The organism is Streptantibioticus ferralitis, from assembly GCF_029223525.1.
Taxonomy (GTDB): Bacteria; Actinomycetota; Actinomycetes; order Streptomycetales; family Streptomycetaceae; genus Streptantibioticus_A; species Streptantibioticus_A ferralitis.
Window position 1 is genome coordinate 514,498 of record NZ_JARHTQ010000001.1, and the last position, 57,671, is coordinate 572,168.

Here is a 57,671-nt window from a genome sequence, read left to right on the forward strand (position 1 = left end):
CCGGAGACGTCATCGCCGTCGAGGCCGATGCCACCTCCCTGACCGACATCGACCAGGCCGTGGACCAGGCGCGCGAGCACCTGGGCTCCCTCGATCTGCTCTACCTCAACGCGGGCATCTCTCGTCCCGGCCCGATCGAGTCCACCGACGAGGCCGCCTTCGACGCTCTGTTCAACATCAACGTCAAGGGCAACTTCTTCACACTTCAAAAGGCGCTCCCCCTGCTGAACGAAGGCGCGTCCGTGGTGTTCACCGTCGGCGCCGGCGAGGGACTCGGCGCTGCCATGACCGCTTCCAAGGGAGCTCTGCTGCCTCTCGTGCGTTCCCTGGCCCTCGAACTCGCCCCGCGCCGCATCCGGGTGAACGCGGTAAGCCCCGGCCTGGTCAACACCCCCGCGTACAGCAAGATGGGGATCTCTCCGGACACGATCGCCTCCTGGGGTGAAGGCGTTCCGCTCGGCCGCGTCGGGGCCCCTGCCGACATTGCCGAAGCTGTCGCCTTCCTCGCATCCGACGGTGCCAGCTACATAACGGGCGACAACCTGATCGTCTCCGGCGGCATCGGCGTCCATACCCGCCCCGTGTAGGTGATCGCGGCGGGCGCAAGCCGATCAGCGCCCTCGGTGACCCGGGAGGACACGGGCAACCCCGACCCGAATCCGGCGACGATCAGCCAGAAACCGCAGGCCGGCGAGCAGTAACCCGTTCCTTCTATGGCGGTTCTCGGATCCGGCGATGGCCGAAACGGAATCGCGCGCTGTGCACGCATGTCGCCTCACGCATGGGCTGACGGGGCGGCGAACGCGGCACCCCCTGGTTCATTCCCCCTGGTTCATTCGATGAAGAGGAAGACCTCATGGATTCTGTTGATCTGACCGGACGCGTGGCCCTGGTCACCGGTGCGACCAGCGGTATCGGCGCCGCCACCGCCGCGCTGCTCGCCGAGCGGGGCGCTCATGTGCTGGTCGCCGGGCGTGACGCGGCCCGAGGCCGGGCGGTGGTCACCGCCATCCGGGAGCGCGGCGGCAAGGCGGACTTCGTCGCCGCCGACCTGCGCGCCTCGGATGCGGTGCGGCGGCTGGCCCGGGAGGCGTCCGAACTGGGCGGCGGCCGGGTGGACATCCTCGTCAACAACGCGGGCGTCTACCCCGCCGGTCCGACCGAGGAGGCGACACCGATCGAGGTGGACGCCGTCTACGACCTGAACGTGAAGGCCCCCTTCTACCTGGTCGGGGCGCTGGCGCCAGCCATGGCCGAGCGCGGCGGCGGGGCGATCGTCAACGTCAGCACCATGGCGGCCGACTACGGCATCTCGGGATTGGCCCTGTACGGATCGAGCAAGGCGGCGCTGAACCAGCTCACCCGGGCGTGGGCCGCCGAGTACGGCCCGCGCGGGGTCCGCGTCAACACCGTCGCGCCGGGCCCGACCCGTACCGAGGGGATGGAGGGCATGAACGAGGCGATGGACGCCGCGGCCGCACAGGCCCCCGCGGGCCGCGCGGCCGAACCGGAGGAGATCGCCGAGGCCATCGCCTACCTGGCCGGCGACGCCGCCGGCTTCGTCCAGGGCGCGCACCTGGCCGTGGACGGCGGCCGCACGGCGGTATGACCCCAGGGCTCGCGTTTCCCGGTCACCGAGCTCAACCGTGCCGCTGGAGCAGCTGAGGTAGCGCACCACCGAGGAAGCGCCCGGTCATGCTGCATCGTGCTGTGGGTCGAGCTTGCTGAAGTCGACGTCCAGGTGCGGCTCGTACGCCTCCGGGGCCAGGTCCAGTTCGAGGGTGGAGTACTCGCCGAACCGCATGATCTTCTTGGTCAGGTAGGGCGAGACCTCCGCCAGGTCCTCCGGGTCGATCTTCCAGCTACGGCGCGGCAGCAGCACCAGCAGCAGCAGCGCGAGCTGGTGCCCGTCGGAATCCGTCCGGGCCACAGGCCAGTCCACCTCCTCCCGGCTCGGCGAGAAGAACAGGTGCAGCTCACGCGCGGTGATCAGCCGCTTGAACCGCGGATACGCGGTCCGCTCGATCGACGTCGTCCCGAAGCCGTACAACCCGAAGTCGACGCGGGCGACACCCGCCCGCCCGGGCATGGTCACACCCCGGACTCCGGGCGAAGATCGAAAGACCCATACGCGGGACAGACACCGCAGGACAGTGGTAGACGCTGGCCAGGACGGCTGCGGGGCCCGATCAGAAATCCAAGATCACGTCATGGCCCCTTTTACACACACCTTGGCTGGACCCCCCTACCGACCTGAGGGGCCGTCAGATATCGGTGCGCGGCGATTCGTTGCGCCCGTTTCTTGATTGTTATAAGGCCGTTCTCAGATTCTGCCCTTATCCTTGCTCCAGTCGTCTTCATCAGGGGTAAGTCGAGAGCCGACGGGAGGTTGTGGGTGCGCCGACGCAGTCGAACGAGGATCGCCGCGCTGGCAGCCGTCGGCGCCCTCGCCGCCGTCGGTCTCATCCAGTACGCGCCGGACGTGGTGGCGCTGGCCCAGGCCAAGCACCACACCGGGCCAAGGCCACCGGACGACTGGTCCAAGAAGGGCGGCTTCCTCAGTGCCGACCGGGCCAACCCGTCCGTGGTCGAGGTGCTGGGCAGCGACGGCTCCCCCTACTGCAGCGGCGCCGTGGTGCACAGCCCCGGCGCGGACATCGTGATCACCGCGGCCCACTGTGTGTACGGCGACAACTCCTACGCCTCCTCGCTCAGCGTCGCCCCCGGCAGGACCGGCGGCAAGAGCCCGCACGGCACCTGGCAGGTCGACAAGATCTGGGTCGACCCGCACTACACCAAGGACAACGACGAGCAGTACGACTACGCCTTCCTGCGGGTCTCCCGGTCCGGCGGCCCGGAGATCGAGGACGCGGCCGGCGGCAACACCCTCCAGGTCAACCAGCCGTACCATCTGCGCGGCATCACCGCCATCGGCTACCCGGACACCAACAACCCGGGGGACGCCCAGCTCAGCTGCAACCTGGAGACGTTCCAGTCCGGCGCCCACGACCAGTACCGGGAAATGCGCTGCGGCGGCTACTCGGCCGGGGTCTCCGGCGGCCCCTGGCTGGAACTGGCGCCCGGCGCCAAGACCGGCGCCCTGATCGGCGTCATCGGCGGCTGGAACGGCGGCGGCCCGGCGGACGACGATCCGCATGTGGACGACATCTCGTACAGCCCGTACTTCACCGATGCGACGAAAGCGCTGCTCACCCAGGCGATCAACGACGACGGCGGCCAGACCGAGAACTGAGCGGCCTCAGGGGCCGACGGGATCAGGAAAACCGAGAGGGCCCGGAACCTGACGGTTCCGGGCCCTGCTCTTCAGTAGCGGGGACAGGATTTGAACCTGCGACCTCTGGGTTATGAGCCCAGCGAGCTACCGAGCTGCTCCACCCCGCGTCGTTGTGACACCACTGTAAACGACGCGCGACGTGTGGAGCAAATCGATGATCACGGGGCCTTAAGCGCAGGCCTCAGGCAGTCAGCTCCTGCCGCAGCACATCCGACAGCCGGGCCGCGCGCTCCGCGACCTCTGCCGGGCCGCACTCGACCGCCTGATCGCACCACTTCCTCGCCTCGTTCAGCTCGCCCCGGCGGGCCGCCAGCAGCGCCAGCCGCAGCGCGGCGCGCCCATGGCCGCCCTGGGCCGCTATCGTCCACCACAGCGCGGCCTCCGCCTCGCTGCCCTGGCGGGCCAGCAGCAGTCCGAGGTTGAAGGCCCCGTTCCGGCTGCCCGCCTCGGCGGCCAGCCGGTACCAGCGCGCGGCGTCGACCGAGTCTCCGCGCCGGGCCGCGCACATGCCGAGCCGCACCTGCGCCCGGCGGTGACCCAGCCGGGCGGCCCGCTCGTACCATTCCTCGGCCTCCGCGGAGCCCTCCGCCGTCTCCTGGTCCAGCACGGCACCGAGCCGGAAGGCGGCCTCCGCGCTGCCGCCGCCCGCCGCGCACCGCAGGTGCTTCTCGGCGGCGCGCAGGTCGCCCTCGCGCTGCAGCGCCATGGCGACCTGGAGCGCCGCCTCGGTGTGCCCGGCCGCGGCGGCCCGCTCGTACCAGCGGCGCGCGGCCGCGTGGTCCTCGCGCCCGGCGCAGATGATGCCCAGGTTGAACGCGGCGTCCACACTGCCCGCCTCGGCGGCCTTGGAGAACCACGGCTCGGCGCCGGCCGCGTCGCCACTCTGCAGCAGCAGCACGGCGAGCGCGTTGGCGGCCTCGCGGTGGCCCGCGTAGGCCGCCCGGCGGTACCACTGCTCGGCCTGCGGGACACGGCCGCGAGCGGCACACAACAGGCCGAGGTTGTACGCCCCGTTGTCGTCGCCCGCCTCCAGCGCGGCCCGGTACCAGCGCTCGGCGGTCTGGGTCTCGCCCTCCTGCGCGTGCAGCGCGCCCAGCGCGTTGGCGGCCTGGCCGTCGCCCTCCTGGGCGGCACGCCGCCACCACTCGGCGGCGCCGTCGACATCGCCCGCGTCGCGCAGCAGGAAGCCCAGCGCGCACGCGGCCCGCGGATCTCCGTCCTTGGCCGCGGTCAGGTACCAGCGGCGCGCTTGCTCGGTCTCGCCGCGCTCCTCCAGCAGCGTGCCGAGGCGCAGCGAGGCCCGCGTGTGGCCGCGGGCGGCCGCCTGCCGGTACCACTGCTCGGCCTCGGCCTCCTCGCCGCGCTCGGCGCAGATCCTGGCCAGCCGGTATGTCGCCTCACGGTGCCCGTGCTCGGCGGCGGCCCGGTACCAGCGCTCGGCGCCGACATCGCTGCGGTGCTCCAGCAGATCGGCCAGCGCGTACGCACCGAGCACGTGCCCGGTCTCCGCGGCCTGCCGCAGCCAGTACTCGGCGGCCGGCTCGTCGCCGCGCTCGCGGTAGTGGCGGCCCAGCGCGTGCGCCGCGGCGGCACTGCCCGCGACGGCGGCGATCCGCCACCAACCGGCCGCCTCGTCCGGGTACCCGCGCTGGTGCAGCAGTACCCCGAGGTTGTTGGCGGCGGCCCGGTCGCCGGCCGAGGTGGCCGCGCGCAGATACGGCTCGGCGCCGTCCAGATCACCCCTGCGCAGCAGCAGGGTGCCGATCTTTCCCTGTGCGGCGGTGTCGCCGAGGTCGGCGGCGCGGCGGTAGCGCGCCTGCAGTTCGGCTTCCTCACGGGCGGTCAGTACGTCGTCGTCGAGCACTGTCGCAGCCTCAACCGGCTGCTCGGACACGGAAGTTACGTCCGCCTCCTGCGGAAGCAGACGCGCCTCAAGCACGCTTACACCATCCCCCATGGGATCCATCGTCGCACCACCCGAAACCGGCGTACACCTGGTATACCGCATCCCCGAGGTCACTTCAGCGTTTTGTCGACTTCACGACATCCCGACTTCCCGAAGCGCAATCAAACCAAACCACCGGCTCTGTGAACCCCTCAGACAAGCGAGAAGGCCCGGAGTCGTTGACTCCGGGCCTTCTCTCCCGCGGCCTTGGCCGCTGATGAACTATCCAGTAGCGGGGACAGGATTTGAACCTGCGACCTCTGGGTTATGAGCCCAGCGAGCTACCGAGCTGCTCCACCCCGCGTCGTTGTGTAACAACCGTACCATGACGCGCGGAGATCACCCGATCAGGGCTTCTTGGGCGGTGTGCTCTCAGCCTCCTGGGCTCGCTTCAGGGCGTTCTGCAGGTCCTGCTGCGCCTTTCCGTAGGCCGTCCAGTCGTTGTTCTTCAGCGCCTGCTGACCCTGGTCGTAGGCGTTCTGCGCGTCCTGCAGCGCCTGCTTCACCGTTTGGTTGACGGGCTGCCCGGGATTGCTGCTGGTCGGTGGCGGCGGCTGGGCGGGGCCGGACGAGGTGTTGAAGACCTCGTCGAGGGCTTCACCGAGGGTGTCCCTGAACGCGATCTTGTCGCCGCCCCAGTTGACCAACACCTTCTTCAGCAGCGGGTAGTTGGTACCGGCGCCGCGCACATAGACCGGCTCGACGTACAGCAGGCTGCCGTCGAGCGGCACCGTCAACAGGTTCCCGTACTCGACCTCGGAGTCACCCCTTTGCCAGATGTTGACCTGATTTGCCACTCTGGGATCGGAGTTGAACTTGCTCTGTACCTGCTTCGGCCCCGACACATTGCTGCTGGACGGCAGTTGCAGCAGCCTGATGGTTCCGTAGTCGGGACTGTTGGCGTCCGCGTCAACCGCCATGAAGGCGCCGAGGTTGTCGCGCCGGTTGGGGGTGAGGGTCGTGGTCAACGAGAACGCCTGGGAACTCTGCCCCGGCATCTTCACACTCAAGTAGTACGGCGGAACCGCCCCACTGTCCCGCTTCGCCGGGTCGTTGGGCACCTGCCAGACCTCACTGCCGCTGTAGAACGTCCCCGCGTCGGTGACGTGGTAGCGGGTCAGCAGTTCGCGCTGCACCTTGAACAGGTCCTGCGGGTACCGCAGATGGGACATCAGCTGCGGGGAGATGGCGCTGCGCGGCTCGACCGTGCCGGGGTACGCCTTCATCCAGGTCTTCAGCACCGGGTCCTGGGTGTCCCACTGGTACAGCTTCACCGTCCCGTCGAAGGCGTCCACCGTCGCCTTCACCGAGTTGCGGATGTAGTTGACCTGGTTCTGCTGGGCGAGCACCGAGCGGTTGCCACCGGTCAGCGAGTCGGAGGTGGTGTCACCGAGGGTGGTACGGGAGGCGTACGGGTAGCCGTTGGTCGTGGTGTACGCGTCCACGATCCACTGGACGTGGCCGTTCACCACCGCCGGATACGGGTCACCGTCGATCGTCAGCCACGGCGCGACGGCCTCGACGCGCTCCTTGGGCGTGCGGTTGTACAGGATCTTCGAGCCCTTGCCGATCGCGCCCGAATACAGTATTTGCGGCTGGCCGAGCTGCACCGCATAGGCGGCCCTGGTGATCGGGTTCTGCAGGCTGACACCACTGTGACCGGTGTACGAGTAGCTCTTCTCGCCGTTGACGTCGGAGTAGTCGATCTCCTTGGCCGGGCCGCCGACGATCGAGTACTGCTTGGTCTGCTCGCCGTAGTAGATCCGCGGCTCGTAGGGGCCCAACTGTCCCTGCGGCGGCAGATCGTGCTCGGTGAAGTCCGGGGCACCGGTGTCCGTTACGGAGCTGCCCTTGGCCGCGACCATCCCGTACCCGTGGGTGTACTTGAAGTGGTCGTTGATCCAGTTGCTCTCCGGGATGCCCTTGGTGTTGAGCTCGCGCAGTCCGACGACGCTGTCCTGCTCCTTGCCGTCGATCTGGTAGCGGTCCACGGCCAGCGGTGCGGCCAGCGAGTAGAAACCACGCATCCCCTGGAGCTGCTGGAACGACGGCGACACCACGTTCGGGTCCAGCAGCCGTAGGCTCGCGGCGGTGTCGGCATCCGTCCGCAACGTGCTGCTCTGGGTTGAACTGGCCCCGGGGTAGTCGGTGACCTTGCTGCTGTCGATGCCGTACGCGGCGCGGGTCGCGTTGATGTTCTTCTGGATGTACGGGGCTTCCTTGGCGGCCTCGTTCGGCTGCACCTGGAACTTCTGCACGATCGCCGGGTACAGCCCGCCGATCAGGATCGCGGAGAGCACCATCAGCCCGAAGCCGAGCATCGGCAGGCTCCACGTGCGCCGCCACAGCGTCGCGAAGAACAGCACGGCACAGATGATCGCGATGCAGAACAGGATGGTCTTGGCGGGCAGATAGGCGTTCGCGTCCACGTACCGCAGTCCGGTCCAGCCGCTCGTGGGGCGGAAGCCGCTGGACTTCACCGCGAGCCCGTACCGGTCCAGCCAGTACGCGACCGCCTTGAGCGAGACGAACAGGCCCAACAGCACGGACAGATGACCGGTCGCCGCCGCCGTAGCGCGCGCCCCCGGGCTGCTCAGCCGCAGCCCTCCGTACAGGTAGTGCACCAGGGCCGACGCCACCAGGCACAGCACGACCGCGGCGAAACCGAAGCTCAGCAGGAAGCGGTACCAGGGCAGGTCGAAGGCGTAGAACGAGACGTCCAGCTTGAACTGCGGGTCCCTGGTGCCGAACGGGACGGCGTTGACGTACTGCAGCCAGGTGCGCCACTGGCCGGAGGCGGACGCCCCGCCGATCAGCCCGACCAGCAGGCAGACCGCGAGCAGCAGCCACTTGCGGAACGGGGCGATGCCCAGCCGGTAGCGGTCCAGGCTCTGCTGCTCCAACGACATCGCGCCCAACTGCGGCCGCAGCCGGTGCGCGAGGTAGACGTTGGCCCCCACCGCCAGGGCCATCAGCAGGCCGAAGACGGCGAAGAGCGCTATCCGGGTCCACAACGTGGTGGTGAAGACCGACGAGTAGTGAACCGACCGGTACCACAGCCAGTCCGTCCAGAAGCCGGAGAACATGACGAAGGCCATGGCCAGCACGGCCAGCGCGGCGAGCGTCATCAACAGCGTCCGGGTACGCCGGGACGGCCGGCCTACGGTGATCCGCGGCCCCGTGGGACCTCCGCCTCGGTCCGGCATCTGGAAAGCCAAGGTGCGCACCTCGAAATACGTCGTTACGTCGCGTCCGTACGGCGTCCGGAGGCGGACACCCATCCATGCAACTTACTCACGCTTTACGTGGTTCCCGTTCCGGGGCCCGGAACGGGCAGGATGTTGAACATGTCCAACACTCCCACCGGCGGCGCACCCCTCGCCGCGACCCCGCTGACCCGTGCCGTACTCGAAATCGACGAGTACGCGTCCGGCCTCGGCTGGAACCAGCCCGCCCGTCTCTTCGCCCTCGTCGACACCGAACGCCTCCGCACCGAGGAACCGATGCTGTTCGCACAGCTCGGTCTCGAAGGGGACGGCGGCGAGTCCGCCGGGGCGCTGACCCCCGTGGAACAGGACGAGGTTCCCACCGACACCCCGCTGGACGAGTTCCTGGCCACCATCGCGTGGCCCGACGCGGTCGCCGGATGCGCGCTGACCGTGGAGCGGCTGATGCTCCCGCCGACCGCCGAGGCATCGATTCCCGAGGGCCTGGACGAGGCCGGGCTCACGGCGTGGGTGGCCAGGCACCCGGAGCGCCAGGAGGTCCGGATGACGGTCGGGGTACTGCGTGACGGCAGCCGCGAGTCGGCGATCCGGCTGCGCGAGAAGGACTCGCCGACCGAGGTGCTGACCGGCAAGGACCTGGTCCCTGGGCTGGCCGAGGCGCTCACCGCGACCTTCGCCGAGTAGCCACGGCACCATCGAGGCGGCGCCGTCGGCCGGACCGACGGCGCCCCGGATGGTCAGCCTGCCGAGCAGCTGGGCAGGTCCGCCGTCTTCCCCGTCCGTATGTCGGTGAGGGCGTTCAGCGCGTCGTCCAGCGAGTTGACCTTCACCAGCCGCAGCCCCTTCGGGGTGTCCTTGGCCGCGGCCGCGCAGTTGTCCTTGGGGGTCAGGAAGTACTGCGCGCCCGCGTCCCTCGCCCCGATGATCTTCATCGAGATACCACCGATGGGGCCCACCGTGCCGCTGTCGTCGATGGTGCCGGTACCGGCGACGAACTTCCCGCCGGTCAGATCGTTCGGTGTGAGCTTGTCGATGATGCCCAGGGAGAACATCAGGCCCGCGCTCGGACCGCCGACGTCGGCCAGCTTGATGTCGATCGGGAACGGGAACGTGTGGCCGAGGACGGCCTGGATACCCACGATCGCCCGGCCGCCGTCCGCCTTCGCGGTCTTGATGGTGACCGACTGCGTCGCCGCGCCCGTCTTGCCGGCGTCGCCCGCCGCGACCACGGTGAACGCCACGTCCTGACCGGGCCTGTGCTTGGTGACCAGCTTGGCGACATCGCCGGGCTGGGTGACCCCCGTACCGTCCACGGCCTTGATCACGTCGCCCGCGTGCAGCTTGCCCTCGGCCGGGCTGCCCTTGACCACGGACCCCACGATCACCTGCGAGCCGACCGGGATGTGCAGCTTGTTGAGGGCCGCCACCTTGGCGCTGTCCTGGGACTGGCTGAACTCCTCGGCGTTCTGCTGGTCCGCCTGCTGCGCGGTCTGGCCCTTGGGGTACAGCGTGTCGTGCGGGACGACGATGTGGTCGTTGGAGAGCCAGTCCGAGATCGCCTCGACCAGGTTCATCGTGTAGTCCGCACCGGTCACCCGGACCGTCGTCATGTTGAGGTGGCCGCTCACCGGATAGGTCCGGTGGTCCGAGATCTGCAGCACCGGCGCGCCCTCGTTCTCACTGAGGGTGTTCACGGTGGGCCCCGGCCACATCGCGGAGTACGGCACGGGGATCAGCACCCCGACGCAGAGCAGCGCTATCAGCAGCAACGTCGAAGTGAGCAGGGTCGCGGTGCGGCGTGGCATGCCATGACAGTACGGGACAGGTATGACAAGCGGCTTGCGGGGCCGGTCCGTCCGGGTATCCGGCCTGCTTGATCCGGCTTGGTCCGCGTCAGGCGTCCGAGCCGGAGTGCGTCTTCGTCATGGCCTCGCGGAACCTTTCGTACCCCGCGAGTGAGTGCACGTCACCGGCTGTGCGGCGGGTACGCCCCGCCCAGCCCGCCCACACGGTGGCGGCAACCGCGCCGATGACCGGAATCAGCAACCAAGCCAGTGCCGCCATACCGGCCTCCCGACCACGCACATACCAACGCAGGACCTATGAGCAGATTAATCGCTCACTGATTCAACGCTCAGCCTGGGTACCTGGTTACGCAAGTTGACGCGCCCGGTGATGGAGCGGAATGCGCACAAAGTGCGGTCGTTTGAGGATGCTGCGCATCCTCAAAGAGCACCCCCCAATAAGGGCGCTACGCACCCACCCGCCCACCCGTCACCCGACCACCGCCCCTCAAACGAGGGCGCTACGCGCCCACCCATTCTTCGGTGCCGTTGGCGAAGGTCTGGTGCTTCCAGATCGGGACCTCGCGCTTGAGGTCGTCGATCAGGCGGCGGCACGCCGTGAAGGCCTCACCGCGGTGCGGGCAGGAGACGGCCACGACTACCGCCAGATCGCCCACCCGCAGGTCGCCGACGCGGTGCACGGCGGCCATCGCGCGCACCGGGAAGTCGGCGGCGACCTTCTCCGCGACACGGCGCAGCTCGGCTTCGGCGCTGGGGTGCGCGGAGTACGACAAACGGGTGACGTCCGCCGTGCCGCCGTCATGGTCACGGACGGTGCCGACGAACAGCGCGGTACCACCGGCGGCGTCATCACCGACGGCGCGGAAGACCTCGTCCACGGACAGCGGGGTGTCACGGACGGCCAGGAGCCGGATGGGGTCCCGCGGTTCCTGGGCCTTGTCGTACGTGCGTGCCATGTGGGCCATGGTGCCGCACGGGTGGCGCATACGGAAAGCCAGTCCCTGTATGAATATCCAAGGGCAGGACAGTCGGATCCGACGAAGATATCCGGCCGCCGAGCGAGCCGGTGCCCCGTCCGCCGCTCAGATCCCGCGCCGCTTGCGCGCCCGCCGCACCAGTGCCGCGGTGCCCACCAGGGCGACGGTGGCCCCGGCGGCGCCGAGCGAGGCGGCGGCGTCCTTGCGGCCCAGGCGACGGCCCGCGACCGTGTGGCGGCCCGCGACCTCCGCCAGCAGTTCGGCGAGCACCTCCTCGTTGGTCCACTTCGGCCGCCAGCCCGCCTCGTGCAACCGGCTGCCGCTGACCACCCACGGGTGCATGGTGTACTCCAGGTCACCCGCCGGGGACGGGGTGAGCCCCAGCCGGTGCAACCGGGCGGCCGCGCCCAGCGCCACCGCTTGCGGCAGCTCCATCCGCCGGATTCCGGAGAGCTCCTCGATCTCCTCCTGCTCCAGCCAGCCGTCGCAGCCGACCGCCATCTCGCCCTCGGCCTTCTCCAGCGCCGCGTACTCCAGCGCGGACACCAGGTCCTCGACATGGCAGAACTGCCAGCGGGGGCGGCTCCCGGCGACCACCAGCAGCCGCGGTGACTCGAAGTAGCGGGTGAGCGCGGTGTCCGTACCGCCGACCAGCACGGCGGGCCGCAGGACGGTGACGTTCAGGCCCGGATGGGCGCGCGGTGCCCGGCGGCCGAGCCGCTCGATCTCCAGCAGGTCCCCGACGCAGGTGGCCTCGGCGGTGGCCCGCAGCGGCGTGTCCTCGGCAAGCGGAACATCGTTGTCGGGCAGTGCCCCGTAGACCATCGCGGAGGTGACCAGGACCACCCTGCGCACCCCGGCGGCGGCCGCTGCGGTCAGCACGGTCTGGGTACCGCGCACGTTGAACGCGGTACGCGCCTTGGGGTCGGACTCCAGGTTGAGGTCCAGCGCGAGGTGGACCAGGACGTCCACCGGGTGCCCGTCGACCCGCAGCCGGTCGGCGATGGCCGGGTCCCGTACGTCCATCACCCGCCACTGCGCGCCGGGCACCTCACCGCGCCGCTCGTCGATCGCCACGACCTTTCTGACCTCGTCCGACGCGGCCAACCGCAGGGCCAGCAGATGTCCGACACCGGACGCCGCGCCGGTGATCGCCACGACCGGTCCCGAGGCGTGGATCCGCCCTGAGCGAACGTTTGGTGCCGGGGAACTCACCGGGTGTCTCCCACTGTTGTCTTGGTACGAGGTACGCAGGTCCCATCCTGCCTGAGAGGTGTCTAGGCTGGTGGTACAGCCCTGACAAAGCCCACAAGGCGAACGTTCCGATCACACAGAGCCGAGGAAGCCCGTGAGTGACACCCCATTTGGATTCGGCGTCCCTCCTGAGGAGCCCGAGGACGGGGACGAGGGCAAGAAGAAGGGTCGCCCGGGCGGCGACCCCTTCGGCGGCAGCCCGTTCGGCTTCGGCGGCGATGCGGCAGGCGGTGGCGACAACCCGCTGGCCGCGATGTTCGGCTCGCTGAACCCCAACGACCTGGGCGCGGCCTTCCAGCAGCTCGGCCAGATGCTCTCCTACGAGGGCGGGCCGGTGAACTGGGACATGGCCAAGGACATCGCCCGCCAGACCGTCGCGCAGGGCGCGCAGGACGGCTCGAAGGACGCCAGCGTCAGTGCGAGCGAGCGCGCCGCCGTCGAGGAGGCACTGCGTCTGGCCGACCTGTGGCTCGACGGTGCGACGTCGCTGCCGTCCGGTTCCGGCTCGTCCGTGGCGTGGAGCCGCGCCGAGTGGGTCGAGGCGACGCTGCCCGCGTGGAAGGAACTGGTCGACCCGGTGGCGGAGCGGGTCGGCGCGGCCATGGGCGGCGTACTGCCCGAGGAGATGCAGGCCATGGCGGGCCCGCTGCTCGGCATGATGCGCTCCATGGGCGGTGCCATGTTCGGTACCCAGATCGGGCAGGCGCTCGGTGTGCTGGCGGGCGAGGTCGTCGGCTCCACCGACGTGGGACTGCCGCTGGGCCCGGCGGGCAAGGCGGCGCTGCTTCCGGTGAACATCGCGGCGTTCGGCTCGGGTCTCGGTGTGCCGGAGGAGGAGGTGCGGCTCTACCTCGCCCTGCGCGAGGCGGCCCACCAGCGGCTCTTCGCTCATGTCCCGTGGCTGCGGGCGCACTTGTTCGGTGCCGTCGAGGGGTACGCGCGCGGAATCAAGGTCGACACCACCCGTCTTGAGGACGCGGTCGGCCAGCTTGACCCAGCGAACCCGGAGGCGCTGCAGGAGGCGCTGCAGCAGGGCATGTTCCAGCCCGAGGACACCCCGGAGCAGAAGGCCGCGCTGGCCCGGCTGGAGACCGCGCTGGCGCTGGTGGAGGGCTGGGTGGACGCGGTGGTGCACGCCGCGGCCGCACCGCATCTGCCGTCGGCGGGCGCGCTGCGTGAGACGTTGCGGCGACGCCGGGCGACCGGTGGCCCCGCCGAGCAGACCTTCGCCACGCTGATCGGGCTCGAACTGCGGCCGCGGCGGCTGCGGGACGCCTCCCGACTGTGGGCCTCGCTGGCGGACGCGCGCGGTACGGACGGGCGCGACTCCCTGTGGGCGCACCCGGACATGCTGCCGACCGCCGAGGACCTCGACGACCCGGACGGGTTCGTGCACCGTGAGGAGGGCATCGACTTCGACGCGCTCGACAAGATGCTCGGCGAGGCCGCCAAGGGCCGAGAGCACGGGGAGGCCGGGCCGAAGGACAACGGCGCGGAAGACGGCAAGCACGACGGGGACAAGTGAGCCTGCACGCGGACACGGCGCGCGTCCTCAAGGAGTGGGCGCCACCGGTCGCCTCGCCTGACCAGGAGCAGCTGCGCCTGGCCTACCTGGAACACCTCGCCCGCCACCCTGACGGGATGTGGAAGTCCTGCGGCGAGGGGCACATCACGGCGAGTGCCCTGGTGGTGGATCCATCGCGGGGGACTGTGCTGCTCACCCTGCACAGGAAGCTGCACATGTGGCTGCAGATGGGCGGCCACTGCGAACCGGCTGATCCGGCGCTGGCGGACGCGGCGTTGCGTGAGGCGACCGAGGAGTCCGGGGTCACCGGCCTCACGCTGCTCCCCGGCGGCCCCGCGCGGCTGGACCGCCATCTGACGCCCTGCGCCTGGCACTTGGACGTGCAGTACGCGGCGGTCGCACCGCCTGGCGCCGTCGAGGCGATCAGCGACGAGTCGCTGGACCTGCGCTGGTACCGGTTCGACGAGGTCCCGTCGGTGGCCGACGAGTCGGTCGCACGGCTGGTGGACCGGGTACGGCAGCTGCTCTAGCGGCAACTGCCGTACCGCTCGGTCGCCCGAGCTCAGTCCTCGGGTTCCTCCCTGCCGGTTGGCAGGTGAGGCAGCCGACCGGCCGCCACCACGCCCTCCAGATAGCCGCGCGCCCGCTCGGTGCGCGGGTACGCGTCGAGGAGCTTCCAGAAACGCGGGCCATGACCCGGCACGAGCAGATGCGCGAGCTCATGCAGGAGTACGTAGTCGATGACGTACTCGGGCATGCCCTGGAGCCGGTGCGACAACCGGATGCTGCCCTCGGACGGGGTGCACGAGCCCCATCTGGTGTTCTGGTTGGTCACCCAGCGCACGGTGTCGGGCGCGGCGCAACCGTCGAGGTACTGGTCGGAGAGCCGCTGTGCGCGCTCGGCGAGTTCGTCGTCGCCCAGCATGCGCTTGCTCTCCTGGGCGGCGAGCTTGTCCAGCATCACCGTGACCCAGCGCTGCTCCTCGGCAGCGGACATCCGAGCGGGGATGAGAACGATGGTGCGGCTTCCCTCGCGGTATGCCGAGACCGTTCTGCGGCGGCGCGCGCTACGGCGCACCTCTACTGCGCTCGCCCGGATGCCGAGGGGCTGACTGTCGAGGGGTTGGCTACGGGAGACGTGATGGGAGGGGTCCGCGGGCACGTTTCGACGGTACCGGCTCGGGCGCGGTGAAGTCCCGTCTCCTGGACAGGTGGCCACCGTAGGCGTATCAAACGACTATTCCCCACAGCCTGTGGATAACTTTCGGCGGGAGTTCGCGCCCGCGGGCAAGCTGGGGTCCTGATCGGGTCCGCGCCGGACCCGACGCAGATCCCAATCCGCAGCCGCACATGGGCAGTTGACCATCACGGGGGTAGCCATGCGCACCGTTCAAGCCGGACATCCCATGCTCAAGCCCGCCCTGCGCCGCAGCTGGCGCGGGCCCGAGACCCTGCAGTTCGGTGTCGACCCGGCACACGCGGTGGTACTCGGACCGCTGGACGATCCGTCCGCCCGCTTCCTCGGCCTGCTGGACGGCACGCGCGGCCCCGCACTGCTGCGCGAGGAGGCGGCGGCGCTCGGGCTGGCCCCGGACCGCGCGGATCGGCTGCTCGGCGTCCTCGCGGACGGCGGGGTGCTGGACGATGCCGACAGCGCGGGTCCGCTCGACGCGGTGATACGGCACCAGGGCGGCGCGCTGGAGCGGCTGCGGCCGGACCTGGCGTCCTTGTCGGTGGTCCACCCCGAGCCGGGCGCGGCCGCCGCCCGGTTGGCGGCGCGCAGGGCCGCACGGGTGAAGGTGTGCGGCGCAGGACGGATCGGCGCTTCGGTGGCCGCCGTACTGTCCGCCGCCGGGGTGGGCCGGGTTGCTGTGGCCGACGGCGGCCAGGTCGAGCCGTGGGACGCGGCGCCGTGCGGGATCCCCGCGGCGGCCGTCGGCGAACGGCGGGAGGCGGCGGCGCGTGGCGCGGTACGGCGGGCCGCGCCCGATCCGCGCCCCGCGGTCCGACCTGCTCGTCCCGAGGCGGCTTTGGGCCTGGCGGTCATCGCCCCGCGGGACGGCCTCTCGGCCTACGCACCGGATCCGCGGCCCGCCGAGCCGTTGATGGCGGCGCGGATCCCGCACCTGTACGCCGGAGTGGTCGAGGGCCTTGGGGTGGTGGGGCCGCTGGTGCTGCCGGGGCGGTCGGCGTGCGCCGAGTGCCTGGAGCGCGCCAGGGCCGAGGCGGACCCCGCATGGCCGCGGATACTCGCCCAGCTACGGTCGGGGCGGCCGCCCGGGGTGCAGGCCTGCGACATCGCACTGTCGACACTCGTCGCCGGTCTCGCCGCCACGCACGCGCTGGCCCTGCTCGATGGTCGGGTGCCGCCGAGTGCCGGCGCCCGGGTGGAATTCTCGCTGGCCGGACTGGGGATGCGGATGGTGGACGTCGCGCCCCATGCACAGTGCGGGTGCGGTGCGGTTGACGCACCAGGGGCGCGCGACAATGACCGGGTGACCACCCCGCGCCGATCGCGGGCGGCACGGGGATACGAAAGAGGGGCGCATGTCGGATCTTCCGCGTAAGGCAGTGACCCGGACCGCGAAGCTCGCCGCGCTACCCCTCGGCTTCGCGGGCCGAGCCACCTTGGGTCTGGGCAAGCGAATCGGGGGGCGGCCGGCCGAGGTTGTGGCCAGCGAGTTGCAGCAGCGCACCGCCGAGCAGCTGTTCAAGACGCTGGGCCAGCTTAAGGGGGGTGCGATGAAGTTCGGTCAGGCCCTGTCCGTCTTCGAGGCCGCGCTTCCCGAAGAGGTCGCGGGCCCGTACCGGGCGGCGCTGACCAAACTCCAGGACGCGGCGCCGCCGATGCCCGCCCGGACCGTGCACGATGTGCTGGCGAAGCGGCTCGGCGAGCGCTGGCGGGAGATGTTCGAGGAGTTCGAGGACAAGCCCGCCGCGGCGGCGTCCATCGGCCAGGTGCACCGCGCGGTGTGGCACGACGGACGCGAGGTCGCGGTCAAGGTGCAGTACCCGGGCGCCGGTGAGGCACTGCTCTCCGATCTGTCGCAACTCGGCCGGGTGGCGAGGCTGTTCGGCCCGCTGATCCCGGGCATGGACATCAAGCCGCTGATCACCGAACTGCGTGACCGGGTGTCCGAGGAACTGGACTACGAGCTGGAGGCGGCGGCCCAGCACGCGCACGCCGCGGAGTTCGCCGACGACCCCGATGTGGTCGTCCCCGCGGTGGTGTACCAGGCGGATCAGGTACTGGTCACCGAGTGGCTGGGTGGTGTGCCGCTGGCCGAGGTGATCGCGGACGGCAGCCAGGAGCAGCGCGACCGCGCGGGACAGCTGCTGGCGCGCTTCCTGTTCGCCGGACCGGCCCGCACCGGGCTGCTGCACGCCGACCCGCACCCGGGCAACTTCCGGCTGCTGGTCGACGACGGCCCGGCCGACGGCTGGCGCCTGGGCGTACTGGACTTCGGCACGGTGGACCGGCTCCCCGAGGGGCTGCCGCTGCCGATCGGCGCATCGCTGCGGCTCGCGCTGGACGGCGACGCGGAGTCGGTGCACTCGATGCTGCGCCAGGAGGGATTCGTCAAGCCGTCGATCCAGCTCAACCCGGACGCGGTACTGGACTATCTGCGGCCGATCATCGAACCGGCCCGGGTGGAGGAGTTCACCTTCGGGCGCGGCTGGATGCGTAATCAGGCGGCCCGGGTCGCCGATCCGCGCTCGCCCGCCTACCAGTTGGGCAAGCAGCTGAACCTGCCGCCGTCCTATCTGCTGATCCACCGGGTGACGCTGAGCACCATCGGGGTGCTCTGCCAGCTGGACGCCACCGTACGGCTGCGCGATGAACTGCTCGACTGGCTGCCGGGGTTCGCCGAGGAGGACGAGTACGAGACGGCGTGAGCTACCACCAGGCGGAGTCGAGACGTCCTTCGATCCCGCGGATGTTGGCGCGGGCGCAGTCATCGCAGAAGTAGCGGCGGGCACCGCCCTCCACGGAGCAGGTCCAGGTGATCGGCAGGGATTCGGCGACGGTCCCGCAGCAGGCGCACACCATGGGCTCCGATGGCGCGCCGGCGTCTTCAGAAGCGGGTTGCTGAGTCTTCTGATCCACCTACTGACGATACCTCCGCCCGCCGGACGGAACGGGACACAACGCACCGCGGGACCGGTCCGGTGAGGAACCGGTCCCGCGGGACGGTGTCTCCTACTGCATCACCACGAGGGCGAGTGCGCGGCGGGCCCGCAGCGAGGCGCGCTCCGCGCGCCGCTGCAGCCGCCGGGCCTGCGCGAGGCGGCGGGCGACCCGTTCGGACTCGGCCTCGTACAGGCGTTCTTGCATATGAGCCCGGGCCAGGGCTTCTTGGATGAGATGCATCTCAGGGGTCCTGTTCTGGCGCGTACCTTCCGCGCCTGCGCAACGGGCGGCTGTATCGGTGGCGGACATGGTCATCGGGGCCTGCTTCTGAGGGTCGTGCGTCGGGGGGTTGTCGATGGTTCCGAGGGCGGCACGCAGCTTCATGCCACGACCTCGGTCTTGCGCGGACGGCCACGCGGCCGCTTGCGGGGCACCACAACGCCCTGCACGAACAGCTCACCGCCCCAGACACCCCACGGCTCGCGCCGCATCTTGGCGCCCGCGAGGCAGGCCTCACGCACCGGACAGGTCTGGCACAGCGACTTGGCGTACTCGACGTCGGCCGGGGTCTCGGCGAAGAAGACCTCCGGGTCGTACGACCGGCACGGGACGGGTACGCCGAGGCGCTCGATCTCGTCGTCGAGCGCGGTGAGGGGCAGCAACGGAACCTCCGGAGAAGCGGTCTTGGCGGGCGGGGGGATCGTTTCGGAAGGCGGTACGGACGGGGCGTGCGATTCGGGGTGCACGGTCTGTGTTTCCTCGTCTGTCGGTCCGGCGGTCGGCCGGACGTGGTCGGTACCGGGTCGGCTGTTCCGAGGCCCCTTCACCTGTCTGACCAGTGCAAACAGAAGGGCCGCGGATCCCGGTTTGCGGGTTCCGCGGCCCTGGAAGGTGCCGACCTGATGCTGGATCAGGCTGGATCTCTCCAGGGTTTGAGCCCACGGAAGGCCCGCATCTTGCGGTGGTGCTGCGTCGCTACGGTCGTGTTGCCATCGGCCGCGAAGCCTTCGGCAAAGGCGGCGGAGCCGCCGAAGTCGCTATTCGCCTCGCGCTGCTGGAGTCCGGCACCGTTGGCCCACGGCGCATAGGCGTAGGCCTGTGCCGCCAGAGCCGCGGATGCCTGGGTCGGTCGCTCGCTGATGACGCCGAGCAGACCGGTTCCACGCAGACCGCTGCCACGGAGGGCGGCGGCCGAGATCACCGAGGAGCTGGGCAGGCAGGAGGCGATGGCCGGACGACCGGCCATTTTCACGGTGCTGATGATGTTGGTCATTGGGCTCGCCTCCTCTCGGCGTCTCGTAGGGCGTATGGAACTGGGTCGTGCGAAGTCGTGCTGGTTCAGTACATCACGGCACCCTCAGCCCCTGGAAGGGGCCTCGGTGACCGTGCTCCCGCAGGCTATGAGGATTCCCTCGGCGGGCGCAAACTATTTTTCCAACGAATCCTCACCAGGCTCATCAGGAGCCCCATCAGGGCTTTTAGCGGAGTGTGCAGTTCCGGTCTCGCTGTCCCCGGCGCCGGGTTGATCCCCCGCGCACAGCGCCAGGACATCGGCACCGAACCGCTGCAGTTTGCGGGCGCCCACCCCGGCGATCCGGCTCAACTCGGCCGGGTCCGACGGCACCGTCTCGGCGATCGCCAGCAGCGTCTTGTCGGTGAACACGCAGTACGGCGGCTGCCCCAACTCCTGCGCCTGCCCGCTGCGCCATTCGCGCAGCCGCTCGTAGAGCCCCTCGTCCAGCTCGGAGGGGCAGTCCTCACACCGCATCAGCTTGATCTCGCCCGCTTCCGACAGGCTGCGTCCGCAGACCCGGCAGTGCACCGGACCGCGCCTGCGGCGGCCGCCAGAGCCCCGTTCCACACCTGCCCGTGCGGCACCGCGCGTACCGCCGGCGCGCGGCGCCGAGCCCGGGCGCAGCCCGGTCAGGAAGCGCGACGGACGGCGACCACCACGGCCACCGGGCGCACGGGACAGCGACCAGGACAGCGCGAGGTGGCAGCGGGCGCGGGTCACGCCCACATAGAGCAGTCGGCGCTCCTCCTCGACCTGCTCATCGGTCCTGGCGTAGGTGATCGGCATCATGCCCTCGGTGAGACCGACCAGGAACACCGCGTCCCACTCCAGGCCCTTCGCCGCGTGCAGCGAGGCCAGGGTGACGCCCTCGACGGTGGGCGCGTGCTGCGCATTGGCCCGCTCGTCCAGTTCGGCCACCAGATCGGCGAGCGTGGCGTCGGGCCGGGCCCGCACGAAGTCCTCGGCGAGGCGGACCAGGGCGGCCAGCGACTCCCAGCGGTCGCGGACCGCGCCGGAACCGGCGGGCGGCTCAGCGGTCCAGCCGCGCGAACCGAGCACCGCTCGCACCTGCGCCGGCACATCGGCCTCGTCCAGGCCCGCCCCCGCTCCTCCCCCGGCGCGGGCCGCGCCACGCAGCAGCAGTCCCGCCTCCCGCACTTCAGGACGCTCGAAGAACCGCTCGGCGCCGCGCAGCTGGTAGGGGACTCCGGCGTCCGCGAGGGCCTGCTCATAGACCTCGGACTGGGCGTTGACGCGGTAGAGGATCGCGATCTCGCTGGGCCGGACCCCGCTGGCGATCAGGTCCTTGATGCGGTGGGCGGTGCCCTCGGCCTCGGCGGGCTCGTCCGCGTACTCGGTGAAGGCGGGCTCCGGGCCCGGCTCGCGCTGCGAGACCAGCTCCAGCCGGTGGGCGGCGGCCTGGCCGCGCGCCTGCGCCAGCAGACCGTTGGCCAGATGCACCACCTGAGGGGTGGACCGGTAGTCGCGCACCAGCTTCACCACGGTGGCGTCCGGGTACCGGCTGCGGAACCCCAGCAGATAGTCGGGGGTGGCGCCGGTGAAGGAGTAGATGGTCTGGCTGGCGTCGCCGACCACGCACAGGCTGTTGCGTCCGCCCACCCACAGATCGAGCAGCCGCTGCTGGAGCGGGCTCACGTCCTGGTACTCGTCGACGACGAAGTGCTGGTACTGCGAGCGGACCTGCTCGGCCACGTCGTACCGCTCCTCCAGCACGCCGACTGTGAGCAACAGCACATCCTCGAAGTCGATCACCGAGCGCTCACGCTTGAGTTGCTCGTACGCGGTGTAGACGCGGGCGATCTCGGCGGGGTCGCGCGGGGCCTCCCGGCCGGACTTGGCGGCGGCGGCCGGATAGTCCTCCGGAACCGTCTGGGTGACCTTGGACCACTCGATCTCGCCCGCCACATCCCGCAGTTCATTGCGGTCCAGTCGGATCCGGCCACGTGCGGCCGCTTCCGCGACCAACTGGATCTTGCGCTCCACCAGTTGCGGCAGCGGGCCGCCGACCGCGCGCGGCCAGAAGTACTGGAGCTGGCGCAGCGCCGCCGAGTGGAACGTACGTGCCTGCACACCGCCCGCGCCGAGTTGGCGCAGTCGTCCGCGCATCTCGCCCGCCGCCCGGGCGGTGAAGGTGACCGCCAGCACGCTGGCGGGCTGCACTATGCCCGCACGCACCCCGTAGGCGATCCGGTGGGTGATCGCCCTGGTCTTACCGGTGCCCGCGCCCGCGAGCACACAGACCGGACCGTGCAGCGCGGTCGCCACCGCGCGCTGCTCGGGGTCGAGCCCTTCCAGCACCGCGTCGGCCCCCACCGGCGTCTCCGGGAACTGGGTCGACGGCGGCACGGCCGGGAACAGAGGGAAGTCCGTTGCTGCAGTCACCCCGCCATGCTGCCAGGTCTGCCGGAACACCCGGGAAAGTTATCCACAGGTGACGTTGTCCACAGGCCTGATGTGACGGTCTACCGCCGGGCTACTGTCGGTCGGGCAGCTTCCTGGGAATGGTCCGCAATAGTTGCGCGTTCCAGTACTGCACTCACTTCACGGCCGCGGCCCAGCGCATCACCCATGCCGAAAACGCGCGCCGTCCACCAAGATCAGGAGGACCGATGCCGGGGACCATCACGATGTACAGCACCACCTGGTGCGGCTACTGCCGCCGTCTGAAGGGCCAGATGGACCGCGAGGGAATCGCGTACACCGAGATCAACATCGAGCAGGACCCGGAGTCGGCGGCCTTCGTCGAGAAGGCGAACGGCGGGAACCAGACCGTGCCGACCGTCCTCTTCGCGGACGGCAGCACGCTGACGAACCCCTCCCTCGCCCAGGTCAGGGCGAAGGTAGGGGTCTGACGCGGTCAGCCGCGCGGCAGCGGCTCGCCGTACCACAGCTCGATCAGGCGGGCGGCGATGGAGATCCCGGTCGGCGGCAGGATGTCGCCGGTCGCGATGGCACGCCGGTAGTCCTCCCGGGAGAACCAGCGGGCCTCGTGGATCTCCTCGCCGTCCACCCTGATCTCGGACGACGTGGCCCTGGCCATGAAGCCGAGCATCAGGCTGGACGGGAACGGCCAGGGCTGGCTGGCCACATACGACACCTCGCCGACCTGGACGCCCGCCTCCTCGAAGACCTCCCGGACCACCGCCTGTTCGATGGACTCGCCTGGCTCGACGAAGCCCGCCAGTGTGGAGAAGCGCCCCTCCGGCCAGTGCACCTGGCGTCCGAGCAGCGCCCGGTCCTGGTCGTCGGTCACCAGCATGATCACCGCCGGGTCGGTACGCGGGTAGTGCTCGGCGCCGCACGCCGAACAGCGGCGCACATGCCCGGCGGCGGCGATCATCGTCCGCTCGCCGCACCGCGAACAGAAACGGTGCATACGCTGCCAGTTCTCCAGCGCCACGGCGTGCACCATCAGCCCCGCGTCCCGCTCGGAGAGCAGTCCGCCGACCTCGCGTAGCCCGGCCGGTCGGGCGGCGTCGTCCATCCGCCCGGGCAGCGCGTCCTTCTGCAGCGCGAAATAGCTGACGCCCTGCTCGTCGGTGCCCAGGAAGTAGCGGTGCTTCTCGGTCACCGGCGCGTCGAAGGACGGCACCAGCACGAGTTCGGTACGGCCGTCGGGGGTGTCCTCGACCAGCACCTGACCGCCGGAGACCACCAGGACCCAGGTGGACGGGTGGCTCCAGGCGGCGGCCAGCCAGGCCTCGTCGAGGCGGTGGTGCGCGGCCCGGTCGATACCGGGACGGGCGAGCGGGAGCGGCTTGCCGCTCACCATGCCGATGGCTGCGGGGTTCTCCGTGCCCGGGGCGATGGGCAGGTCACTTACGGACAAGACGGCTTCCAACTCCCCGTATCGCATGGATGGTTACTCGCTCAGCCGAGCACGAGCAGATCACAGGGGTGCTCAGCGCTGCCAATTCTCGGCCAGGTCGCTCCACAAGTACGCGGTGGTTTCCACACCCTTGAGAAGCAGATCGAGTTCGACCTTTTCGTTCACTGAGTGCCAACCGTCGGACGGCACGGAAATTCCCAGGAAAAGTACCGGGACACCGAGCACGTCCTGCAGATCGGCGGCGGGCCCCGAGCCACCCTCACGAGTGAACCGCACGGTCTTACCGAAGGCCCGTTCCATCGCCCGCACCGTGGAGCGCAGCGCGGGGTGGTCCAGTGGGGTCAGACAGGGGCGGGTGGCGCCCCAGAAGGTGATCTCATGCCGGATCCCGGCGGGCAGCCGGTCGGCCACCCAGTCCCGTACCGCCTGCTCGATCTTGGCCGGATCCTGCCCGGCGACCAGCCGGAACGACAGCTTCAGATGAGCCGAGGCGGGGACGATGGTCTTGCCGCCGGGTCCGGTGTAGCCCCCGTAGACACCGTTGACCTCAGCGGTCGGACGGGCCCAGATGCGCTCCAGGGTGGTGTACCCCGACTCGCCGAGTGCCGCATGGGACTTGGCGGTGCGCAGCCAGCCGGCCTCGTCGAAGGGCAGCTCGGCGAAGAGCTGCCGCTCCCGGTCGGTGAGTTCGGCCACATCGTCGTAGAAGCCGGGGATGGTGACCCTGCGGTCCTCATCGTGCAGGGCGGCCACCAGCCGGGCCGCCTCGGTGGCCGGGTTGGGCACCGCGCCGCCGAAGGAGCCGGAGTGGATGTCCTGGTCGGGCCCGTACAGGTCGACCTGGCAGTCGGCGAGACCGCGCATGCCGGTGCAGACGGTCGGGGTGTCCGCGGACCACATACCGGTGTCGGAGACGATCACCGCGTCGCAGGCGAGGCGTTCGGCGCGCTCGCGCAACAGGGCGGCGAAGTTCGGGGAGCCGGACTCCTCCTCGCCCTCGATCAGCAGCTTGAGGTTGACGGCGGGCGCGTGGCGACCGGTGGCGGCGAGGTGCGCCCGTACGCCGAGGGTGTGGAAGAACACCTGGCCCTTGTCGTCGGCCGCACCGCGGGCGTACATCCGTCCGTCCCGGACGACCGGCTCGAACGGCTCGCTGTCCCAGCCGTCCGCCCGGGCGGCGGGCTGGACGTCGTGGTGGCCGTAGACCAGGACGGTCGGGGCGGCGGGGTCACCGGACGGCCACTCGGCGTAGACCGCGGGCAGGCCCGCGGTCTGCCAGACCTCCACGACCGGGAAGCCGGTGGCGCTGAGCTCTGCCGCGAGCCACTCGGCGCTGCGCTCCACATCCCGTACCCGCCCGGGATCGGCGGAGACGGAAGGGATCCGCAGCCACTCCACCAGATCGTCGAGGAAGGCGGCGCGGTGCGCTTCGATGTACGCGCGGACGGCGTTGTCCGGTGCGGTGCTCATGCGGTGAGCCTAACGGGGACGATCCGAGCACTTCACCCCGCCGGGTCGTCAGCGGCCTCGCCGGACAGCAAGCGCTCCAGCGCGGGCCGGTCGGGCAGGTCGGCCGGGCGGACGACCTGCCCGGTGCGTACGTACACGAACGCGGCCGTCACCTGCTCCGGCCGCAGGCCGTGCTGCTCGGCCCAGGCCAGCCGGTAGACCGCCAATTGCAGCGGGTCGGCGGACGGCGTCCGGCCGGTCTTCCAGTCGACGAGCTCGAAGCCGTCCCCGTCCCGGTACACGGCGTCGATGCGGCCGCGGATGACGCGCCCGGCGAGGGCCAGTTCGAAGGGGGCTTCCACGCGGTACGGACTACGGGTCGCGTAAGGCGTGCGCAGATACGCCTCCTTGAGCTCCGCGAGGTCCCGCTCGTCGGTGATCTCCTCGTCGCTGTCCGGCTCCAGCCCGGGCAGCTCGTCCAAGGTGATCAGCGGGAGTTCCTCGAAGCGGGACTCGACCCAGGCGTGGAACCGGGTGCCGCGCCGGGCCGCGGGCCGCGGCTCGCGCGGCATGGGACGAGCCAGCTCCCGGGCGAAGTCGTCGGGGGCGGCGGCGAGCCGCAACAGCTGCGAGGCGGAAAGCGACGGCGGCACCGGAACGTCCCGTACGGTCGCGCGGGCGCGCCGCAGCTCTCCGGCGAGCGCGCCGAGGTCCCGGTCCCAGGACTCGACCAGCCGGGCCTCCTCCGGCGTGAGGCCGTCGCCGGAGACGGCCCACGGGTGCTCGCGGACACCGCCCTCCGGCCCGGCGGCCGGACCGTGGTCCGGGTCGCGGTCCGGGTCGTGATGGATTTGCGCCGGTATGGGGCGAGATGTCGACCAGTCGTCCCAGCCGTCGTCCGGCGCAGCGAAGTCGCCGTCCTGCGCAACGAAGTCACCCTCCTGCGCAGCGAAGTCACCGTCCAGAAACGGGAAGAGGTCTTCGGCCAGCGGAAGATCCTCGTCCGGGGGGAAGTCCTCGTCCGGCGGGTACGGCGGGTACGGCGGAAGGTCCTCGTCCGGGACGAGACCATGGATGTCGTCGGTCGGCGGCGGGGGCCAGTCCGCGTGGTACGCGCCCGTCTCGGGTGGCGCGTCCAGGAGCGCCAGCACGGTCTTGGCGGCCTGGCGGCGACGGTCCAGCGCGTCAGGATCGAGTGGCAGCGGCCAGGCGTGGTCGGTACCGCGCTCCAGTGCCGGGTTCTCCGCGTCGGCGGCCGGTTCCTCCGCCCACTGCTCGATCTCGCCGTGGCCCGCCTCGCAGTGCGCGCGCAGCCGCCCAAGGAAGTCGGACGGGCCGCGCCGCTTCTTCTGGGTGGGGCCCCACCAGTGCCCGGAGGCGAGCAGCAGCGAGCGTGGGCGGGTGAACGTCACGTACCCCAGCCGGAGTTCCTCCGTGGTGTTGTGCTCCTTCATGGCCGACTTGAACGCGTCCAGCCCCTTCTTGGTCCACTCGGTGACATCGGGCAGCGTGGCGGCGTCCCCACGCAACGCGTGCGGCAGCACCTTGCCGTGCCAGGGCCACAGTTCACGGACCTTGGTACTGGGAAAGGCGTCGCGCACCAGTCCCGGTACGGCCACCACGTCCCACTCCAGGCCCTTGGACTTGTGCGCGGTCAGCACCTTGACCGTGTTGTCGCCGCCGGGCAGCGAACTGTCCAGCCCCTTCTCGTACTGCTCGGCGGTGCGCAGGAAGGAGAGGAAGGCCAGCAACGTGGCCTCACCGTCCAGCGAGGCGAAGTTGGCGGCGATGTCCAGGAAGGACTGCAGGGTCTCGCGGCGGCGGGCGGCGAGCGCGTGCGGGGACGCGGACAGCTCGACCTCAAGGCCGGTCACCGCCAGCACCCGGTGCAGTACGTCCATCAGCGGGTCGGCCAACGAACGCCGAAGATCACGTATCTCGGTGGCGAGCCGGGCGAACCGCTCCCTGGCCTCCGCCGAGAACGGCAGCCCGTCGTCCGGGCCCTCCGCGCCCAGGAAGGTCTCCAGAGCGTCGGCGAGCGAGACGACCTCGGCCGGGTCGACCCCCTCGACCGCCTGCGCCAGCCGGTCCTGATCGCGCTCCCCTGGCCCGTACCGTACGAGCAGGCGCGCGCGACGGCCGAGCAGTGCCAGATCGCGCGGGCCGATCCGCCAGCGCGGACCGGTCAGCAGCCGGACCAGGGCGGAGTTGGCGGTGGGGTCGTGCAGCACCTGGCAGGTGGCGACCAGGTCGGCGACCTCCGGCAGATGCAGCAGTCCGGACAGCCCGACGACCTCCACCGGCACATCCCGTTCCACCAACGCGGCGTGGATGTCGGCGAACTGGACCGCGGTGCGGCAGAGCACGGCTATCTCGCCGGGCGGAGTGCCCGTCGCCGTCAGATGGCGGATCGAGTCGGCGAGCCAGTCGATCTCCTCGGACTGCGTGGGCAGCAGGGCGCACCGCACCACACCGTCGCGCTCCGCGCCGGGCGCCGGGCGCAGGGCGGCCACGCCCGCGTGCCGCTCCCGCAGGGGCGCCGCGAGCTCGTTGGCGAAGTCCAGCAGCCGACCGCCGCTGCGCCGGTTCTCGCTCAGCGAATAGCGGCGGGCCGGGCTGCCGTCGGCGGCCGGGAAGTGCGCGGGGAAGTCGTCCAGGTTGGCCACGGAGGCGCCACGCCAGCCGTAGATCGCCTGGCAGGGGTCGCCCACCGCGGTGACCGGATGGCCCGTGCCGCCGCCGAACAGCCCGGCGAGCAGCAGCCGTTGGGCCACCGATGTGTCCTGGTACTCGTCGAGGAGCACCACGGCGAACTCGTTCCGCAGCAGCGCACCGACCTCGGGACGGGTACGGGCAAGCGTCGCGGACAGGGCGATCTGGTCACCGAAGTCGATCAGGCCGCGGCGGGTCTTCTGCTGCCGGTACGCGACGACCAGGCCCGCGAGGTCGGTGCGGCCCCGCACGGCGGGCGCCACATCCCGTACCCACGCGAAGCCGCGCCGCTCCGGATCGAGCGGGCCGAGCCGCTCGGCGACGGCGGTGTCGTACGCGCGCAGCTCGGAGACCGGCACCAGGTGCTCGGAGAGTTCGCCGTCGAGCGCGAGCAGATCGGCGGCGAGCGCGGGCAGTCCCTTGGTGAGCGCCGGGTAGGGGCCGGGCGCGGCTTGCAGTACGCGGGTGGCCAACTGGTAGCGGGTGGCATCGGCCAGCAGCCGGGCGTCGGGCTCCAGGCCGATGCGCAGTCCGTGGTCCTTGAGCAGTTGTCCGGCGAAGGCGTGGTACGTCGAGATCCGCGGCTCTCCGGGCACATCGTCCGGGTTTGCCGGATCGGGATCGGTGACGCCCGCCTGCACCAGGGCCTTGCGCACCCGCTCGGACAGCTCACCCGCCGCCTTGTTGGTGAACGTGAGCCCCAACACCTGCTCGGGCGCGACCTGCCCGGTGCCGACCAGCCACACCACCCGCGCCGCCATCACGGTGGTCTTCCCCGACCCGGCCCCGGCCACGATGACGTTCGGGGCGAGGGGCGCGGTGACGCACGCCATCTGCTCCGCGGTGAACGGGATGCCGAGGAGCTCCTTGAGCTGCTCGGGGTCGGTGATACGGGAAGACACCCCAGTGAGGCTATCGGGCGGGACTGACAGCCGACGCCGGTCGGCCGCTACTCCACCACCTGCCGCCCCTCGGGCCGGGCGCTGCACGCCCGGCGGAAGGTGCAGCGGTCGCAGTGCTGACCGGGGGTGGGGGCGAAACGTTCGTCCAGCACCCTGCCCGCGGCGGTCACCAGCAGGTCGGCGGCCCAGTCGCCATCCAGCGGCGGCTGGGACTGCACCTTCGGCACGGCGTCTCCGCCCTCCTTCTTCGTGGCCCCCTGGCGCAGATGCACCAGCTCCGCACCGCCCGGCTCCGCGGCGCCGTCACCCAACACGCCCTCGCGGACCGCGAGTTGGTAGACGGCGAGCTGCGGATGGCGGGCGACCTCGGCGGCGGTCGGAGGCGCGCCCTTGCCGGTCTTGAAGTCGACGACGTAGACGTGTCCTTCGGCGTCCCGCTCCACCCGGTCCATGCTGCCGCGGATCCGTACCGCGTACTGGCCCGCCTCCAGGGTGACGTCGAAACCGTGCTCCGATGCGACCGGTTCCCGGCCGCGCTCCATGACATGCCAGCGCAGGAAGCGTTCCAGCGCGGCGCGCGCCTGCTCCCGCTCCTGCCGCGACTTCCAGGGCGCGTCGAAGGCAAGCGCGTCCCAGACAGAGTCCAGCCGGGCCATCAGCACGTCGAGCGCGGCGGGGGTACGGCCGGTGGCCACCTCGTCGGCGAGCACATGGACGACGTTCCCGAAGCCCTGGGCGGCGGTCGACGGGTCGTCGGCCTTCACCTCCCGGCCCAGGAACCACTGCAGGGCGCAGGTGTTGACGAGTTGGTCGAGCGCGCTGCCGGACAGCGCCAGCGGCCGGTTGCGGTCGCGCAGCGGAGCCGTGGCGCGGGTCGGCTCGTACAGGCCCCACCAACGGTCCGGATGCGCGGAGGGTACGAGGGCGTACCCCTCGTCGTCGCGCAGTGCCGCGAGCCGGGCGAGCCGGGCGGCCGCCGCGGCGCGCAGCGTGGCCGAGGCGGCCGGGTCGACGGTGGTCGCGCGCAGCTCGGCCACCAGCGCGGCGACGGCGAGCGGGCGGCGGGGCCGGTGCGTCACGTTGAGCGGCTCGACGCCGAGTTCGGACAGGAAACGGGACGGCTGATCTCCATCGTCAGCCGCGGCCTTGACCGCGGTGACGACGAGCCGCTCCTTCGCACGGGTGCAGGCGACGTAGAACAGCCGCCGCTCCTCGGCGAGCAACGCGCCCACCGGAAGGGGTTCGGCGAGTCCGTCGCGGCCGATGCGGTCCGCTTCGAGCAGCGAGCCGCGGCGCCGGACGTCGGGCCACAGGCCCTCCTGTACGCCCGCCACGACCACCAGCCGCCACTCAAGTCCCTTGCTGCGGTGGGCGGTCATCAAGCTGACCGCCTCCGGGCGGACCGTACGGCGGGACAGCACGTCCGCCGCGATGTCCTGCGCGTCCAACTCCTCCAGGAAGTTCAGCGCGCCACGGCCACCGGTGCGCTGCTCGGCGCGGGCCGCGGTCTCGAACAGCGCGCAGACCGCGTCGAGATCCCGGTCGGCGTTACGGGCCGCCGCGCCGCCGCGCAGTGCGGAGCGCTCCAGCCGGTCCGGCCACGGCGTACCGGACCACAGGCGCCACAGCGCCTGTTCGGCGGTCCCGCCACTGGTCAGGATCTCGCGCGCCTCGCGCAACAGGCAGCCCAGCCGGTGGGCGCGCCGGGCACCCGACGGATCGTGTGCGACCAGCCGCTCCGGCTGTGCGAGCGCCTCCGCGAGCAGTACGTCCGACGGCCGTGGCACGGGGTGGCCTGCGGCCCGCTCCTCCTCACGCAACGCCCGCCCCAGTCGGCGCAGTTCGGCGGCATCCATCCCACCCAGGGGCGAGGTGAGCAGGCTCAACGCGTCGTCCACGGGGAGCCATTCGGCTCCCGCCGGGGGGGCGGCTTCCGGGTCCGGGTTTGGCGACGCGGGTACGCCCGGCGCGACGGCAGCTCCCGGCTGGGGGTCGGTCTCCGGGTCCGGGTCCGGGTCCGGGTCCGGGTCCGGGTCCGGGTCCGGGTCCGGCGAGACGGGTACGCCCGGCGCGACGGCAGCTCCCAGGGCGGGATCGGCCTCCGGGACCGGGTCCGGCGAGACGGGTGCGTCCGGGTCAGGGGCGGCGGCCGGGGCCGGGTCCGGTGTGGTGGATGCGTCCGCGGCAGCGGGCTCCGGCGCGGGGGCGGCCTCCGGGTTCGGCGTGACAGATGTGCCCGACGTCGAGGCGGTCCCCGGCTCAGAAGCCGGTGTCGTCTGGTCGGCGGCCGGGCGGGCGTGGGGGACCCCGGCTGCGTCAGCGGCCGGGGTCAGGGCGGCGCGGGCTGCCGCGCGTAGCGCCAGGAGGAGCGGCGCGACCGCCGGTTCCTGGCGCAGCGGAAGGTCATCGCCGTCGATCTCGACCGGCACCCCGGCGGTGGTCAGGGCCCGGCGCAGGCCGGGCAGGGAGCGGGCGCCCGCGCGGACCAGGACAGCCATCTCCCGCCACGGCACACCGTCCTCGAGATGCGCACGGCGCAGGATGTCGGCGATGTTGTCGGTCTCGGCGCCCGGCGTCGGATACGTGACCGCCTCCACCCGGCCGCCGTCCCGTACCGCCGCCAGCTCGCGGTGTGCCCGCACCGCCTCGGCCGGGAGGCGGGTGAGCGGCATCCTGCGGGTGAGCAGGCGGGTCGCGGCGAGCAGCTCGGTGCCCGCCCGCCGGGAGACGCCGAGCACCTCGACGGGGGCCGGGCGGCCGTCCGCCCGGGGAAAGCCGGTGGGGAAGTCCAGGATGCCGTTGATGTCGGCGCCACGGAACGCGTAGATGGACTGGTCGGGGTCGCCGAAGGCCACCAGGGTCCGGCCGCCGCCCGCGATCGCCCGCAGCAGCCGCAGCTGCGCGGGATCGGTGTCCTGGTACTCGTCGACGAACACCGCGTCGTACCGCGCGGCGCCCGGCCCCAGCCGTTCCGCGAGCAGCACCGCCCGGTGCACCAACTCCGCGTAGTCGATGGCGCCCTGGGCGTCGAGCACATCGAGGTACTCGGCGAGGAATCCGGCCGCCGCCGTCCAGTCGGGCCGCCCGGTCCTGGCCGCGAAGGCGGTCAGCTCACCGGGCCCCAGGCCGAGTTCACGGCTGCGCGCCAGCACCGCGCGCACCTCGTCCGCGAAGCCCCGCGTGGTCAGGCAGGCGCGCAGCTCATCGGGCCAGCGCACCGTGCCGAGCCCGGCCCGCTCCAGCTCGGCCTGGCCGGCCAGCAGGTCCCGTACCACCAGGTCCTGCTCGGGACCGGACAGCAGGCGCAGCGGATACGCGAACAGCTCGGGGTCCTGGTGTGCTCGGACGAAGCCGTAGGCGAAGGAATGGAAGGTGGTGGCGCGCGGCGCACCGGCGCCGCCGAGCCGGGCCGCGATACGGTCGCGCAGCTCCATGGCGGCCTTGCGGCTGAAGGTCAGCACAAGGATCCGCTCCGGGTCGGTGCCCTGGCGCACACGGTGCGCCACCGCCTCCACCAGCGTCGTCGTCTTGCCGGTGCCGGGACCGGCGAGGACCAGAAGCGGCCCGCCCGCATGGTCAACCACAGCGCGCTGCCGGGCGTCCAGAACAGGGAGCACGGACGGTGCGGGCGGAGTACGGACCAGCCGGTAGCCGCCGACGGCCGGGGTGCGGGCGGGCCGGTCGGCGGCGGGGCGAGTGGACGAGGAGGTCACGTGGATCGGCGGTTCCGGTTCCGTGGATGGTGGTACTGGGCGCGCTGGCGCGGTCCGGAGACTGCCGCTGACGCTACGCGACGCGCCTCGGGCGGTTCATCGCGGCTCTGCCCCTCAGCCTCCTCCCACGGCTCCGCCCCCGTCCCGGGAATCCCGCGGCAATCAACCGCCTCACCCGTTCGGGGACAACGGCGGGCGGCCGCCGAAGGCGCTACTCCGTACGGGCGGCACCCGGCATGGCGGACGCCCGGATGGCGGAAGCTGGATGGTGTGAGCAGCCAGTCGTCAGCCGCCCCCGTCCGTCCCGTGGGCCGGGCCCTCCTCCGGGCCGCCCCAGCGGGCCCGTGCCATGTCCAACCGCGGTACGTGGTCATCGGCGGCGCGCCCGGCGGGGCGCAGCGGGGTGCCCTCCTCGCGATAGTGCGCGAGCGCCCGCAGCTCGTGTCCGGACAGCAGCGCACCGTCCGCCCGCACCACTCGCCACCAGGGCACCGCGCCGCCGTACAGCGCCATCACCCGGCCCACCTGCCTGGGTCCCCCCTCCTCCAGCCACTCCGCGACGTCGCCGTAGGTCATCACCCTGCCGGACGGAATCATCTCGGCGACGCCAAGCACCCGCTCCGCGTATTCGGGGAGCTCTGCGGGCTCCTCCGGAAACCGGTTCTCGCTCACGTCCCTCATCCTGCCGCACCCCACCGACAGCCCCGGCGGCCCGCCCCAGAGCGCCATCCCGGCCGCGCATCGCAGCACACAGGCGCATACCATCCGGGGTGCACGCCCTCGGAATGCCCCCTCATGCCCCCATACGAGGTCCGGCCATGCCACCATCTTCCGGGCGGTGACTGGTGATACGAGATCATGAACCAACGGCCGGAGAGCCGGGCGAGGAGTCGCAGGAGGCGCTCCGCGCCCCTTCAGGGCTGCCCACGACCAGGGCGACGGATGGTCGGGCGCAGGCCGGGTCCCCGGCGCCGAAACCGCCGTCAGCCTCGGCCGATGACCCCACTCGCTCCCCTGAGCGACCCGGCCTCGACCACGGGGACGGCGACACCATGCCCTCGCGGCCGGACGAGAACAGCCCGCCCCCGCCCGCCGACCGAGCAGACGACGTGGACCAAGCCGATCACCCCCCGCAGCCCGAACCCCCCGCAAGCGCCGTCGCCGAGGCCGTCCGGGCCGCCACCGCCGCGCAGCAGCACCCGGTCGGACCGGCGCAGCTACCGTCCGGCGCGCACCCGATGAGCGGGCCGCCCGCCATCGAGCACGTCGACGAGCTCGCGGGCGACGAACCACTGCTGGCCGCCCGGGTGCACCGCCCGGCGGATCTGCTCCGTTTCCTGATGGGCATCCTCGGGGTCGGGATCGTCCTGGCGATCGCCGGTTTCGCGCACGGCACCACGGCCGGTGTGGCCAACGACATCGCGAACGGCGCCCGGCACGCGCCCTCCATCCTGACCACCATCGCCGGCTTCACCGCGAGCATCGCGGTACTGATCGTGCCCGTCGCGTTCGCCGTGGAACGGCTGATCAAACGGGACGGGCTGCGGGTCGCCGACGGTGTGCTGGCCGCGGTGCTCGCCCACGGCGTCTCGCTCGCCGGTGATCTTTGGGTCACCGGCTCCGCGCCCTCCGCCATCCGCGACGCGCTCACCAGGACCGCGCCGAGCGGCGGCATCACCGATCCGGTGCACGGCTATCTGGCACCGGTCATCGCCTATATGACCGCGGTGGGTATGGCCCGCCGACCGCGCTGGCGGGTGGCGCTGTGGTTCGTCCTGGTGCTGGACGCCTTCGCGGTCCTGGTCGGCGGCTACACCACACCGTTCTCGATCATCACCACCGTGCTGATCGGCTGGACGGTCGCCTACGGCACCGTCTACGCGGTCGGCTCGCCCAACGTCCGGCCCACCGGACGGACGCTGCTGGCCGGTCTGCAGCGGGTGGGCTTCAGCCCGGTCACCGCGCAGCGGCTCGACGACGGCCCGGAGACCGCCGACTCCGAGCGCGGCCGCCGCTACCTGGTCACCCTGGAGGACGGCCCGCCGTTGGACATCACGGTCGTCGACCGTGAGCAGCAGGCACACGGCTTCTTCTACCGGGTCTGGAGACGGCTCCAGCTACGCGGTGTCAACGAGGAGCGGCGCAGCCTCCAGTCGCTGCGCCAGGCCCTGGAACAGGAGGCGCTGCTCGCCTACGCGGCGATCTCCGCCGGAGCGCACGCCCCCAAACTGATCGCCACCTCCGAGCTCGGCCCGGACGCGGTGATGCTGGTCTACGAGCACATCGAAGGCCGCTCCCTGGACAGCCTCACCGACGACGAGATCACCGACGAGGTGCTGGACGGCGCGTGGCAGCAGGTCAGGGCGCTGCAGTCGCGCCGCATCTCGCACCGGCGGCTGGTCGGCGAGGCACTGCTGGTGGATCGTTCCGGCACGATCTACGTGACCGATCTGCGCAGCGGTGAGATCGCGGCGGGCGACATCGTGCTGCGGATGGACATCGCGCAGCTGCTGACCGCCTTCGCGCTACGCGTCGGCCCGGAACGGTCCGTCGCCTCGGCGGTGCGGATCCTCGGCCCCGACGCGGTGGCCGACAGCCTGCCGCTGCTGCAGCCGATCGCGCTCAGCCGCTCCACCCGCGCCACCCTGCGGCAGCTGGCCAAGGAACGGGCGGAGCGTGAGCGGGCGGCCGTGATCGAGGCCACCCGCATCAAGAAAACCGTGGAACCCGGGCAGCTGTCCGAGGACCGCAAGGTCGCCAAGGCGCAGCGGAAGGCCGAGAAGGAGGCCGAGAAGCGCGCCATGGAAGAGGCGCTGGAGGCGGCCCGCGAAGAGGACCTGCTGTCGCAGATACGGCAGCAGGTGCTGCAGATCCGGCCGCAGGCCCCCGTGCAACCGGCCCGGCTGGAGCGCTTCAAGGCCCGTACCCTGGTCAGCTTCATCGCGGGGGCCATCGCCGCGTACTTCCTGCTGTCGCAGTTCGCGCAGCTGAAGTGGAGCGAGCTGATCGGCCACGCCAACTGGGCCTGGGTGGCGGCCGCGTTGGCACTGTCCGCGACGACGTACATCCCGGCGGCGATGAACCTGCTCGGCTTCGTCCCGGAGAAGGTGCCGTTCGGCCGCACGGTTCTGGCGCAGGTGGCGGGGAACTTCGTCAAGCTGGTCGCGCCCGCGGCGGTCGGCGGTGTGGCGCTCAACACCCGGTTCCTGCAACGCAACGGGGTCCGCCCCGGCCTCGCCGTGGCCAGTGTCGGCGCGTCCCAACTGGCCTCGCTCGGCGGCCACATCATGCTGCTGGCGACCTTCGGCTATCTGACCGGAACCCAGCGGACACCGTCGCTGTCGACCTCCCGGACGGTGATCGCCGGGCTGCTGACCGCCGCCGTGCTGGTGCTGGTCGTCACGGCGGTACCGCAGCTGCGCAAGTTCGTCTCCAGCCGGCTGAGGTCGCTGTTCGCCGGTGTCGTGCCGCGCATGCTCGACCTGCTGCAGCGGCCGAAGAAGCTGGCCACCGGCGCGGCCGGTGTCCTGCTGCTGACGCTGGTGAACGTGGCCTGCCTGGACGCGTCGATCCGCACCTTCGGCGACACCTCGCTGAGCTACGCGAACATCGCGGTGGTCTTCCTGACCGCCAACGCGGTGGGCTCCGCGATCCCCACTCCGGGCGGTGTCGGCGCCATCGAGACGACCACCTCCACCGCTTTGATCATCTTGGGCATGCCCGGCGGGCAGGCGCTCTCCGCGGTGCTGCTGTTCCGGCTGGCGACCTTCTGGCTGCCGGTGCTGCCCGGCTGGCTGGCCTTCAACCACCTCACCCGCAAGGGCCTCCTATAGAGCTTCCTACGACAGGTGTCGCATCTGCCGGTCCCATCGCCCGAAGTTTGTTGCAGATGCGAGTGCCCCGGATCTAACGTGCCGCATATGCGGTCCCACATCATCAGTCAGGCAGCCCGGTCGCACCGCGATCCAGGCGGGGTCGCACCGCCTCGTCTCCCTCCTCACCCATGAGGCCGCCGAGGAGTCGGGCTTCGAAGTCGGCATGGAAGCCGTGGCCCGAGTGAAGTCCACCAACGCCCATATCGACCGCACTTGATGTGCAGCCCCCGGAGTGGTCCCATGCCTCAGACCTTCGCTCGTCGCGTCGCCCTGCCAGCGGTCGCCGCCGCACTGCTGCTGCCGCTGGCCGCCTGCGGCGGCAGCAAGTCCAGCGCCAGCTCCCCCAGCGGCAGCGGCGGCGGCGCCAAGACCACCCTCACCGTCCTCGCCGCCGCCTCCCTCACCGATGTTTTCAAGGCCGAGGGCGCGGCGTACGAGAAGTCCCACCCCGGCACCACCGTCAAGTTCTCCTTCGCCGGGTCCCAGGACCTCGCCGCGCAGGTCAGCCAGGGTGCTCCGGCCGACGCGCTGGTCACCGCCGACACCAAGACCATGGACGGGCTCAAGAAGGACACCGGCACCCCGACGGTCATCGCCAAGAACCGGCTCACCATCGCGACCGCGCCCGGCAACCCCAAGAAGATCCAGGGCCTGAGCGACCTGTCGAACTCCAACCTCAAGGTGGTGCTCGCCGCCAAGCAGGTCCCGGTGGGCAACTACGGTGCCAAGGTCCTGGCCGCCCAGCACGTCAACGTCAAGCCGGTCTCCGAGGAGGCCAGCGTCCGCGCGGTACTGAGCAAGGTCGAACTCGGCGAGGCCGATGCGGGCATCGTCTACCTCACCGACGCGGAGTCCGCCAAGGGCAAGGTCGGCACCGTCACCATCCCGGACGCGCAGAACGCCGTCGCCTCCTACCCGGCCGCCACCCTCAACGGCTCCAAGAACGCCGGCGCTGCGGCCGACTTCGTCAAGTGGCTGAGTTCCGCGCAGGCCCAGGCGCTCCTGCACTCCGCGGGCTTCCAGCAGCCATGACCGGCCACCGGCCAGCGCGGCGCCTGCCCAGGCGGGCCCCGCTCGCCCTCGCCCTCCCCGCGATGGCCGCGGTCGCCTTCCTGGCGCTGCCGCTGGCCGGTGTGCTTGCCCATGCTCCCTGGTCAGGCCTGTCGTCCCGGCTGACGGCCCCCGATGTCACCCAGGCGCTGGGCCTGTCCCTCACCGTCTCCTTCTGGGCGCTGGCGCTCGCGGTGGTCGTGGGCGTACCGCTCGCCTGGGTGCTGGCCCGGGTCGACTTTCCGGGCAAGACGCTGGTACGCGCCCTGGTGATGCTGCCCATGGTGCTGCCGCCGACGGTCGGCGGTGTCGCCCTGCTGCTCGGCTTCGGCCGAAGGGGGCTGCTGGGGCCGGTACTTGAGAACTGGTTCGGGGTGACCCTGCCGTTCTCCACTCCGGGCGCGGTGGTCGCGGCGGCGTTCGTGGCGATGCCGTTCCTGGTCATCAGCCTGGAGGGCACGCTGACCGCCCTCCACCCGCGTTACGAGGAGACGGCCGCTTCGCTGGGGGCGCGCCCGCTGCGCGCCTTCTTCACCGTGACGCTCCCCATGACGGCCCCCGGCCTGGTCGCCGCCGCCGCACTGTGCTGGGCGCGCGCACTGGGCGAGTTCGGGGCGACGATCACCTTCGCGGGCAACCTCCCGGGAGTCACCCAGACCCTCCCCCTCCAGGTCTACCTGATGCTCCAGGACGACCCGGAGGGCGCGACGGCGGTGTCGCTCCTGCTGCTCGCGGTGGCGATGGCGGTACTGATCGCGCTGCGGGGCAACTGGACGGGCGCCAAGCCCGGCACGGGGGTGGTCCACACCGAGCCCGCAGGCGAAGTCGCCCGGGAGGAAGACGGATCCGGAACGCTCGGCGACCCGTCGGCCGGGCGCCCCGCGGCCCCGGAGGAGAACTGGCCGCTCACCGCCGAGGTGACGGGCTTCACCCGGCTCGCCCTCGCCGCGGAGCCCGGCACCACGATCGCGGTGGTCGGCCCGAACGGCGCGGGCAAGACCACCCTGCTCCGCGCGCTGCTCGGACTGACGCCACTCGCCACCGCCGACCGGCTGTCCCTCGGCGGCAAGGACGTCGCCGCGCAGGCGCCGCACAAACGCCATGTGGCCTGGGTCCCGCAGGACGGCGCGCTCTTCCCGCACCTCACCGCCCTGGGCAACACCGCCTACGGCCTACGGGCCCAGGGCGTGCCCCGCCGCGCCGCCCGCGCCGAGGCGCAGGCCTGGCTGGACCGGCTGGCGGTGGGCGATCTGGCGTCCCGCAAACCGGGGCGGCTCAGTGGCGGCCAGGCCCAACGCGTCGCGCTCGCCCGCGCGTTGGCCGCCCGTCCGCGCCTGCTGCTGCTCGACGAACCGCTGGCCGCGCTCGACCAGTCGACGCGCGCCCATGTACGGCACACCCTGCGCAAGCATCTGGCCGGCTTCCCCGGTGTCTGCCTGATCGTCACGCACGACCCGGTCGAGGCGGTCTCGCTCGCCGATCAGGTGCTCGTACTGGAGGGCGGACGCCCGGTCCAGTACGCACCGCCCGCGGAGGTGTCCCGGCATCCGCGCTCGCCGTGGGTGGCCCGGATGCTCGGGCGGAACGCCTGGCCGGGCAAGGCCAGCGGCTCGGTGCTCGAACTCCCGGGCGGCGCACGCCTGATGGCGGCCGAGCCGCTACCCGGCGGCGACGGCGCCCCCGCCGACGCACTGGCCGTCGCCGGGCCGGAGGCCGTATCGCTGCACCGCGCCCGCCCGGCGGGTAGCCCGCGCAACGTCTGGCGCGGCCAGGTACGCGAACTGACCGCGCTCGGCGCGCGGATCCGCGTCCTGGTCACGGCGGACGGCCTGGACGTGATCTCGGAGATCACCACCGCCGCGGCGGCCGAACTCGCCCTGACCGAGGGCGAGGAGATCTGGGTCAGCGTCAAGGCCGCGGAGATCACGCTGACCGCGCTCTAGCGCCGCCCCCCGACTGACTGACCTCTGTCAAAATTTGGGTCAAGTTACGACTCCCCGCTCCCCCACACCGCGCCTCCCGTGATCGGGTCTGCGGCAACGACACCACCAGTGGTGGTGACAGCCGCCATGGCGTCCTTCCAACGCCCGTTCGGGGAGGTTTTGTTGAGAGCAGCAACCCGCCCAAACCGCACGAGACGATGGCTCATGGTCTGCGCCGTGACCGCCGGCGCGGCGCTCATCGGCGTACCGGCCGGAGCAGCCACCGGCCACGGCAAGGCACCCGATCCCTACGGCAATCCGCACCGCAACCACGCCATCACCCCGTTCGACGACGGAGGCGGCGAGGCCGATGCGATAGCCGAGGGCGCCGCCCAGTACGCCGAGGCCCGCACCTCACCCGGCACCCTGGCCCCCGGCGCCTACGGCTCAGCCTGGAACGCACTGAACAAACTGCCCAGCACCGGCGGACGTTGGCGGCACGTCACCGGTCTCACCTACAACTCCGACGACCCCCGCTACCGGGACACCGACTCCAACTCCAGTGGCGGCTCGGGCAACGTCACCGGCCGCACCGCCGCCCTCGCCGCCGACAACGACGGCTATGTCTACGGGGGCAGCGCCGGGGGCGGCGTCTGGCGGTCGCGTACCGGCGGGGGCCGCTGGCAGCCGATCAGCGACGCGCTGCCGTCGCAGTCCACGGGTGCGCTGGCGCTCGACCACGGCCATCTGTGGCTGGGCACCGGCGAGGCGTCCACCAGCTCCGACGCGTTCCTGGGCAGCGGTGTCTACGTGCTGCGCGACCCCCGGCACGGTGCGTTCAGCGCCCGGGACCGGGTCGGCGGCGCCGAGTTGGACAGCACCACCGTGCACGAACTGCGCTTCGGCGGCGGCAGGGTGTGGGCGGCCACCAGCCACGGCGTGTGGTCGCACTCCTCTACCGATCTGCGCGGGCCGTGGAAGCTGGAGTTCGCACCGAACCCCGCCTATCTCCCCGGCGGTGCGCAGGCGAGCGACCGCCACGCCCCGTACAAGAACATCACGACCGACATCGCGATCGACCCCAAGAACCCCACCAAGGTCCTGCTGGCCGTCGGCTGGCGCAGCGGCGACACCTACAACGGCTTCTACGCCAAGGACGCCGACGGCTCCTGGCAGCGGGTCAGCGCGCTCGGCGATCTGCCCACCGGCAGCGACCAGGTGGGCTCGGTCACGTTCGCCAGGGCCGCCGACGGATCCCGCTACTACGCGATCGACGAGTCTCCGGCGCAGCTGGGCGGGGGCGATCCGAACAGCTCACTGGCGGGGATCTTCGTCTCCCCGTCCGGGTCCCCGTTCGGCCCGTGGACGAAGGTGACGGACTACAAGACGCTGAGCGGTTCCGGATCCGCGCTGACGGCGGCCAAGGACATGGTCGGCATCCAGGCCTGGTACAACCAGTTCCTGCAGGTCGACCCCAATGACCCCAACCATGTCTACGCCGGGCTCGAGGAGGTCTTCGAGTCCAAGGACGGCGGCACGAAGTGGTCGGCGGTCGGCCCGTACTGGAACTTCAACTTCCGTTGCTGGAACATCGATCCGGCCAAGCAGACCGGTGACTGCCACCAGACCACGCACTCCGACCAGCACGCGGTGGCGGTCGGCGGCTACCACGGCCACAGCTACCTCTACGCGGGCAACGACGGCGGTATCTACCGTCGACCACTGAACGGCAGCGAGGACGCCTCCGGCCACGCCACGGACTGGACCTCGCTCAACGACGGCACCATCGACACCCTCCAGTACTACTCGGTGGGGGTGGGCACGGACCACGACTTCGGCGGCGTCTCGGTCACCGGCGGCCTGCAGGACAACGGCCAGTCGGAGCTGCGCGGAAAAGACACCGTGATGGGCTCCAACTTCGGCGGTGACGGCGGCGACACGCTCACCGATCCGGCCAACGGCTGCAACATCGCCCAGGAGTACGTCTACCTGGCGGTCAACGTCACCCAGAACTGCGCGGTGAACAACGGCGCCTGGCAGAACGATCCGTCAAAAGCCACCTCGTACGCGGTCGCGCCACCGGACAACGCCACCAGCGAGGCCCGCTTCATCGCTCCGCTCACCACCGACGTGCAGAACGGCAACACCTGGGTCGCGGGCGGCCGTCACATCTGGGTGCAGACCCACGGCTACGCCATCCGTGACCCGAAGGAGTGGACCAGCGCCTTCGACCTCGGCCCGGGCCACACCGCGACGGCCGTCGCCGCCGAGGGCGGCAAGGTGTACGCGGCCTGGTGCGGGCCGTGTGACAGCGTGGGCTTCACCCGCGGCATCGCCGTGGGCAACGCGGACGGCACCGGCTGGCACCAGCTGAACCTGCCGGCGACCGGCGCCCAGGGCACGGTGCCCAACCGCTATCTGGCGGGCTTCGCCCTCGACCCGGCCAACGCCGACCACGTCTACCTCGCGGTCAACGGCTTCTCCCGGCACTGGACTTCGGGGGCCGGCGCGGGTCTCGGGCACCTCTACGAGTCCAAGGACGGCGGTGTGACCTGGTCGGACATCTCGGCGGACCTGCCGGACGTACCGGCCGACTCGGTGCTCGCCCTGCCGAGCGGCGGCCTCGTCGCCGCCACCGACCTGGGCGTCCTGTACCGGGCACCGCACGCCACGAACTGGAAGCGGGTCGGCCGGCTCCCGGCCGTCGCGGTGCTCCAGGTCAAGCTCGGCCCCGACGGTCGCCTGTACGCGGCCACCCACGGGCGCGGCATCTGGTCGATCAGCCCGCGGGACTGCGACCAGTGACATCGTGTCGGCGGGTAGCGTGCATTCCGCTGCCCGCCGACCATGACATTTGTCCCGTCCAAAGATGGAGCGGCGACACTGCCGCCGACACCACCGCATTCGCGAATCTGGGACCACGATCCCGAGCCCTTACGACGCGAAGGCGGCAGAGATGACCGAGACCACCACCAGCTACTCCCCCCGCCAGGAGCTGGTCAACACCTTCAGGCCGATCGTCCTTGACGTGGCGCTGCCGCTCGGCACGTACTACCTGCTGCACGACGCCTTCGGAGTCGGCCTGGTGCTGTCGTTCGCCCTGAGCAGCATTCCTCCGGCCATCCGCACGGTGTACGGACTGCTGCGGAACCGCTCGCTCAACGGCGTGGCCGCACTGATACTCGTGGTGAACGCGGTCAGCATCGGATTGAGCTTCATCAGCGGCAATCCCCGGATCATGGTGGCGAAGGACTCCGGGACGAGCAGCGTCTTCGCGATCGCCCTCATCGCCTCCGCCTTCGCGGGCAAGCCGCTGCTGTCCGCCGGGATACGGCCCTGGCTGGTCAAGGGCAACCCGGCGCGGGCCGCCGCCGCGGACCGGCTCGCTGCTTCGTCGGCACGCTTCCGGCGGCTGGAGCGGACCTTCACCCTCATATGGGGGGCGATGCTGCTCGCCGAATGCGTGGCGCGGGTGATCGGCGCCTTCACTCTGCCGGTGTCGACCATGATCTGGCTCTCGAACGTGCTGCTGATCGCCGCGATCGTGCTGGCATGCCTGGTCGCCGGGGCCGTCGCGGCCGATCCGATGGAGAAGATGGTCGACGCGGAGCTGGCGTCCACCACCGAGCAGACCCCCGAACCCGCCCCCACCCACCAGGCCGCCTGATCGGCTACGGCGCGGGCCACCGCCGAATCCTGGCCGTCCCCGCCTCCAGATCTATCCCGGCCCGTCGAGGCGCCCCATCGTGCAACGGGAACCAACAACCCGCCAACCATCCCCATACACCGCCAACGCCCCACATCAGCAGGCGAGTTCCCCCGGGGGCCAGAGGGCACAGCCCCAAGCGGGGCCCGGGGCAACCCCAAGCGGGGCCCGGGGCACAGCCCAGAAAAGGGGGCCCGGGGGCCTGAGACCCCCGGGCTTGTCAGCGTGCCAACGGACCGTACGTCAGTACACCGGCTTTTCGGGCTCCACCTGGTGGACCCACCCGATGACCCCGCCGCCCACGTGGACGGCGTCCGCGAAGCCCGCGTTCTTCAGGACGGCCAGAACCTCCGCGGAGCGGACACCCGTCTTGCAGTGCAGGACGATGCGCTTGTCCTGCGGGAGGTCCTGGAGGGCGTTGCCCATCAGGAACTCGTTCTTCGGGATCAGCCGGGCACCGGGGATCGAGACGATCTCGTACTCGTTCGGCTCGCGGACATCGATGATGTCGATCTTCTCGCCCGCGTCGATCCACTCCTTGAGCTGGCGAGGAGTGATCGTCGACCCGGCGGCTGCCTCCTGGGCCTCCTCGGAGACGACGCCGCAGAAGGCCTCGTAGTCGATCAGCTCGGTGACCGTCGGGTTCTTGCCGCAGACCGCGCACTCGGGGTCCTTGCGTACCTTGACCTGGCGGTACTGCATCTCCAGGGCGTCGTAGATCATCAACCGGCCGACCAGCGGATCACCGACACCGGTGAGCACCTTGATCGCCTCGGTGACCTGGATCGAGCCGATCGACGCGCACAGCACACCGAGAACCCCGCCCTCGGCGCAGCTCGGGACCATGCCGGGCGGCGGCGGCTCGGGGTACAGGCAGCGGTAGCAGGGCCCGTACTCGCTCCAGAAGACCGACGCCTGGCCGTCGAAGCGGTAGATGGAGCCCCACACGTACGGCTTGTTCAGCAGCACGCAGGCGTCGTTGACCAGGTAGCGGGTCGCGAAGTTGTCCGTACCGTCGACGATCAGGTCGTACTGGGCGAAGATCTCCTTCACGTTCTCCGCCTCAAGGCGCTCCTGGTGGAGAACGACGTTCACATACGGGTTGATACCCAGCACCGAGTCCCGCGCCGACTCGGCCTTGGAGCGGCCGATGTCGGACTGGCTGTGGATGATCTGGCGCTGCAGGTTCGACTCATCGACCTCGTCGAACTCAACGATGCCGAGCGTGCCCACGCCCGCGGCGGCGAGGTACATCAGCGCCGGGGAGCCAAGGCCGCCGGCGCCGACACACAGCACCTTCGCGTTCTTCAGCCGCTTCTGCCCGTCCATCCCCACATCGGGGATGATCAGGTGACGGGAGTACCTGCGGACCTCGTCGACGGTGAGCTCGGCAGCCGGCTCAACCAGGGGTGGCAGCGACACGGGGACTCCGTTGGTCGGTTTGACGATACGGTAGGGCCCACCCCCGCGTGAGCGGGGACAGCGCCTTCCTCGTAACACTGCCACGTCCGTCGGCATTCCGAGACACCCGTTCCGATGTGCGAGACACTTCGCGCTCATATGCCGGGCAGGGGCGGATACAAGGGCGAAATGCCGCTGCGGGTCACCGGCTCGGCGGCGGTTGGTCGTGCAACATTTCCACCGCCTCGTCCCAGTAGCTGGGCAGCTCACGCCAGGGATCCGTACCGCCCCCGCCGTCCTGGTCGGTGAAGTGCACCGTCGCCGCGCCCTGCCAGCGGGCGATCCGCATCGCCGTCTCAAGATGCGGTCGCGGCACGCTGTGCACCAGATGACAGAACCGCTCAGGCGGGTGGTCCGCCGTCCACTCGGGCGCCTGCGACCAGCGGTACCGCGTCCACGGACCGAGATACGTCACCAGCTGATCGGCGGCCTCGGCATACCCGGGATGGGGGTGGATGCCATGGCCCAGCACCAGATGGCTGTCCGCGCCGTCCGCCATCGCATGCAGGGTCGCGATCACCCGGCGGCACTCCGGCAGCCAGTCGCGGTCGGTCGGCGCCTGGTCCAGGTAGAAGCCGGTGATGCCGTACCAGTCCATGAAGTGATGGGCCTCGCCGACGAGTTGCGCGAAGGTTCGGCCGCCGTACGCGGTGTTCAGCCGCCCGAGCACCCGTACTCCGGCGGTGCGCAACCGGTCGACGGCCCCCGCGAACCGCGGGTCGCGGCGCCGCGCCGGGCCGCCTGCGGTGTCGGCGACGACCCAGTGCAGCGGGGCGTCGGACCGGGCGAGCTCGACCCACTCGACGGCGGCCGGACCGGCGTGGACGGGGACGCCGAAGCCCGCCAGCGCGGTGCCGGACGTCAGATGCGGCATGCCGCCTCCATCCAGATGTCCGCCAGGGACTCATCGAGGCCGATCCGCGGCCGCCAGCCCAGCCGGTCGCGCGCGGTGCGCACATCGGCCTGCTGCCAGGCGCCGCAGCCGTCGGGGTACGGGGCGGAGCCCGCGGTCGGCAGCGCCGCCGACTCGTCCAGCTCGTGCAGTGCGCCGCCGAAGCCCGCGGCGCGCGCGAGATGGGCGACGGCGTCCCGCAGCCGGACCGCCCGTCCGGTGCCGATGTTGACCACCCCCTGGGCGGCGGACAGCGAAGCGGCATGCACGGCACGTGCGACATCCCGTACGTCGACGAAGTCGCGCTGCATGCCGAGACCGCCGAGCTTCAGGTCCCCGTCGCCGTTCTGCATCGCGCGGCGCAGCGCCTCGGCCAGCCGCCCCAGCGGGGAGGCGGGCGGGGTGCCGGGGCCGACCGGCGAGAAGACCCGCAGCACGATGGCGTCGAGTCCGGAGCCGAGGACGAGTTCGGTGGCGGCCAGCTTGCTCACCCCGTACGGGCCGCCGGGGCGCGGCACCGCGTCCTCGCCGGTCGAGGAACCGGTGGGCGAGGGGCCGTACTCGGAGGCGCAGCCGAGGTGGACCAGGCGGGCGCCGCAACTGCTGCGGCGCAGCGCCTCGCAGACCGTGGCGACGGCGACGGTGTTGTGCCGGGTCAGATCGCGGGCCCCGCCACGGGTGGCGCCCGCGCAGTTGACGACGGTGCCCGGGTGGACGGCGTCGAAGAAGCGGGCGAGCGCGCCGGGACTGCCGCTGGACAGGTCGAAGCGGACGTCGGAGTCGTCACGGCGGCCGAGCGCGGTGAGTTGGACGGCGGGGTCGGCGAGCAGACGCTCGGCCACATGGCGGCCGAGGAACCCGTCGGCCCCGAGCAGCAGCACTCTCATCGGGCGCCGCCCCGGCTCGGCCGTACGCCGACGGACAGTGTCATGGGGCCGCCCGCCGCCGGGGCGACGGCCCGGGTGTCCGCGGGTGCCTGGCCGCCGACCGTTCGGCCACCGGGACCACTCGCGCCGGCAGGCCGCTGATGCAACGTCATTTCTCTTTCTCCTCAGGGGGCTTGCATGGATCTGCGAGATGGATCACCGGACCACTGCCCGGTCGGCGAGGGCAGGGGGGACGGCGATGGCGGTGGCGCGGTCGCTGCCGTGGGCGCAGGCGCGGCCGAGGACGGACATCGCGTACCCGGTCAGGGCGAGCGCGGCGGCGGTACACGCGACGGCCTGGACGGATCCCGGCCCCCCGGCCGCGATCAGGGCGTGCGACGGCGCGCCCAGGGGCCGCAGCGCCGGTACGTGCCGGAGCAGTTCCGCGGCGAGGGCGACGGCCTCGACGGCGCAGGCGCCGCCGGTGCCCGCCGCGGCCGCGGCGGGAAAGCCGTGTACGGCGAGGAGTTGGGCGGTGAACAGCAGCACCCCGAGCATCACCGAGCCGCCCAGCGCCACCAGATCGGGGCGCGCGCCCGGGGCCAGTACCGGGTAGGCGACGGCGAGCAGCGTGGACAGCGCCACGGTGAACAGGCCGAGCGTGGCGAGGAGCAACGGCCGCACCCCGGCGGCGAACTCGGTCAGCCCATGGCTGTCGGCCAGCACCGCCCTGGCCCGCAGCGCGAACCGCCGCGCGCACCAGGCGGCGGGCAGCAGCGCGAGGGCGCGCGCCAGGAACCCGGCGGCGGCAGCGGGATCGAGGAGCCCTCCGGGCCCGCCCTGTGCCATGAGCAACCGCGGCCCGTAGAGCGCGAAGGCGAGCAGCCAGCAGATCCACCAGGCGGTGCCACGGGTGGTGGCGGCACGCAGCGGTCCGCGGCGTAAGGCGGCACGGGCCGCCGCGATGACGAGCAGCACCGCGCCACCGCCGATGACGGCTGCGCGGGCCGGGTGGGCATCGAGGGTGTGCGCCGCGGCGATCGCCATCGCGCAGATGACCCCGGGCAGCAGATGCACGCCAACCTGACGTGCCGTCACCTTAACTGCGCCGGACTCGCCACTCTGTACCTCGGCGGGGGATTCGTGCGGCACGCGTGCGTAGAGCTCCTCGGCGAGCGAGAAGACATCCCGGTGCCGGTAGGAAGCGGCGGTGCGGTCGGTGACGCCGTGTGCCTCCAGCCCGGCGGCGATCTCCAACGGGTCGACGGCGGTGGCGCACAGCTCGTAGTGGCGGCGTATCAGGACCAGCACGGGATCGGCCGGTCCGCGGCGGCGTGCCGACGGCTCGGCCGGATCCGGCACCGCGCAGGGCTCGGTCATGCGTTCTCTCCCAGCGGCAGACCGGCGGGGGCGCCCACGACGGCCGGTTGGCGTGGTGCCTCGCGGGCCCAGGCGGGGGCCCGCGAGGCGCCGTGGTGGGCGCCGGGCGCGGGTCTCCAACTACCGGGCAGGTGCGCTTCGGCGGGCAGCGCGAAGGGGGCGGACGCGGTCCGGGTGGCGGCCGGTCGGCGGTGTGCGACGAGGTCGAGGTAGATCTCCCGGAACGCGGCCACGTTCTGCTCCGCGGTGAACAGTTCCAGTGCCCGGGCGCGTGCCGCTGCGCCGAGGCGCGCGCGGCGGTGCGGGTCGTGCAGCAACTCGGTGCACGCTTCCGCGAGGGCGGTCGGATTGCGCGGCGGCACGACCAGTCCGGTGCCGCCGATGACCTCGCGCACCGCGCCCACATCGGTGGAGACGGTGGCCCGTGCGCAGAACATCGCCTCGACCAGGGTGGCCGGGAATCCCTCGACGACGCTGGAGAGCACCACCAGGCCGCCGGCCGCGTAGGCGTCGGCGAGGGTCGGCACATACGGCGAGCCGATCTCCTCGAAGGTGACCGGGCTCTCCCCGGGGGTGCGGCTGTCGGCGGCCTCGTCCGGGAACAGCTGGGCGGCCAGCACCCGGCACTGCGCCAGGTAGTCGGCCCGGCCTCCGCCCGAGATGATCCGCAGTCTGGCCCTCGGCACCGCGGTATGGATACGGGCGAACGCGTGCAGCAGCGCCACCAGGTCCTTCGCGGGCTCGACCCGGCCCACCCACACCAGGGTCGGGTCGTCGGCGTCCGGTGCCCCGGACTCGGCGGCCTCGCCGACGGCGGCGAGCTGCCCGGCGTCGATGCCGGGGTGGACGGTCCTGATCTTCGTACGGGGTGCGCCGCAACGCTCCTGCCAACGGCGGATGTGGCCGTTGCCGGGAGTGAGCAGGGCGGCCGCGCGGTAGCTCTCGGTGGCGAGCCGCCGGTGCAGCGCCGCCAGCAGAACCCTTACCCGCACCGGGAGTTGGCCATCCGGGCCGTCGAGGTAGTGCTCCCGGAGCCGGACACCGTATTCGGTGACCAGCAGTGGCGTACCGCAGAAGTGGGCGGCGAGCAGACCCGGCAGGGTGGCCGGCCCCCCGGAGGTGGCGTGGCAGAGGTCGACGCCGCCCAGTGTGGTCTCGCCGTACCAGGGCGCGGACAGCGGACGCAGGGCGCGCTCCAGCGACTCGCTCGCGGTCAGCAGGTCGTGGACGGTGGCGCCGCCGAGGAGCGGGGCGGCGCCAGGTGCCCGGCAGGCCGCTTCCAGCGCTTGTACGGCCGGTTCCGAGCGGAGCGCGCCCGGCAGGCCGCCGTGCTCGCGGGCCAGTTCGGCGAGGCCGTACAGGCTGTTGGCGAAACGGTCCGCCAGATCGGCGGAGCCGGGTGCGGCCGGTGTTTCAGGGGTGTCCGGGCGGGCGGTGAGGGTCGCGACGAGCTCCCGGTAGCAGCCCAGGAAGCGTCGGCGGAGCGGACGGCCGCGCAGCGGGGTGTGCTCGCCCGGCGCCGGTCCCCACAGCGGACGGGTGTACACCGCCCGTACGCCCGGGTAGCGTCCGGCCCATCGTTCCGCGGTGTCCTGCGGGTCGCGGCAGAGCGCGTACACCTCGAACTCCTGGTCCGTGAGCCCGCGGACCAGCCGGTCGCACCATGCCAGAGGGTCGCCCTTGGGGCGCCGCTTGGCACCCTCCGTCAGCAACGCTATGCGCATCCGCGCACCCCTTCGTGACCTGGGACAAGACGACGTGGGTGACGCTATGCCGACATGCCGGTGGCGCGACGGACGGTTGTCCGCCGCGCCACCAAAAGGGGTGAACGGTCGTAACTTTCCCGGCACGGCGGCGTTCTGGGCGCTAGCGCGTCCGGTTCGATCTTGGTGGGGTTGCGGCCGGTTTGCACCGCCGGTCCCCGGCGCGGTGGCCCGGCGGTGCCGGACCGGCCGCAACCCCCTGACGGATCCCCCGGAGGGAACCGGACGCAACCCCTGGCGGATTCACCGAGCGCCGGCACGGGCGGCTCGGCGGGCCGCTGACTCCGTCGGGTCCAGTACCGGGACCGCGGCCAACAGGCCCTTGGTGTAGGAATGTTGCGGGGAGTCGTACACCTCGTCGACTCTGCCGTGCTCCACCACCTGACCGGCCCGCATCACCGCGACCCGGTCGCTCACCTGCCGTACGACGGCCAGGTCGTGTGCGATGAAGACCAGCGAGAGTCCAAGATCACGCTGCAACTCGCCGAGCAGTTCCACGACCTGCGCCTGCGTCGTCACATCGAGCGCGGAGACCGGCTCATCGCACACGATGAGCTTCGGTTCCGGAGCGAGGGCCCGGGCGATGCCGACCCGCTGCCGCTGGCCGCCGGAGAACTCGTGCGGATAGCGGTGGTACCAGTCGGGATCGAGCCCCACGCGTTCCAGCAGCTCACCGACGCGTGCCCGGATCCGCCGCTCGTCCCGTTCGCCCGCCGCACGCAGCGGATCGGCGATGGACTCCCCGATGCTGCGGCGCGGATTGAGCGAGGAGACCGGGTCCTGGAAGACCATCTGCAACTCATGCCGCAGCGGGCGCAGCGCCTTCTCGCCGAGCGCCCCGATGTCCTGTCCCCGGTACCGGAGTTGGCCACCGGTGGGATCCAGCAGCCGCACCAGCATCCGGCCGAGCGTTGTCTTGCCGGACCCCGACTCGCCGACCACGCCCAGCGTCTCGCCCTCACGCACGGTGAGCGACACCCCGTCGACGGCTGTGACCGTTGCCCCGCGGCGCCCGAACTCCCTGCGCAGGCCGTCCGCTTCGAGCAGTACGTCACCGTCCGCGCCGACCGGACCGACGGCCGCCGAAGCCCCACCGGACACCGGCGCCGCCGGTGCCTCAGCGGCGTCCCCGCCGTCAGACGTGGCGGCCGCGCCACCAGTGCCCGCCGCCACCGCGGCCACCGGCCCCCGCTTGTCGACCGGGTGGACCGGCGCGTCCACCCTCGGCACCGCCGCCAGCAGTGCGCGGGTGTACGGCTCGCGCGGTGTGCCCAGCACCTCGGCGACCGTGCCGCGTTCCACGGCCCGGCCGTCCTTCATCACCAGGACGTGGTCGACGCTGCCCGCGACCACCCCCAGATCGTGGGTGACCAGCAGCAGCCCGGCGCCGGTCTCAGCACGCAGGTCATGCAGCAGATCGAGGATCTGCGCCTGCACGGTGACGTCCAGCGCGGTCGTCGGCTCGTCGGCGATCAGCAGCCGCGGCTCACAGGCCAGCGCCATCGCGATCAGCACGCGCTGCCGCATGCCGCCGCTGAACTCGTGCGGCCGTGACCGGGCCCGGCGCGCCGCGTCCGGGATGCCGACCCGGTCGAGCACCTCGACGGCGCGGGCCCGCGCCGCCCGCCGGGTGACCTTCCGGTGCACCCGGTAGACCTCGGCGATCTGGTCGCCGACCGGATGGTACGGGTCGAGCGCGGAGAGCGGGTCCTGGAAGACCATGGCCGCCAACTCGCCGCGCACCCGGCGCAGTTCGCCGTCGTCGGCGCCGACCACGTCCACGTCCGCCACCCGCACCGACCCGGTCAGCCGGGCACCGGTCCCCCGGTGCAGCCCGAGCAGCCCGAACGCGACGGTGCTCTTGCCGGAACCGGACTCGCCGACGATGCCGAGCGCCTTCCCGGCCTCCAGGGTGAAGTCCAGACCGTCGACGGCCCGGACGTAGGAGTCCGCCACCGGGAACTCGACCGTGAGCCCGCGGACCTCCACCAGATGCTCGCTCACGTCAGGACCACCCGTCGGTCGGCCACCGCGTAGAGCACGTCCGCGATGGCGTTGGCGACTACCACACAGAAGCCGGTGACCATGACCAGTCCGACGACGACCGGCAGGTCGAGGACGTTCACCGAGTACACCATCAGCTTTCCGAGGCCCGGCAGCCCGAACAGCGACTCGGTCAGCACGGCGCTGCCGAACATCGTGCCCAGGTCCAGGGCGGACAGCGCGATCACCGGGCTGAGCGCACCGCGCAGCGCGTGCCGGGTCACCAGCCGCCGCTCGCTGACGCCGTAGGCCCGGAAGGTCCTGATGTGGTCCTCGGCGAGCGTCTCCAGCATCGAGGACCGGGTCAGCCGCGCGTACTTGGCGGATTCGATCAGCGCCAGCGACACCCACGGCAGCAGCAGTCCCCAGAACCACTGCTGCGGATCCTCGCTGAGTGCCACATAGCTGGGGAACGGCAGCCACTGCAGGTAGGCGCAGAACAGCAGGAGCAGCAGCAGCCCGATGATGAACACCGGGATGGCCGTCCCGGCCAGCGTCAGCGAGGTCAGCACGCGTTCGGTGAACCGTCCGCGACGCAGTACCGACAGCAGTCCGCTGCCCACACCGAGCAGCAGCCAGATCACCATGGCACCGAGCGCCAGCGACGCGGTCACCGGCAGCCGGTTGAGGATCATGCTGGTGACCTGCTCGTTGGTCCGGTACGAGATCCCCAGGCAGGGCGCGTCGCAGTGCAGTACCCCCGCGCCCGAGCTGAAGTCGCGCCCGGCGAACACGCCCTTGAGGAAGTGCGCGTACTGCAGGTACACCGGCTCGTTGATCCCCAACTGGCCGCGCAGTTGCCGCACCTGGACCGGGCTGCACTTCAAGCCGCAGGCCAGCTGGGCCGGGTCGCCGGGTGCGATGTAGAAGACCGCGTAGATGATCACGGTCAGCGCGAACAGCACGGTGACCATGCCGATGATCCGGCGGATCAGATATCCGGTCATGCCGCCCCCTTGGTGCCGACCCTGACCCGGGATGCCGCCCGTGGGTCCAGTGCGGTGCGGACCGCGTCGCCGACGACGGTGAACGCCAGCGTGGTGGCGAACAGCATCAGCGCGGGCAGCAGCACATAGGTCGGGTCGGCACGGAACCAGGTGGTCGCGGTGGAGAGCATCTGCCCCCAGGAGGAGGTCGGCGGTTTGACGCCGACGCCGAGGAAGGACAGCCCCGCCTCGCTCACCACGTTCGACGGCAGCAGCAGGGCCGCGTAGGTGATCACCGGCGCGGCGATGGACGGGAGCAGTTCGCGGCGGGCGATCCGCCAGCGCGAGGACCCGCCGAGCCGCGCGGCGGCCACGTAGTCGAGTTCCCTGAGCGTCAGGGTCTGCGCGCGCACCACCCGGGCGGTGCCGCCCCATCCCAGCAGTCCGATGACCAGCATCAGCAGTACGGGCCGGGGGAAGCCGGAGGGCACCACGGCCATCAGCGCGATGGAGAAGACCAGCGTGGGCAGCGCGAGCATCACATCGGTGGTGCTGCTGAGCAGGTGGTCCAGGAAGCGGTTGCCCAGCCCCGCGGCGAGTCCGACGGCGACGCCGATCAGCACCTGCACGACCGTCGATCCCACCGCGACCAGCAGCGAGATCTGCGCCCCGTAGACCAGCCGGGCGAACACATCGCGGCCGGTGCCCGGTTCCACCCCGAGCCAGTGATCGGCGCTGACCCCGCCGAACGAGCCGATGGGCACGCCGCCGGACGCCGAGTTGACCAGCGTGTCGTGGTAGGTGGTCGGGTCCTGGCCCTCGATGGCGGTCAGCAGCGGTGCGGCCAGGGCGATCACCACCAGGGCGGCGAGCACGATCGCGGCCGTGAGGGCGGCGCGCTGGGAGCGCAGCCGCCGCCACACCTGCGCCACCCCGGCCAACAGTCCGGTCGGAGAGCTCACTTGACCGCGACCTGCGAGACGTCGAGCACACCGGTCCAGTCGCTGATCACGACGTTGCGGATGTCCTTGCCGTACAGCCGCTTGTAGACCGGGTGGAACAGCGGGATGGTCAGCGCCTGCTGGCCGATCTTCTGGTCCAGCGCGCCCCAGCGCTTGGCGGCGGCCGCGTGGTCGGTCAGCTTGTTGATCGCGTCGATCTCGTCGTTCACCGAGCTGTCGTTGAACTGCGCGCTGTTGAAGTTCGAGCCGTCGGAGACGATCTGCCGACCATCGAAGATCGGGGCGAGGAACGGTCCGCCGGACGGCCAGTCGGCGCCCCAACCGGCCAGGAAGAAGCCCGGCTCGGTCTTGATCGAGTGGATGGTCTGCTTGTAGCCGCTGTCCTGGACCGCGTTGAGCTTGACGGTGATCCCGGCCGCCTTCAGGCCGTCCTGGACGGCGGTGGCGATGTCCGGGCCGTACTGGTCGGCGTTGGAGCTGGAGTGCGTCAGGGTGATGGTCAGCCCGTCGGGGTAGCCCGCCTCCTTCAGCAGTTCCCTGGCCTTGGCCGGGTCACCGGTCCGGCCCGCCGGGAACGGGTCGTACGGCGTGTAGCCGAAGGCCGACTGGTTGGGCAGGAAGGTGGTGGCCGCCTCGGCGAGCGAGGAGCCACCCGCGGCGTTGACCACCGAGGTGCGGTTGAGCGCGTAGGCGATGGCCTCGCGCACCTTGGGGTTGTCGAACGGCTTCACCTTGGTGTTGAACGCCAGGTAGTCGGTGTAGCCGAAGTGGCCGGTGCCGACCCGGGCGGCGAGCTGCTTGTCGTTGCCGACCTGGGCGAGCTCGGAGGGGCCGAGGTTGGTGTCGGTGGTGACGGCGGCGGCGTCCGCGCCGGAACCGGTGGACAGCCGCTGGTTGATCACCGCGGGGTCGAGCCCGGACTGCACGTCGACGGTGTCCGGGTACGCCTTGCGCTGGTCGTCGGTCTTGGTCGACCAGTACGGATTGCGCTTGAGGACGAGGTGGGTGCCGTCGTTCTCGTTCCTGACGACCTCGTACGGGCCGGAGGAGATCGGGTGCTCGGCGTACTTCACCCCGGTGTCCTTGGCCTTGGGCACCGGCGCGAACTGGGTCGCGGTGGCGAGGTAGGGGAAGTCGCCCTCGGGCTTGTTGAGGTGGAAGACGATCGTCTTGTCGTCCGGCGTCTCGATGGAGTCCAGGCCCTTGCCCGTCTTGGCATCAGCTGCGGCCTTGTACGGACCCTGGTAGTTCTGCGCACCGGCCAGCCAGTCGCGGAAGTAGGGCGGGCCGCCGGAGAGCTCAGGGGCGAAGGACCGCTCGATCCCGTACTTGATGTCGGCGCTGGTGATCGCCGAGCCGTCCTCGTACTTCAGTCCGTCCTTGAGGTGGTACGTCCACACCGTGGCGTCCTTCGACGGGGTGCCGGTGTCGGTGGCGAGGTCGGGGACGACCTTGGTGCCGGCCGCGCCGTTGATCCGGGCGCGGGTGGTGAGGGTGCGGAAGACCAGCGAAGGAACGTTTCCGCCGCCGGAGGTGTACTCACGCGCCGGGTCGAACTTGTCCTGCGGGTCCTGGTTGAGGATGGTCAGCGTGCCGCCGGAGTGCGGTGTGGCGCCGGCTCCGGCGTCCCCGCTCTTCGGGCCGCATGCCGCGGCCCCTCCGGCCAGGGCCACGGTGACGGCCGCCGCGGCGACGCGGCGGGAAATGCGGGGACTTCTGGACATGGGAAATGGCCTTTCGCTGCCGGAGTTTCATGCGTACGGAAAGCGGGCGGCGGCGAGGTCAGGGCAGAACAGGCACTGCGCCCGCGGAGGAGGCGTCCCCACCGAGGGCAGCGGGCCGCTGCGGGGTGGGAACCGGCGGGGTCAACGACAGTGAACGTCGGACACGCAGTGCTCGGCCACGCCGATGAGCGCCAGCTTGATCGCGGCGCGCTCGGTGACATGGCTTCTGGGCATGACCAGAAGATTGAAGGATTTCTTTGGGAATGTCAAAGCAAGACTGATGGAAACCTCAGTCCGAGGTGGGGAACGGCCATGGATTCGGTCGGCAGGTGCGGCCGTCCGTGGTCAGGGACTTCGTCTGCTGCATCATCACCGGAGCCAGCGCGCCCTGCTTCGCACACTGCTCGTGATCGTGGCCCAGCCGGTGCCCCACCTCGTGGTTGATCAGCATCTGCCGGTACATGTGCATCTTGTCGGGGCCGTAGGTGTCCGAACCCTGCGCCCAGCGATAGGCGTTGATCATTACCCGATCGGTGGCCGCGGAGTCACAGGAGACGTTCTCGTCCAATGTGTCCAGACCCGACTTCGCACACCACTTCCCGGTGGTGACCGGACTCGCCAGTGTGATCACGAAATCCGGTGTCCCGGAGGAGACGCGCTCGAAAGTCCGAGTACCGCCGTGTCCCCAACTCCGGTCGTCGTTGAGGGTCTTCTGTACCGCGTCGGCGAAAAGCCGCCCGTCCAGCGGCAGCCCCTTCTCCACATCCACCCGGTAACGCAGCACCTGCCCACGACCCGGCGCCGGGTCGTGCCCCGGAACGGCGTCGAAGCCGCCGCGCAGCGCGAGTTCGGCGTCCAGCGGATAGCGCTGGGCCATCGCCTGTTCGTAGCCGGCCGGTGCGGGGGTGGCCCGGTGGTCAGAACGGGACGCCTCACCACCGTCGACCCGACCGGCGTTCCCCTTGGCGGCGTCGGTCGCGCCGTCCGTGCGGCCGCCGCCGGTGAACTGCCCGGCGACCACCACGGCCAGCGCGGTGACGACGGCAGCCGCGGCGACTCCGGTGACGGTACGGCCCTTGCGGATCCGCCTGCGGGGCGGCGACGGCGGATCGGACGCGACCCGCCGAACCGGCGCCGCGTCAGGTGATGGCACGTCACCTGGGGTGAACTCCCGCCGGGGCCCCGGGACTTGCGGCGCGAAGGGCTGCGTCGCGGGCCTGCGGCGGCGGCCGGTTCCCGGCGCCGCGGCGGTGCTGGGGTCGGCGGCGCGCACATCGGTACGGCCGGTCGCGCTATGGCGTCCCACGAGGGCGATCAGCTCCTGTTCAGGGCCTGTGCGAGGTGGCGGCGTCCGCCCGGTGGTCCTCCGCGAGCAGATCGCGGAAGGCCCTGGCCACCAGCTGCGGGTGCTCCATCATCGACACATGGCCGCCGTCCGGGATGGACAGCAGCCGCGAGTCACGGAACGCCCTCGTGGCCCGCTGCGCCGTCCGGAACGACACCAGCTTGTCCCGTCCGCCGTACACCAGCAGCGTGGGCACCAGCACCCGCTCCGCCTGCCGCCACAGCGAGTGCTGCCCGCCGAGGGTGTAGGCGTTCACGAGCCCGCGGGTGGAGCGCACCATCGCGTCCCAGAAGTACGGCAGCGCGATCCGCCGCTCGTACTCCCGCGCGTCCTCCTGGAACTCCTGCTCGCTGATCATGGAGGGGTCGCCGTAGCAGAGCGAGATCAGCTCACGGGTGCGCCGCTCCTTCGACCAGTCGCGGGTCGCCCGCACATACAGCTGCGGGATTCCGGGGACGGAGGCCAGGGCGGTGGGCCAGGCGGTGCGCTGCGGGGGGAGTTCGGGCAGTGCCGGTGAGACCAGGGTGAGGGTGCGCACCAGGTCGGGGCGGAGTGCCGCGATCCGCGTGGCGATCGTGCCGCCCATCGAGTTGCCGACCAGATGGACCGGCCCGCGTCTTTCCGACTCCAGCAGTCCGACGACGGCTCGCGCGTGCCCGTTGATCGAGTAGTCCCCGTTGTCCGGCGGTGGCGAGAAGCCGAAGCCGGGCAGATCGACCGCCTCACCGTCCACCGTGTCCGCGAGCAGGTCCATCAGCGCGGACCAGTTCTGCGAGGAGCCGCCGAGCCCGTGCACGAACAGCGTGGGCGCCAGTCCGGCGGCGCGCGGCGCCCGGGTCCGTACGGTCAGCGACATTCCGGACAGCGAAACCGTCCGCAGCGTCTCGCCGCCATCGGCCGACACTCCCCCCGGGGGGACCGTCTGGGCCGTTTCGGCCACCGCGGCATCGGCCGCTGCGGTATCGGGCGACTCGGTCGAGGACATGGAGCAATATTACGAGCCGATCACGTCGCGCTCCGTGTGGCAGCCCTCACACGGCCGCCCGCCGTCTTTGGCTCGCATGCCATGCTGCGCCCGTGGGCACCCTCTCCTAGGCTCGTAGCTAGGCTCCTAGCCACGAGGTCGTCAGGCCGAGGAGGTGTCATGTCGGAAGAACAGCTCGCTGCCGATCTGGAGGCCAACGAGGCAGATGCCGCCGAGCAGCAGCTCGACGTTCTGGAGAACGACGAGGCCGCGGCCGAGCCGGTCCCCGACGAGGCGAACGAAGCCGACGCCGCCGAACAGCATCGGTCCGTTCCGCTGGACGAAGACGACTACCGCTGACAAGACAGCCCAAAGCGGCTGCGCTGCGGGCTCCGGGTACGTACCAGGGGATGAGATTCTGCGTCCGCGCCAGGCACAGTCCCGTTACCGAAAAGTACGATGTCCAGCGCATGCACGGTATTGCCGCACATGCCACCACACACTTCGCAAGGACGTCAGTGCAAGCATTGGGAGGCGGCGTGACAGCCATCGAGCAGACCGAGGCGCGCCCGCGAGGGACGCGTCTGCCGCGCCGCGCCCGACGCAACCAGTTGCTGGGCGCGGCCCAGGAGGTCTTCGTCGCGCAGGGCTACCACGCGGCGGCGATGGACGACATCGCCGAGCGCGCCGGGGTCAGCAAGCCCGTGCTCTA

At 71.4% G+C, this 57,671-nt stretch carries 46 protein-coding genes, 2 tRNA genes and 1 pseudogene (2 of these 49 only partly in view); 17 read left to right on the top strand and 32 right to left on the bottom strand.

What is annotated here, in order from left to right:
• A protein-coding gene (locus P2L57_RS02330) for an SDR family NAD(P)-dependent oxidoreductase (protein ID WP_275807301.1) crosses the window boundary here: on the top strand, positions 1–587 show its 3' portion. 130 nt of this gene lie to the left of the window's left edge; 587 of the gene's 717 nt are visible here — the last part of the coding sequence; the start codon falls outside the window, past its left edge; the stop codon is at positions 585–587.
• Between the two features lie 269 nt (positions 588–856).
• The gene (locus P2L57_RS02335) at positions 857–1,609 is read left to right on the top strand and encodes an SDR family NAD(P)-dependent oxidoreductase (protein ID WP_275807304.1); all 753 of its coding nucleotides are present in this window, start codon (positions 857–859) and stop codon (positions 1,607–1,609) included.
• Between the two features lie 84 nt (positions 1,610–1,693).
• On the opposite strand, the gene P2L57_RS02340 is transcribed toward P2L57_RS02335, so the two are convergent.
• On the bottom strand, positions 1,694–2,095 hold the full coding sequence (locus P2L57_RS02340; protein WP_275807307.1) for a hypothetical protein: 402 nt from the start codon (positions 2,093–2,095) through the stop codon (positions 1,694–1,696).
• A 300-nt stretch (positions 2,096–2,395) separates the two neighbouring features.
• On the opposite strand from P2L57_RS02340, the gene P2L57_RS02345 reads away from it, so the two are divergent.
• Positions 2,396–3,253 (top strand): trypsin-like serine peptidase, encoded by an 858-nt coding sequence (locus P2L57_RS02345; RefSeq protein WP_275807310.1) that lies wholly within the window; start codon positions 2,396–2,398, stop codon positions 3,251–3,253.
• Between the two features lie 75 nt (positions 3,254–3,328).
• Here P2L57_RS02345 and P2L57_RS02350 read toward each other — a convergent pair.
• The 4 genes from P2L57_RS02350 to P2L57_RS02365 form a co-directional block, all read right to left on the bottom strand.
• Positions 3,329–3,402: transfer RNA gene (locus P2L57_RS02350), tRNA-Met, on the bottom strand.
• A gap of 74 nt (positions 3,403–3,476) precedes the next feature.
• Positions 3,477–5,261 carry a tetratricopeptide repeat protein gene (locus P2L57_RS02355; protein WP_275807313.1) on the bottom strand — a complete coding sequence of 595 codons (1,785 nt, stop codon included), beginning with the start codon at positions 5,259–5,261 and terminating at the stop codon, positions 3,477–3,479.
• 209 nt (positions 5,262–5,470) lie between these two features.
• Positions 5,471–5,544 (bottom strand) — tRNA-Met (locus P2L57_RS02360).
• Between the two features lie 43 nt (positions 5,545–5,587).
• Complete coding sequence (locus P2L57_RS02365) at positions 5,588–8,446, bottom strand: UPF0182 family membrane protein (RefSeq protein ID WP_275807626.1); 2,859 nt, start codon at positions 8,444–8,446, stop codon at positions 5,588–5,590.
• A gap of 141 nt (positions 8,447–8,587) precedes the next feature.
• Between P2L57_RS02365 and P2L57_RS02370 the strand changes: the two genes are divergently transcribed.
• Positions 8,588–9,151 carry a PPA1309 family protein gene (locus P2L57_RS02370; protein ID WP_275807316.1) on the top strand — a complete coding sequence of 188 codons (564 nt, stop codon included), beginning with the start codon at positions 8,588–8,590 and terminating at the stop codon, positions 9,149–9,151.
• 53 nt (positions 9,152–9,204) lie between these two features.
• Here P2L57_RS02370 and P2L57_RS02375 read toward each other — a convergent pair whose 3' ends face one another.
• The 4 genes from P2L57_RS02375 to P2L57_RS02390 all read right to left on the bottom strand — a co-directional run bounded on the left by P2L57_RS02375 (position 9,205) and on the right by P2L57_RS02390 (position 12,464).
• Positions 9,205–10,272 carry a YlbL family protein gene (locus P2L57_RS02375; protein ID WP_275807319.1) on the bottom strand — a complete coding sequence of 356 codons (1,068 nt, stop codon included), beginning with the start codon at positions 10,270–10,272 and terminating at the stop codon, positions 9,205–9,207.
• A gap of 88 nt (positions 10,273–10,360) precedes the next feature.
• Positions 10,361–10,531 carry a hypothetical protein gene (locus tag P2L57_RS02380; protein ID WP_275807322.1) on the bottom strand — a complete coding sequence of 57 codons (171 nt, stop codon included), beginning with the start codon at positions 10,529–10,531 and terminating at the stop codon, positions 10,361–10,363.
• A gap of 241 nt (positions 10,532–10,772) precedes the next feature.
• Positions 10,773–11,237 carry a molybdenum cofactor biosynthesis protein MoaE gene (locus tag P2L57_RS02385; protein WP_275807325.1) on the bottom strand — a complete coding sequence of 155 codons (465 nt, stop codon included), beginning with the start codon at positions 11,235–11,237 and terminating at the stop codon, positions 10,773–10,775.
• A 117-nt stretch (positions 11,238–11,354) separates the two neighbouring features.
• On the bottom strand, positions 11,355–12,464 hold the full coding sequence (locus P2L57_RS02390) for an SDR family oxidoreductase (RefSeq protein ID WP_275807327.1): 1,110 nt from the start codon (positions 12,462–12,464) through the stop codon (positions 11,355–11,357).
• A 133-nt stretch (positions 12,465–12,597) separates the two neighbouring features.
• Between P2L57_RS02390 and P2L57_RS02395 the strand changes: the two genes are divergently transcribed.
• Positions 12,598–14,028 carry a zinc-dependent metalloprotease gene (locus P2L57_RS02395; protein ID WP_275807330.1) on the top strand — a complete coding sequence of 477 codons (1,431 nt, stop codon included), beginning with the start codon at positions 12,598–12,600 and terminating at the stop codon, positions 14,026–14,028.
• Complete coding sequence (locus P2L57_RS02400) at positions 14,025–14,558, top strand: NUDIX hydrolase (RefSeq protein ID WP_275807333.1); 534 nt, start codon at positions 14,025–14,027, stop codon at positions 14,556–14,558. Before P2L57_RS02395 ends, P2L57_RS02400 begins: the two co-directional genes overlap by 4 nt.
• Before the next feature lie 32 nt (positions 14,559–14,590).
• Here P2L57_RS02400 and P2L57_RS02405 read toward each other — a convergent pair whose 3' ends face one another.
• On the bottom strand, positions 14,591–15,190 hold the full coding sequence (locus P2L57_RS02405; RefSeq protein WP_275807336.1) for a M48 metallopeptidase family protein: 600 nt from the start codon (positions 15,188–15,190) through the stop codon (positions 14,591–14,593).
• Positions 15,191–15,407: 217 nt separating this feature from the next.
• On the opposite strand from P2L57_RS02405, the gene P2L57_RS02410 reads away from it, so the two are divergent.
• Positions 15,408–16,595, top strand: coding sequence for a TOMM precursor leader peptide-binding protein (locus P2L57_RS02410; protein WP_275807339.1), 1,188 nt, complete (start codon positions 15,408–15,410; stop codon positions 16,593–16,595).
• Positions 16,576–17,925 (top strand): ABC1 kinase family protein, encoded by a 1,350-nt coding sequence (locus P2L57_RS02415; protein ID WP_275807342.1) that lies wholly within the window; start codon positions 16,576–16,578, stop codon positions 17,923–17,925. Before P2L57_RS02410 ends, P2L57_RS02415 begins: the two co-directional genes overlap by 20 nt.
• Before the next feature lies 1 nt (position 17,926).
• Here P2L57_RS02415 and P2L57_RS02420 read toward each other — a convergent pair whose 3' ends face one another.
• From P2L57_RS02420 to P2L57_RS02440, 5 genes are all read right to left on the bottom strand, one after another.
• Positions 17,927–18,136: a hypothetical protein gene (locus tag P2L57_RS02420; protein WP_275807660.1), complete on the bottom strand. Its 210-nt coding sequence runs from the start codon at positions 18,134–18,136 to the stop codon at positions 17,927–17,929.
• A gap of 93 nt (positions 18,137–18,229) precedes the next feature.
• Positions 18,230–18,544 carry a putative WhiB-interacting protein gene (locus P2L57_RS02425; RefSeq protein WP_275807345.1) on the bottom strand — a complete coding sequence of 105 codons (315 nt, stop codon included), beginning with the start codon at positions 18,542–18,544 and terminating at the stop codon, positions 18,230–18,232.
• The gene (locus P2L57_RS02430; RefSeq protein ID WP_275807348.1) at positions 18,541–18,906 is read right to left on the bottom strand and encodes a WhiB family transcriptional regulator; all 366 of its coding nucleotides are present in this window, start codon (positions 18,904–18,906) and stop codon (positions 18,541–18,543) included. The genes P2L57_RS02425 and P2L57_RS02430 overlap by 4 nt, the downstream gene beginning before the upstream one ends.
• A 164-nt stretch (positions 18,907–19,070) precedes the next feature.
• The gene (locus P2L57_RS02435; protein ID WP_275807351.1) at positions 19,071–19,433 is read right to left on the bottom strand and encodes a hypothetical protein; all 363 of its coding nucleotides are present in this window, start codon (positions 19,431–19,433) and stop codon (positions 19,071–19,073) included.
• Positions 19,434–19,586: 153 nt separating this feature from the next.
• Positions 19,587–21,857 carry an ATP-dependent DNA helicase UvrD2 gene (locus P2L57_RS02440; protein ID WP_275807355.1) on the bottom strand — a complete coding sequence of 757 codons (2,271 nt, stop codon included), beginning with the start codon at positions 21,855–21,857 and terminating at the stop codon, positions 19,587–19,589.
• Positions 21,858–22,084: 227 nt separating this feature from the next.
• On the opposite strand from P2L57_RS02440, the gene P2L57_RS02445 reads away from it, so the two are divergent.
• The gene (locus P2L57_RS02445; RefSeq protein ID WP_275807358.1) at positions 22,085–22,327 is read left to right on the top strand and encodes a mycoredoxin; all 243 of its coding nucleotides are present in this window, start codon (positions 22,085–22,087) and stop codon (positions 22,325–22,327) included.
• A 5-nt stretch (positions 22,328–22,332) separates the two neighbouring features.
• Here P2L57_RS02445 and nudC read toward each other — a convergent pair whose 3' ends face one another.
• The 5 genes from nudC to P2L57_RS02470 all read right to left on the bottom strand — a co-directional run bounded on the left by nudC (position 22,333) and on the right by P2L57_RS02470 (position 32,761).
• A complete protein-coding gene (gene nudC / locus P2L57_RS02450; RefSeq protein ID WP_275807629.1) occupies positions 22,333–23,247 on the bottom strand; it encodes an NAD(+) diphosphatase in 915 nt (304 codons plus the stop codon).
• Positions 23,248–23,376: 129 nt separating this feature from the next.
• Positions 23,377–24,774, bottom strand: coding sequence for a dipeptidase (locus tag P2L57_RS02455; protein ID WP_275807361.1), 1,398 nt, complete (start codon positions 24,772–24,774; stop codon positions 23,377–23,379).
• 32 nt (positions 24,775–24,806) lie between these two features.
• Positions 24,807–28,367 (bottom strand): ATP-dependent helicase, encoded by a 3,561-nt coding sequence (locus tag P2L57_RS02460; protein ID WP_275807364.1) that lies wholly within the window; start codon positions 28,365–28,367, stop codon positions 24,807–24,809.
• 47 nt (positions 28,368–28,414) lie between these two features.
• Positions 28,415–32,080, bottom strand: a complete 3,666-nt coding sequence (locus tag P2L57_RS02465; RefSeq protein ID WP_275807367.1) for an ATP-dependent helicase — start codon at positions 32,078–32,080, stop codon at positions 28,415–28,417.
• Positions 32,081–32,365: 285 nt separating this feature from the next.
• The gene (locus P2L57_RS02470) at positions 32,366–32,761 is read right to left on the bottom strand and encodes an MGMT family protein (protein WP_303655807.1); all 396 of its coding nucleotides are present in this window, start codon (positions 32,759–32,761) and stop codon (positions 32,366–32,368) included.
• A 371-nt stretch (positions 32,762–33,132) separates the two neighbouring features.
• Here P2L57_RS02470 and P2L57_RS02475 point away from each other — a divergent pair, with 371 nt between their 5' ends.
• The 6 genes and pseudogenes from P2L57_RS02475 (at position 33,133) to P2L57_RS02500 (ending at position 42,594) form a co-directional block, all read left to right on the top strand.
• Positions 33,133–35,913, top strand: a complete 2,781-nt coding sequence (locus P2L57_RS02475) for a lysylphosphatidylglycerol synthase domain-containing protein (RefSeq protein ID WP_372515575.1) — start codon at positions 33,133–33,135, stop codon at positions 35,911–35,913.
• Positions 35,914–36,043: 130 nt separating this feature from the next.
• A pseudogene (locus P2L57_RS02480) lies at positions 36,044–36,172 on the top strand (MerR family transcriptional regulator); the annotation flags it as partial.
• A 23-nt stretch (positions 36,173–36,195) separates the two neighbouring features.
• Entirely contained in the window at positions 36,196–36,987 is a 792-nt protein-coding gene (gene modA, locus P2L57_RS02485) for a molybdate ABC transporter substrate-binding protein (protein ID WP_275807370.1), read from the top strand.
• Positions 36,984–38,948 (top strand): ABC transporter permease, encoded by a 1,965-nt coding sequence (locus P2L57_RS02490; protein ID WP_275807373.1) that lies wholly within the window; start codon positions 36,984–36,986, stop codon positions 38,946–38,948. Before modA ends, P2L57_RS02490 begins: the two co-directional genes overlap by 4 nt.
• Positions 38,949–39,152: 204 nt before the next feature.
• Entirely contained in the window at positions 39,153–41,732 is a 2,580-nt protein-coding gene (locus tag P2L57_RS02495; protein WP_275807376.1) for a WD40/YVTN/BNR-like repeat-containing protein, read from the top strand.
• Positions 41,733–41,883: 151 nt separating this feature from the next.
• On the top strand, positions 41,884–42,594 hold the full coding sequence (locus P2L57_RS02500) for a VC0807 family protein (RefSeq protein WP_275807379.1): 711 nt from the start codon (positions 41,884–41,886) through the stop codon (positions 42,592–42,594).
• Between the two features lie 282 nt (positions 42,595–42,876).
• On the opposite strand, the gene moeZ is transcribed toward P2L57_RS02500, so the two are convergent.
• The 12 genes from moeZ to P2L57_RS02560 form a co-directional block, all read right to left on the bottom strand.
• Positions 42,877–44,055 (bottom strand): adenylyltransferase/sulfurtransferase MoeZ, encoded by a 1,179-nt coding sequence (moeZ, locus tag P2L57_RS02505; protein ID WP_275807382.1) that lies wholly within the window; start codon positions 44,053–44,055, stop codon positions 42,877–42,879.
• A 181-nt stretch (positions 44,056–44,236) separates the two neighbouring features.
• Positions 44,237–44,968, bottom strand: a complete 732-nt coding sequence (locus tag P2L57_RS02510; protein ID WP_275807385.1) for a spherulation-specific family 4 protein — start codon at positions 44,966–44,968, stop codon at positions 44,237–44,239.
• Entirely contained in the window at positions 44,956–45,873 is a 918-nt protein-coding gene (locus P2L57_RS02515; RefSeq protein WP_275807388.1) for an NAD-dependent epimerase/dehydratase family protein, read from the bottom strand. The genes P2L57_RS02510 and P2L57_RS02515 overlap by 13 nt, the downstream gene beginning before the upstream one ends.
• 195 nt (positions 45,874–46,068) lie before the next feature.
• Positions 46,069–47,232: a hypothetical protein gene (locus P2L57_RS02520; protein ID WP_275807391.1), complete on the bottom strand. Its 1,164-nt coding sequence runs from the start codon at positions 47,230–47,232 to the stop codon at positions 46,069–46,071.
• On the bottom strand, positions 47,229–48,956 hold the full coding sequence (locus tag P2L57_RS02525) for a glycosyltransferase (protein WP_275807393.1): 1,728 nt from the start codon (positions 48,954–48,956) through the stop codon (positions 47,229–47,231). Before P2L57_RS02525 ends, P2L57_RS02520 begins: the two co-directional genes overlap by 4 nt.
• Before the next feature lie 282 nt (positions 48,957–49,238).
• Entirely contained in the window at positions 49,239–50,999 is a 1,761-nt protein-coding gene (locus P2L57_RS02535) for an ABC transporter ATP-binding protein (protein WP_275807396.1), read from the bottom strand.
• Positions 50,996–51,985, bottom strand: a complete 990-nt coding sequence (locus P2L57_RS02540; RefSeq protein WP_275807399.1) for an ABC transporter permease — start codon at positions 51,983–51,985, stop codon at positions 50,996–50,998. The genes P2L57_RS02535 and P2L57_RS02540 overlap by 4 nt, the downstream gene beginning before the upstream one ends.
• Positions 51,982–52,926, bottom strand: coding sequence for an ABC transporter permease (locus P2L57_RS02545; RefSeq protein ID WP_275807402.1), 945 nt, complete (start codon positions 52,924–52,926; stop codon positions 51,982–51,984). The genes P2L57_RS02540 and P2L57_RS02545 overlap by 4 nt, the downstream gene beginning before the upstream one ends.
• Entirely contained in the window at positions 52,923–54,650 is a 1,728-nt protein-coding gene (locus P2L57_RS02550; protein WP_275807405.1) for an ABC transporter substrate-binding protein, read from the bottom strand. Before P2L57_RS02550 ends, P2L57_RS02545 begins: the two co-directional genes overlap by 4 nt.
• 141 nt (positions 54,651–54,791) lie before the next feature.
• Positions 54,792–54,884 carry an Ms4533A family Cys-rich leader peptide gene (locus tag P2L57_RS40525; protein ID WP_344184974.1) on the bottom strand — a complete coding sequence of 31 codons (93 nt, stop codon included), beginning with the start codon at positions 54,882–54,884 and terminating at the stop codon, positions 54,792–54,794.
• A gap of 55 nt (positions 54,885–54,939) precedes the next feature.
• Positions 54,940–55,956, bottom strand: coding sequence for a DUF3152 domain-containing protein (locus tag P2L57_RS02555; protein ID WP_275807407.1), 1,017 nt, complete (start codon positions 55,954–55,956; stop codon positions 54,940–54,942).
• Between the two features lie 19 nt (positions 55,957–55,975).
• Entirely contained in the window at positions 55,976–56,980 is a 1,005-nt protein-coding gene (locus P2L57_RS02560; RefSeq protein ID WP_275807409.1) for an alpha/beta hydrolase, read from the bottom strand.
• 159 nt (positions 56,981–57,139) lie between these two features.
• Between P2L57_RS02560 and P2L57_RS02565 the strand changes: the two genes are divergently transcribed.
• Together P2L57_RS02565 and P2L57_RS02570 are read left to right on the top strand one after the other, a co-directional pair.
• Positions 57,140–57,319: an Rv3202a family protein gene (locus P2L57_RS02565; RefSeq protein ID WP_275807411.1), complete on the top strand. Its 180-nt coding sequence runs from the start codon at positions 57,140–57,142 to the stop codon at positions 57,317–57,319.
• 179 nt (positions 57,320–57,498) lie between these two features.
• A protein-coding gene (locus P2L57_RS02570; protein ID WP_275807413.1) for a TetR/AcrR family transcriptional regulator crosses the window boundary here: on the top strand, positions 57,499–57,671 show its start. 469 nt of this gene lie beyond the right edge of the window; the window shows 173 of its 642 coding nt (coding positions 1–173); its start codon is at positions 57,499–57,501; its stop codon lies off the right edge, out of view.

Coding starts and splice junctions, on each gene's coding strand:
- P2L57_RS02335 (WP_275807304.1), top strand. CDS start 857: ATGGATTCTGTTGATCTGACCGGACGCGTGGCCCTGGTCACCGGTGCG.
- P2L57_RS02355 (WP_275807313.1), bottom strand. CDS start 5,261: ATGGATCCCATGGGGGATGGTGTAAGCGTGCTTGAGGCGCGTCTGCTT.
- P2L57_RS02365 (WP_275807626.1), bottom strand. CDS start 8,446: ATGCCGGACCGAGGCGGAGGTCCCACGGGGCCGCGGATCACCGTAGGC.
- P2L57_RS02370 (WP_275807316.1), top strand. CDS start 8,588: ATGTCCAACACTCCCACCGGCGGCGCACCCCTCGCCGCGACCCCGCTG.
- P2L57_RS02375 (WP_275807319.1), bottom strand. CDS start 10,272: ATGCCACGCCGCACCGCGACCCTGCTCACTTCGACGTTGCTGCTGATA.
- P2L57_RS02380 (WP_275807322.1), bottom strand. CDS start 10,531: ATGGCGGCACTGGCTTGGTTGCTGATTCCGGTCATCGGCGCGGTTGCC.
- P2L57_RS02385 (WP_275807325.1), bottom strand. CDS start 11,237: ATGGCCCACATGGCACGCACGTACGACAAGGCCCAGGAACCGCGGGAC.
- P2L57_RS02410 (WP_275807339.1), top strand. CDS start 15,408: ATGCGCACCGTTCAAGCCGGACATCCCATGCTCAAGCCCGCCCTGCGC.
- P2L57_RS02415 (WP_275807342.1), top strand. CDS start 16,576: ATGTCGGATCTTCCGCGTAAGGCAGTGACCCGGACCGCGAAGCTCGCC.
- P2L57_RS02425 (WP_275807345.1), bottom strand. CDS start 18,544: ATGAAGCTGCGTGCCGCCCTCGGAACCATCGACAACCCCCCGACGCAC.
- P2L57_RS02435 (WP_275807351.1), bottom strand. CDS start 19,433: ATGACCAACATCATCAGCACCGTGAAAATGGCCGGTCGTCCGGCCATC.
- P2L57_RS02445 (WP_275807358.1), top strand. CDS start 22,085: ATGCCGGGGACCATCACGATGTACAGCACCACCTGGTGCGGCTACTGC.
- nudC (WP_275807629.1), bottom strand. CDS start 23,247: ATGGTGAGCGGCAAGCCGCTCCCGCTCGCCCGTCCCGGTATCGACCGG.
- P2L57_RS02455 (WP_275807361.1), bottom strand. CDS start 24,774: ATGAGCACCGCACCGGACAACGCCGTCCGCGCGTACATCGAAGCGCAC.
- P2L57_RS02470 (WP_303655807.1), bottom strand. CDS start 32,761: ATGAGGGACGTGAGCGAGAACCGGTTTCCGGAGGAGCCCGCAGAGCTC.
- P2L57_RS02475 (WP_372515575.1), top strand. CDS start 33,133: ATGCCCTCGCGGCCGGACGAGAACAGCCCGCCCCCGCCCGCCGACCGA.
- modA (WP_275807370.1), top strand. CDS start 36,196: ATGCCTCAGACCTTCGCTCGTCGCGTCGCCCTGCCAGCGGTCGCCGCC.
- P2L57_RS02490 (WP_275807373.1), top strand. CDS start 36,984: ATGACCGGCCACCGGCCAGCGCGGCGCCTGCCCAGGCGGGCCCCGCTC.
- P2L57_RS02495 (WP_275807376.1), top strand. CDS start 39,153: ATGGTCTGCGCCGTGACCGCCGGCGCGGCGCTCATCGGCGTACCGGCC.
- P2L57_RS02500 (WP_275807379.1), top strand. CDS start 41,884: ATGACCGAGACCACCACCAGCTACTCCCCCCGCCAGGAGCTGGTCAAC.
- P2L57_RS02510 (WP_275807385.1), bottom strand. CDS start 44,968: ATGCCGCATCTGACGTCCGGCACCGCGCTGGCGGGCTTCGGCGTCCCC.
- P2L57_RS02515 (WP_275807388.1), bottom strand. CDS start 45,873: ATGAGAGTGCTGCTGCTCGGGGCCGACGGGTTCCTCGGCCGCCATGTG.
- P2L57_RS02520 (WP_275807391.1), bottom strand. CDS start 47,232: ATGACCGAGCCCTGCGCGGTGCCGGATCCGGCCGAGCCGTCGGCACGC.
- P2L57_RS02525 (WP_275807393.1), bottom strand. CDS start 48,956: ATGCGCATAGCGTTGCTGACGGAGGGTGCCAAGCGGCGCCCCAAGGGC.
- P2L57_RS02540 (WP_275807399.1), bottom strand. CDS start 51,985: ATGACCGGATATCTGATCCGCCGGATCATCGGCATGGTCACCGTGCTG.
- P2L57_RS02550 (WP_275807405.1), bottom strand. CDS start 54,650: ATGTCCAGAAGTCCCCGCATTTCCCGCCGCGTCGCCGCGGCGGCCGTC.
- P2L57_RS40525 (WP_344184974.1), bottom strand. CDS start 54,884: ATGCCCAGAAGCCATGTCACCGAGCGCGCCGCGATCAAGCTGGCGCTC.
- P2L57_RS02560 (WP_275807409.1), bottom strand. CDS start 56,980: ATGTCCTCGACCGAGTCGCCCGATACCGCAGCGGCCGATGCCGCGGTG.
- P2L57_RS02565 (WP_275807411.1), top strand. CDS start 57,140: ATGTCGGAAGAACAGCTCGCTGCCGATCTGGAGGCCAACGAGGCAGAT.